Origin of the sequence: Streptomyces sp. NPDC048331 (assembly GCF_043201215.1) — a bacterium.
GTDB lineage: Bacteria > Actinomycetota > Actinomycetes > Streptomycetales > Streptomycetaceae > Streptomyces.
Window position 1 is genome coordinate 1 of record NZ_JBICYT010000035.1, and the last position, 57,671, is coordinate 57,671.

General features: G+C 70.1%; 37 protein-coding genes (1 of these 37 running past the window's edge). 27 read left to right on the top strand and 10 right to left on the bottom strand.

Annotated elements, in window-relative coordinates:
• The coding region (locus ACGFYY_RS33700; RefSeq protein ID WP_393715260.1) for a phosphoenolpyruvate carboxylase at positions 1-309 on the top strand (309 nt) is incomplete at its 5' end.
• Between the two features lie 68 nt (positions 310-377).
• Positions 378-1,448, top strand: a complete 1,071-nt coding sequence (locus ACGFYY_RS33705; RefSeq protein ID WP_393715262.1) for an MBL fold metallo-hydrolase — start codon at positions 378-380, stop codon at positions 1,446-1,448.
• 37 nt (positions 1,449-1,485) lie between these two features.
• Here the strand turns inward: ACGFYY_RS33705 and ACGFYY_RS33710 are convergent, their stop codons facing one another.
• The 5 genes from ACGFYY_RS33710 to ACGFYY_RS33730 all read right to left on the bottom strand — a co-directional run bounded on the left by ACGFYY_RS33710 (position 1,486) and on the right by ACGFYY_RS33730 (position 7,766).
• A complete protein-coding gene (locus tag ACGFYY_RS33710) occupies positions 1,486-2,247 on the bottom strand; it encodes a thioesterase II family protein (RefSeq protein ID WP_393715264.1) in 762 nt (253 codons plus the stop codon).
• Positions 2,244-5,153, bottom strand: coding sequence for a non-ribosomal peptide synthetase (locus ACGFYY_RS33715; RefSeq protein ID WP_393715266.1), 2,910 nt, complete (start codon positions 5,151-5,153; stop codon positions 2,244-2,246). The genes ACGFYY_RS33710 and ACGFYY_RS33715 overlap by 4 nt, the downstream gene beginning before the upstream one ends.
• 59 nt (positions 5,154-5,212) lie before the next feature.
• On the bottom strand, positions 5,213-6,061 hold the full coding sequence (locus ACGFYY_RS33720) for a mycofactocin-coupled SDR family oxidoreductase (RefSeq protein ID WP_393715268.1): 849 nt from the start codon (positions 6,059-6,061) through the stop codon (positions 5,213-5,215).
• Positions 6,058-6,765, bottom strand: coding sequence for a thioesterase II family protein (locus ACGFYY_RS33725; protein WP_393715270.1), 708 nt, complete (start codon positions 6,763-6,765; stop codon positions 6,058-6,060). Before ACGFYY_RS33725 ends, ACGFYY_RS33720 begins: the two co-directional genes overlap by 4 nt.
• A gap of 332 nt (positions 6,766-7,097) precedes the next feature.
• Entirely contained in the window at positions 7,098-7,766 is a 669-nt protein-coding gene (locus ACGFYY_RS33730; protein WP_393715272.1) for an LmbU family transcriptional regulator, read from the bottom strand.
• A gap of 712 nt (positions 7,767-8,478) precedes the next feature.
• Here ACGFYY_RS33730 and ACGFYY_RS33735 point away from each other — a divergent pair.
• The 24 genes from ACGFYY_RS33735 to ACGFYY_RS33850 all read left to right on the top strand — a co-directional run bounded on the left by ACGFYY_RS33735 (position 8,479) and on the right by ACGFYY_RS33850 (position 47,126).
• Positions 8,479-11,625, top strand: coding sequence for a condensation domain-containing protein (locus ACGFYY_RS33735; protein ID WP_393715344.1), 3,147 nt, complete (start codon positions 8,479-8,481; stop codon positions 11,623-11,625).
• Positions 11,626-11,854: 229 nt separating this feature from the next.
• A complete protein-coding gene (locus tag ACGFYY_RS33740) occupies positions 11,855-12,331 on the top strand; it encodes an acyl carrier protein (RefSeq protein ID WP_393715275.1) in 477 nt (158 codons plus the stop codon).
• A gap of 65 nt (positions 12,332-12,396) precedes the next feature.
• On the top strand, positions 12,397-13,314 hold the full coding sequence (locus ACGFYY_RS33745) for a 3-oxoacyl-ACP synthase (protein ID WP_393715277.1): 918 nt from the start codon (positions 12,397-12,399) through the stop codon (positions 13,312-13,314).
• Between the two features lie 314 nt (positions 13,315-13,628).
• Entirely contained in the window at positions 13,629-14,864 is a 1,236-nt protein-coding gene (locus ACGFYY_RS33750; RefSeq protein WP_393715279.1) for an acyl-CoA dehydrogenase family protein, read from the top strand.
• A gap of 110 nt (positions 14,865-14,974) precedes the next feature.
• A complete protein-coding gene (locus tag ACGFYY_RS33755; protein WP_393715281.1) occupies positions 14,975-16,270 on the top strand; it encodes a lysine N(6)-hydroxylase/L-ornithine N(5)-oxygenase family protein in 1,296 nt (431 codons plus the stop codon).
• Between the two features lie 3 nt (positions 16,271-16,273).
• Positions 16,274-17,350 carry an NAD(P)/FAD-dependent oxidoreductase gene (locus ACGFYY_RS33760; RefSeq protein ID WP_393715283.1) on the top strand — a complete coding sequence of 359 codons (1,077 nt, stop codon included), beginning with the start codon at positions 16,274-16,276 and terminating at the stop codon, positions 17,348-17,350.
• Positions 17,347-19,362, top strand: coding sequence for a class I tRNA ligase family protein (locus tag ACGFYY_RS33765; protein WP_393715285.1), 2,016 nt, complete (start codon positions 17,347-17,349; stop codon positions 19,360-19,362). Before ACGFYY_RS33760 ends, ACGFYY_RS33765 begins: the two co-directional genes overlap by 4 nt.
• Entirely contained in the window at positions 19,359-20,897 is a 1,539-nt protein-coding gene (locus ACGFYY_RS33770; RefSeq protein WP_393715287.1) for an AMP-binding protein, read from the top strand. The genes ACGFYY_RS33765 and ACGFYY_RS33770 overlap by 4 nt, the downstream gene beginning before the upstream one ends.
• Entirely contained in the window at positions 20,887-21,147 is a 261-nt protein-coding gene (locus ACGFYY_RS33775; RefSeq protein WP_365264352.1) for a phosphopantetheine-binding protein, read from the top strand. Before ACGFYY_RS33770 ends, ACGFYY_RS33775 begins: the two co-directional genes overlap by 11 nt.
• Before the next feature lies 1 nt (position 21,148).
• Positions 21,149-21,763, top strand: coding sequence for a GNAT family N-acetyltransferase (locus tag ACGFYY_RS33780; protein ID WP_393715290.1), 615 nt, complete (start codon positions 21,149-21,151; stop codon positions 21,761-21,763).
• A complete protein-coding gene (locus ACGFYY_RS33785) occupies positions 21,760-22,824 on the top strand; it encodes a C45 family autoproteolytic acyltransferase/hydolase (protein ID WP_393715293.1) in 1,065 nt (354 codons plus the stop codon). The genes ACGFYY_RS33780 and ACGFYY_RS33785 overlap by 4 nt, the downstream gene beginning before the upstream one ends.
• 63 nt (positions 22,825-22,887) lie before the next feature.
• Entirely contained in the window at positions 22,888-23,817 is a 930-nt protein-coding gene (locus ACGFYY_RS33790; protein WP_393715295.1) for a thiamine pyrophosphate-dependent dehydrogenase E1 component subunit alpha, read from the top strand.
• Positions 23,818-23,820: 3 nt separating this feature from the next.
• A complete protein-coding gene (locus ACGFYY_RS33795) occupies positions 23,821-24,828 on the top strand; it encodes a transketolase C-terminal domain-containing protein (RefSeq protein ID WP_365264343.1) in 1,008 nt (335 codons plus the stop codon).
• Positions 24,821-25,996 (top strand): 2-oxo acid dehydrogenase subunit E2, encoded by a 1,176-nt coding sequence (locus ACGFYY_RS33800; RefSeq protein WP_393715298.1) that lies wholly within the window; start codon positions 24,821-24,823, stop codon positions 25,994-25,996. Before ACGFYY_RS33795 ends, ACGFYY_RS33800 begins: the two co-directional genes overlap by 8 nt.
• A gap of 349 nt (positions 25,997-26,345) precedes the next feature.
• Positions 26,346-28,148: a flavin-containing monooxygenase gene (locus ACGFYY_RS33805; protein WP_393715300.1), complete on the top strand. Its 1,803-nt coding sequence runs from the start codon at positions 26,346-26,348 to the stop codon at positions 28,146-28,148.
• A 259-nt stretch (positions 28,149-28,407) separates the two neighbouring features.
• A complete protein-coding gene (locus ACGFYY_RS33810; RefSeq protein WP_393715302.1) occupies positions 28,408-35,043 on the top strand; it encodes an amino acid adenylation domain-containing protein in 6,636 nt (2,211 codons plus the stop codon).
• A 158-nt stretch (positions 35,044-35,201) separates the two neighbouring features.
• Complete coding sequence (locus ACGFYY_RS33815; RefSeq protein WP_393715304.1) at positions 35,202-36,533, top strand: MFS transporter; 1,332 nt, start codon at positions 35,202-35,204, stop codon at positions 36,531-36,533.
• Positions 36,530-40,312 (top strand): amino acid adenylation domain-containing protein, encoded by a 3,783-nt coding sequence (locus ACGFYY_RS33820; protein ID WP_393715306.1) that lies wholly within the window; start codon positions 36,530-36,532, stop codon positions 40,310-40,312. The genes ACGFYY_RS33815 and ACGFYY_RS33820 overlap by 4 nt, the downstream gene beginning before the upstream one ends.
• Positions 40,313-40,352: 40 nt before the next feature.
• The gene (locus ACGFYY_RS33825) at positions 40,353-41,399 is read left to right on the top strand and encodes a TauD/TfdA family dioxygenase (protein ID WP_393715308.1); all 1,047 of its coding nucleotides are present in this window, start codon (positions 40,353-40,355) and stop codon (positions 41,397-41,399) included.
• A 234-nt stretch (positions 41,400-41,633) separates the two neighbouring features.
• Positions 41,634-41,852: an MbtH family protein gene (locus ACGFYY_RS33830; RefSeq protein WP_393715310.1), complete on the top strand. Its 219-nt coding sequence runs from the start codon at positions 41,634-41,636 to the stop codon at positions 41,850-41,852.
• Positions 41,853-42,152: 300 nt separating this feature from the next.
• Positions 42,153-44,360, top strand: a complete 2,208-nt coding sequence (locus ACGFYY_RS33835) for an amino acid adenylation domain-containing protein (protein WP_393715312.1) — start codon at positions 42,153-42,155, stop codon at positions 44,358-44,360.
• Positions 44,361-44,427: 67 nt separating this feature from the next.
• On the top strand, positions 44,428-45,615 hold the full coding sequence (locus tag ACGFYY_RS33840; RefSeq protein ID WP_393715314.1) for a cytochrome P450: 1,188 nt from the start codon (positions 44,428-44,430) through the stop codon (positions 45,613-45,615).
• Positions 45,616-45,620: 5 nt separating this feature from the next.
• Complete coding sequence (locus ACGFYY_RS33845; protein WP_393715346.1) at positions 45,621-46,346, top strand: thioesterase II family protein; 726 nt, start codon at positions 45,621-45,623, stop codon at positions 46,344-46,346.
• Positions 46,347-47,126, top strand: a complete 780-nt coding sequence (locus ACGFYY_RS33850; RefSeq protein WP_393715316.1) for a thioesterase II family protein — start codon at positions 46,347-46,349, stop codon at positions 47,124-47,126.
• On the opposite strand, the gene ACGFYY_RS33855 is transcribed toward ACGFYY_RS33850, so the two are convergent.
• Positions 47,104-47,934 (bottom strand): hypothetical protein, encoded by an 831-nt coding sequence (locus tag ACGFYY_RS33855; RefSeq protein ID WP_393715318.1) that lies wholly within the window; start codon positions 47,932-47,934, stop codon positions 47,104-47,106. The genes ACGFYY_RS33850 and ACGFYY_RS33855 overlap by 23 nt on opposite strands.
• 578 nt (positions 47,935-48,512) lie before the next feature.
• On the opposite strand from ACGFYY_RS33855, the gene ACGFYY_RS33860 reads away from it, so the two are divergent.
• Positions 48,513-48,710 (top strand): hypothetical protein, encoded by a 198-nt coding sequence (locus tag ACGFYY_RS33860; protein WP_393715320.1) that lies wholly within the window; start codon positions 48,513-48,515, stop codon positions 48,708-48,710.
• A gap of 133 nt (positions 48,711-48,843) precedes the next feature.
• Here ACGFYY_RS33860 and ACGFYY_RS33865 read toward each other — a convergent pair whose 3' ends face one another.
• The 4 genes in view from ACGFYY_RS33865 to ACGFYY_RS33880 are tightly spaced (at most 55 nt apart) and all read right to left on the bottom strand, a layout consistent with a single transcriptional unit that may run on beyond the window.
• Positions 48,844-50,556, bottom strand: a complete 1,713-nt coding sequence (locus ACGFYY_RS33865; RefSeq protein WP_393715322.1) for a carbamoyltransferase N-terminal domain-containing protein — start codon at positions 50,554-50,556, stop codon at positions 48,844-48,846.
• Positions 50,557-50,611: 55 nt separating this feature from the next.
• Positions 50,612-53,869 (bottom strand): aminotransferase class III-fold pyridoxal phosphate-dependent enzyme, encoded by a 3,258-nt coding sequence (locus ACGFYY_RS33870; protein ID WP_393715324.1) that lies wholly within the window; start codon positions 53,867-53,869, stop codon positions 50,612-50,614.
• 22 nt (positions 53,870-53,891) lie between these two features.
• The gene (locus tag ACGFYY_RS33875) at positions 53,892-56,450 is read right to left on the bottom strand and encodes a type I polyketide synthase (protein ID WP_393715326.1); all 2,559 of its coding nucleotides are present in this window, start codon (positions 56,448-56,450) and stop codon (positions 53,892-53,894) included.
• Positions 56,443-57,671: the final stretch of an amino acid adenylation domain-containing protein gene (locus ACGFYY_RS33880; RefSeq protein WP_393715328.1), read on the bottom strand. The gene runs 2,125 nt beyond the window's last position; 1,229 of the gene's 3,354 nt are visible here — the last part of the coding sequence; the start codon falls outside the window, past its right edge — the gene reads right to left on this strand; it ends in the stop codon at positions 56,443-56,445. Before ACGFYY_RS33880 ends, ACGFYY_RS33875 begins: the two co-directional genes overlap by 8 nt.

Consider the following 57,671-nt stretch of genomic DNA (forward strand, 5'->3'; position numbering starts at 1 on the left):
TACGTCGACACCCTCGTCCCCGACCACCTCAAGCACGTCTTCGCACGCATCGAGGCCGAGCACGAACTCACCGTCCGCGAGGTCCTGCGCATCACCGGAGGCAACGAACTGCTCTCCGAACAAGGATTGTTGAAGCAGACCTTCGCGGTCCGTGATGCCTACCTGGACCCGATCTCCTACCTCCAGGTGGCCCTCCTGAAGCGGCAACGGGACGCGGTCGCCGGCGGGGCGGAGCCCGACCGCCTGCTGTCCCGGGCCCTGCTCCTCACCGTCAACGGAATCGCTGCCGGGCTGCGCAACACCGGCTGACCCGTCCGCACCGCCACGCCCGAAGCCACCGGCACGCCCCGCACCCCGTCGCCTCCGAGGAGTTCGCCATGACAGACGTCCACCGCATCCCCGGCCCTTCGCGCCGGAGAGTGCTGCGCACCGCACTGGCCACCGCGGCGGCGGTGTCCGCCCCCTTGGCCGGCGTCACGTCCGGCGTCGCACACGCCGCGGACCCGCACGAAGAGCGGGACGTGGTCCACGGCGCACCGCACATCGGCGCACTGAACGACCAGTCGGCCGTGCGCACGCTCACCCTGGGCGACACCCGGCTCACCTACGTCGTCGACGCTGCCATGGAGCTGGACCCCGCCGGATTCCTGCCCGCCGTCCCCGCCGCCTACTGGCGCGACCACCCCGAGGCACTGACCCGCTCCGGGCGCATCGCCGCCTCGGCGGGCGGTGTGCTCGTCGAGCGGGGCGGCCGGAGGCTGCTGATCGACGTGGGCCTGGGCAGCAACATCTTGCCCACGTCGCTCGGCACCGGCCGGGGCGGGGCGCTGCTGAGCACCCTCCGCGCGCTGCGGGTCCCCCCGGCGTCCGTCGACACGGTGGCCTTCACGCACCTGCACACCGACCACACGGGCCTCGGCTTCGTCCGGGACCGCGCCCACGTGCCGCGCAAAGCGTTCCCCCGCGCCGACTACCTGGTGGCGGGCGCCGAGTGGGCCCCGTTCTGGCGAGGTGACGTGCAGGTGGGGGCGCCGTCCTGGGACGAGTTCATGGTGCCGATGTCCCGCGCGTCGCGGCGCTTCGACGAAGGCGCCGAGGTGTGGCCCGGCGTCACCGCGCTGATCACCCCCGGTCACAGCCCCGGCCACACCACGTACGAGGTCCGGGCCTCCGGCGGGCGGCGGATCCTGGTGTTCGGCGACGCCTTCCACACGCCGGCCCAGCTGACCCACCCCGAGTGGCCCTCCGGCCCCGACACGGACGTCGCCGGCGTGCTGAAGGCCCGTACGGAGCTCCTGTCCCGGTTGCTCGCCCCCCGCACGTACGGTTTCGGCTTCCACTTCGGGGACCAGGCCTTCGGCCGTGCCGTACGGGACCGTGCCGGAGCCGTCCGGTGGCACCCCGTACCCACCCGCGCGCTCCTGCCCGCCCCGATCCGCCTCACCTGACCACGGACGCGGCCCCCGTCTTTTCCGGTCGGCGGGTTCAGCCGTGTCTCTTCACCGTGCGGAGGACGGACTCGGTGACCTGGTCCGCGCACGAGGTCAGGTAGAAGTGGCCGCCGGGGAAGATCTCGGACGTGAAACCGCCGGTGGTGAACTGTGCCCAGGCCAAAGCCTCGTCGACCGGTACGACGGGATCGGAGTCACCAGCCATCACCGTGATCGGGCAGGCAAGAGGCGGCGTCACCGGTTCCGGTTCCGTGTACGCGGCCAGCGCCGCGTAGTCCGCACGCACGGTGGGCAGGAACATCTTCAACAGTTCCTCGTTTCCGAGCAGATCTCCCGCGGTGCCGCCCAGTCGCCGCAGCTCCGCCAGTACCCCGCCGTCGTCGCGCAGGTGGACGGAACCGGCACGCAGCCGGGACGGTGCGCGGCACGCGGAGACGATCAGCGCGAGCGGATCGCGCTCCAGGCGCCGGGCGACCTCGAAGGCGACCACGGCACCCATGCTGTGTCCGAACAGCACGAGCGGTCCGCACCCGTCCTCCTCCACGTCGGCCAGCTCCGCGACCACCCCGTCCGCCAGTTCGGCGAGGGAACGGGCCGGCGGTTCGGCCAACCTGTCGTGGCGGCCCGGGTACTGGACGGCGAGCGTCTCGACCGTGGGCGAGAGCTGTCGGGAGAAGGGGAGGTAGAAGTTGGCCGCACCACCCGCGTGGGGAAAGCACACCAGCCTGACCGCCCCCGATCGGGCCGCACGGTAGCGGCGGAGCCACAGGTCGGCCCGCACGGCCTGCGCGCTCATCGCCGCCTGCCCTCTCGTTCGTCGGAAGGGGCGGCCGGGGCGTCGGAAGCGGGCGTCATCCGCTCCCTGACCAGCTGGATGAACTGTCGCGCGAAGGAGTTCTGGTAGAAATCCCGCACGGCGATCTTCGGCGCTCCGAGCCCCTTGACCTCGGCCAGTACACGGACGACCAGGAGCGAGTTGCCGCCCAGCGTGAAGAAGTTGTCCTCCGGGCCGACCCGCGTACCCAGGTGTCGGCTCCAGATGCCCAGCACGTCACGCTCCAGCCGGTCGGCGGACCCGGTCCCGACGCGATCCGGGGACTCCGTCTCGGCCGGCCGAGGGGCGGTCGGTGCGGGGAGTCGTGCGACATCCACCTTCCCGTTGATCGTCAAGGGGATGACATCGAGTTCGGTGACCGTGGCCGGGACCATGTAGTCGGGCAGCAGCTGCCTGGCGTGCTCCGCGACGCCGGCCACTGTCGTGCCCCGCCCGAGCACGACGTAGGCGTCCAGCCGGTCGGCCGCCCGATCGCCGCTCTCGTCGTGGTGGACGACGACGGTCGCCCCGGAGACCGACGGTGCTCCGAGCAGGACGTTGCGGATCTCGTCCAGCTCGATCCGGTACCCGCGGATCTTCACCTGACTGTCGATCCTGCCCAGGTGTGCCAGGGACCCGTCGGGGCTCATACGGCCCTTGTCGCCACTGCGGTAGATCCGCTCATCGGTCACCGGGTCGATGACGAAACGTCGCGCCGTGAGCTCCGGCTGCCCCTGGTAGCGAAGGGCGACTCCAGCCCCGCCGACCCAGATCTCACCCGCCGCTCCCACCGGCAGAACCTCTCCTCGCGGTCCACGTACGGACACCGACCAGCCGGGAAGCGCCCGGCCCACCGACCGGCTCCCGCGCAGAGCCGCCTCGGGCGTCACGGTCTGCGCCGTCACGTGCACGGTGGTCTCCGTGATCCCGAACATGTTGATCGGACGGCACTCCGCCTGCGGGTGGCGGGCGAACCAGGGCAGCAGCTCGCGGGCGTCCAGCGGCTCACCACCGAAGATCACCAGGCGCACCGCGAGCTCGGCGGGCGATTCCCGGTCCTGTGCGACGAGAGGCAGGAAGGCGGAGGGCGTCTGGCTGAGCACGGTGACGCGCCGTTCGGCGAGCAGTGCGTGGAACTCGCCCGTGTCCCGCGTGATCCAGAAGGGCACCACCACGAGTTGCCCGCCGGTCAGCAGACAGCCCCAGATCTCCCAGACGGAGAAGTCGAACGCGCTGGAGTGGAACATCGTCCAGATGTCGTCCTCGCCGAGCCCGAAGTCCTCGGCCGTGCCGTCGACCAGGGCCAGCACGTTGCGGTGCGGGACGACGACACCCTTGGGCCGACCGGTCGATCCGGACGTGTAGATGATGTAGGCGGGATCGTTCTCGTCGGAGGACGTGGTCCGGCCGCGGGGGACGCTCCGCTCGCCGAGCCGGACCAGCTCCTCGGGGGGCACGGACCGAACGCCCTCGACGACCGGGAACACGTCGACCGTGGAGACGACGAGGCGCACCCCCGCGCTGTCGACCGTGTAACGCAGGCGCTCGTGCGGGTACGTGACGTCCATGGGTACGTAGGCGCAGCCGGACTTGAGGATCGCGAGCAAGGTGACGACGAGGATCGCGTCGCGCTCCAGGCACACGCCCACCGTGCTCCCCGGCACCACCCCCGAGGAGCGCAGCCCCTCGGCCATGAGTTCCGCCTGCTCATCCAGCTGGCGATAGGTCAGCGTGCGGGTGCCGTCCGTCACGCCCACCGCGTCCGGATGGCGGCGTGCCAGGTCCTCGAAGCGCCCGTGGACCGTCGAACCGGCCGTGGGGGTCGCGGCGATCGCAGGAGTCGCTCCCCGTCGCACGATGTCCGCGGCGTGTGCCGCCGACATCAGGGGGGTGGCCGACAGGGGCAGTTCCTCCCCGGACTCGCCGAGATCCGCCAACCACTGCGCGACATGTGCCACTTGGTCGGTGAAGGCGCGCGCGATCCGCGGATCGATCGCGCCCTCGTCGTACCAGCAGGTGCCGCTCCAGGACCGGTCCGCGCGCTGCTCGACCTGGAGCGTGAGGGGGAAGACGGGCGCGAGGCAGGGGTGGTACCGCCGCGCTTCGTCCCACTCGCCGAAGACCATGCCCAGCGCGATCGCGGGGCCACCCCCGGGTTCTGTCGCCGGTTCGCCCGCGGGCTCCGACGTCTCGGGCCCCAAGGCGAGGAAACCTGCGACGGACAGGGCCTCGTCGTACGTGAAGACGTACGTGTACAGCGCGTGCGGTCCTGCCGCGTCGGGATCGAGCAGGGCGATCCGCGGTGTCTCCTCGGCGTCGTACCGGGCCAGGACGATGGCGGCCGCGGAAGTCAGCAGCTTCCGGTCCACCGGGTTCTCGCGGACCGTCGTGGAGAAGCGGGCCGCACCGACGCGACCGCGGCGCGCGAGGTCCCCGAAGCCCCACTCCGGCCCGGCGGGTGGGGCGGCACCCGCCCCGCCCGTTTCACGCAGGGTGTCATGGCGACGTGCCCGGGGCAGGGAACCACCGGTGAGGAAACCGGCCAGGTCGCTCAGTGCCGCCCGGGACAGGGCGTCACGGGAGGCGACCAGTACCAGATCGGCGACGTCGTCCGTGTGCCGCACGAGCGTGATGCGCAGCCGCGGACCGGAGGTGGCGCGCAGCGGCCGGCGGGCTTCCTGTTCCGCGTACCGCCGTGCCGCAGGCGCCGTCGAGCGCTCCCGGGTGCGCCGTTCCCACAGCACGCCGTCGGCGAGCTCGCCGACCTGTTCCAACCGTCGCCGGAGTTCGCCGGTGGCGGGTGGCTTCGGGCAACTGATCGTCAAGCTGTGGCACAGGGCGGCCTGCTCGTGGGACTGCGGCGGCACGGACCAGTGGGCTGTCGCCATCGGAGAACTCCTGTCGGTGCGCCAAGAAGAATGCGGGGAACACGGTCGGCCGACGCGGGTCAGCGCGCGGTGAAACCGCCGTCGACCGTCAGTGCGCTGCCGGTCACCTGAGGGGAATCGTCACCGGCGAGCCAGAGGGCGGCGCCGGCGATGTCGGAGGGTGCGATGAGCGAGTTCATCGGCTGCGCTTCGACGAAGACCCTCTCGTGGTCTTCCCCGGCCACGTCCAGGGAGCGAGCGATCTCGGACAGCATCCGGCCGTCGACCACCGGGTCGTCCACGACGGAGCCCGGGCAGAGGGCGTTGACCCGGACCTGGTACGGCCCGTAGTCGAGGGCCGCGGCCTTGGTCAGCCCGATCAGCCCGTGCTTGGCGGCGACATATCCCGCGAAGTGCCGGTAGCCGACCAGACCGGCGGTGGACGAGATGTTGATGACGCTGCCTCGCCGCTGGGCGATCATCGTCGGCGCCACGGCTTTGATCATGCGCCACGCCCCGGAGAGGTCGACGTCGAGCATCAGGCCCCACTCGTCCTCGGTGATCTCGTGGACAGCCTTTCCCGAAGGGGCGGCGATGCCGGCGTTGTTGACGAGGACATCGATACGGCCGAAGCGGTCGAGTGCCTTCTCGACAGCCGGCGTGACGTTGCCGCGGACGTCGACGGGCTCCGCCAGCACCGCCGCGCCGCGCTCCTCGCAGAGTTTGGCGGTGTGCGTGAGCTGACCGCTCGTCGACAGGGGGTAGGGGACGCCTCCGATGTCCTCACCCACGTCGAGCAGAACGAGGTCGGCTCCCTCTTCCGCGAACCGCAGCGCACAGGCGCGTCCCAGGCCGCGGCCCGCGCCGGTGATCACCACGGTCCGGCCCTCCAGGGCCGGACCCGCGGCGCTTCTCCTGTCGCGCGTCATGTGCGGGCGCCTCGCGTCGCGGCGTCGATGACGGCGAGCAGTTCCTGTGCCCCGTCGGTCAGGTACATGTGTCCACCCGCGAGTTCCCTCAGCTCGAACGGCCCGGTCGTCGCCCCTTCCCAGGTCGCGCACTGGGCCCGGCTCACCAAGGCGTCGTCCGTCCCTCGCAGGGCGGTGACGGGCAGCGTCAACGGCTCGTCCGAAACGGGTCGGTACTCCTCGTGCAGGGCGACGTCCGCCCGGAGCAACGGAAGCAGCACCTCCCGCAGCTCGGGGTCGTCGAGTGCCTCGTGCCGGTACCCGGCGAGATCCGCGACCCGCTCCACGAAGGTGTCGTCGTCGAGTTCCGCGGTCCGCCCGGTGCGACCGCTCCGGGGACCGGGGGATCCGCTCACGAAGAGGTGCTCCAGCCCGGTGAAGCCCTGGGCCTGGAGTTCACGAGCGGTCTCGTAGGCGAGGACGGCGCCGAGGCTGTGCCCGAAGAGCGCCACTCGTTCCGCCCCGCCGACAAGGCGGAGCGCGGCGCCCGCAAGATCCTTGGCCGCCTCTGCGGCGTCCTTGTACGGGTCGTCCAGGAAACGTTCCTCCCGGCCCGGCATCTGCAACGGGACGATCCGGAGACTCTGCTCACCGCCGTTCGGCCAGGCCCTGTAGAAGCCGGCGCCGCTCCCGGCGAAGGGTACGCACAACAATGACAGGGTCATTTATCATCCTCATACTTAGAATGCCATTCACCCGACAGCGACTTCATCATCATGGACGCCGGGTGAACACGTCCAGGCACATGAAGGATCCCGGTTTGCATTGCGGATGAAAACCTTGTCCAGCCGGCGGGACAAGCGAACTCGGCACCGCATCAGGCTCGTTCTTCAGGATGTTTACGGCGAATCCATTTCGAGGACACCGAAAGCATGTACCGAACCTGACCTGTGACGGGCGACGACATTGCCACGGCTCGCATTCAGGACGGTACCGGCGACCACCGCACGCCGGGAAGACACCAGGAGGTCTCCCGACGCGCGACGGCACCCTCGCCTCAGGACCCGCCCGCGGCCCGCCGCAGTATCTCCATCGCCCAGGTCTCGACCGGCTCACCTTCCTTGCTGGCGGCGGTCCGCAGCCGCGCCAGGATTTCTGCCGGGAGTTCGATGTGCAGCAGGCCCGCCTCGGGCGAGCGGTCGGCGTCACTCCGGTCCGGACCCGAGCCGGATCCGGCCGCGGCGGGTTCGACCCGCCCCGACGCCGAACCGGTCCCGGTGGGAGCGCCTTTGTCCAGCTCAGCACGGCTCTCGGGCTCGGCCACCTCACCCTGCCGCGCGCGGAGGCTGCTACGGACCTCACCGCGAAGCTTGTTCCTGCTCCAGCCCATCTCCTCCGCTCTCCTCAGCCAGTAGTCCTGTTCCGGCTGATCGAGCGCGACCACTTCGAGGTGATGACTGAAGCTCAGATTCTGCCGCCTGCGGGTCAGCGGGAACTTGCGCGCGACCCATGTGTAGTTACGAAGCGTCTGGTAACTGAGCGACGTCCGCTTGACGGCTTCGTGGTAACGGTCCTGGAACTCGGATTCACCGTAAACGAGCCAGTCGGCGACCCACCAGGTGGAAGAGTCCGCGAAAGAGAGCAGTCCGGTGCCGACCTGCTCCCACATATTGACGCTCTGCTTGGATGTGAACGACAAGCCGGACTTGTGGAACTGCACGCCCATACTCCGCAGCTGTCCCGCAGTGCTTGCCGTTGCAACGTTCCGTGCGATTGTCTCGTTTGTCCGTTTTGTTAGAATGGCAGTGCTCAACGATCCCCCGTTGGTTGACGCTTTGCGTGTACCGGCCAACCGTAACGGTTGGATGTCGTCCAGGGCGTAATTGTGCGCGACGGGTGGGCCGCTCGCTACGGCGCGCGAGAGGGCTCACACGGCCCCCAGCGGCCGTTCACCGATAAACGTTTTCTTTAAGCAAAATCTCTCGGGGCCCCATTTGCGCCACCCATTTCCACATCACCCCATGCCTCCCATCGGACAATTCGCCACGTTCCATGCCGATCCATGCGAGAGTGCACCTGCGCCCCGGCGGTGTCTCGCCGGCGAGACAGGTCGGCAGAGCGAACCATTCCAGCCATGGCTGGATATGACCCCAGAGGGCGTCCTGTTCGTGTCCACGTCTTTCCTGCGGCGACGATCTTTCGACGCGGAGCACGTGAGACCGTCTGACACACGCTCGAACGATTGCGTTGATCGAGCCTGTAAATAAGGTGTTGTCGAAGAAACGGCCGATCGATAGGGGAGGGCTTCCGTGCCCCGAATACGTCACACACATGGGCTGGATATGCCGGATCTTGAGGGTGACGGTCTCGCGGGCAAGCGTCATTCGCGGATGGTTCCCGCCTCATCGGCGCAGCGCAGGATGTACTTCTCCTCGGTGATGCGCCCGAACAACTCCTCCGACGTATGGAGGCCGATTCTCACCGTTACCGGTGATCTCTCGACAGACAGGCTGGAGCGCGCGCTTCACGTGCTGCGCGGCAGGCACGAGGCGTTTCGAACCACATTCCTGGAGCGCGACGGCGAAGTCTTCCAGTTGGTGCACGACGAGGACGGCGACGCCACGCAGCCGGTCCTGATCGACGTCGTGGAGGCCGAGGGCGACTCGCCGGACGTGCGCCGAGCGTGGGCGGACGCCGAGGCCAGGAGGGTTGTCGACCTCCCCTTCGACATGTCGTCGGGCCCGCTCTGGCGAACGTCGGTGATACGGATATCGCCGAGCCTCCACCTGCTGGTCTTCGTGTTCCATCACATCATCACGGACGAGGTTTCCGGGAAGGTGTTCGCCGAAGAACTCCGTCTCGCCTACGCAGACCCGCACGCGCCCGCCTTGGCGGTGCCGGCCGCACAGTACGCCGACTTCTGCCTGACGGAGAGCACTTCCCAGGTGGACGAGGCCGCCCTTGATTACTGGCGTGTCCAGCTGGCGGGTATTCAGCCGGCGCCGATGCCCGAGGACGGCGAGGACAGCCCGGGCAGAATGATCGGATCGCGGTTGCCGATCGCCGTCCCGCAGAATGTGGTGGCAGAATTCGAAGAGTTCTGCCGGGCTCGTTCGGTGACCCCGTTCGCCGGCATGCTGTCCGTATACTTCGTTCTGCTGCGGCGTTGGATGGGAACGAGCGACGTATCGGTCGGAACGCAGACGCTCGGCCGGCCGAGCCCAGAACTGTTCGGAACGATCGGATTCTTCTCCAACACGGTGGCACTGCGCTGCCAGGTGGATTCGGCACTGACCTTCGATCAGCTTCTCGATGTCGTGAGCGAAACGATTCACGACGCACTGGACTACCAGGACGTTCCGTTCGAGGTGGTGGTGGGCGCACTGGCTCCCGAGCGTGACGCCGACCGCAACCCCCTGTTCCAGGCTGCCATCACCTACGGCATGCTCGACCTGAGCGACGTATGGGCCCTCGAAGGTCTCCAGGTGACGCTCCTGCCGGAACCCGCGGAATTGTCCGGGCTCCAGTTCGACCTGAGGCTGGACGTTCAGCAGCTGGCAGGCGACGTATCACTCAACGTCGAATTCAACCGCCGGCGGTTCTCCGAGGAAGCCATGCGGCGGTTCGCCCACGCGTACGGCGACCTGCTGGTCTCACTCAGCCGGCAACCCGACGTCGCGCTCGGCAGCATCCCGCTGCTCGACCGGGCGGCACTGACGCACACCCTGGCGCTCGGCACGAGCGGCGAACCGGAAGGCGACCGTACTCCCCCGGAACCCACCTCCGTGTGGGACCTCTTCGAGCTGACCGCGGCCACCGCGCCCGAACGCGAAGCGGTCGTCGCGGACGGCACGTCGCTCACCTTCGCCGAATTGGCCGACCGGGCCCGCACGATGGCCGCGGGCCTCGAGGCGCGGGGGGTGCGGACCGGCACCGTGGTGGGGATCTGCCTGGACAGGCGCAGCGATCTGATCGTCGCCATGCTCGCCACCTGGTGCGCGGGCGGCGCCTTCCTGCTGCTGGATCCGCAGCACCCCGAGTTGCGCCACCGCATGCTCCTCGAGGAGGCGGGCATCGCTCTCGTCATCGCGGACGAGGCGGTCTTCGCCGAGGCGGAGGTCGTCTCGACGGCCGACCTGTCGGCGGACCCGGCGAAGACCTCCGGAGACGACCCGGCCGGCGGCGGCTTCGCGCGTCGCCCGGCCTACGTGGTCTTCGCACCGGGTTCCACAGGCCGGCCCAGGGGTGTGATCATCGACCAGGCGAGCCTTCTCTCGCACGTCACCACCCAACTGGCGCCGCTGTACGCGCGGTTGCCCAAGGGTCGTCAGGTGAATGTCGGTGCACTGAGTTCCCTGACCTCCGGCGTGTTCGTCAACCACTGCCTCGGCATGATCGCCTTCGGGCATCGGCTGCTGCTGATCGACGAAAGAGAGCGAACGGACCCGTACCGGCTCCTCGCCCGTGGCTCGAATCCCGAAACGGCGATCGATGTACTCGAATGCGCGAGCGGCCGACTGGAGAAGCTGCTCGAGGACGGCCTCCTGACACTCCCGCACCCACCGAAGATCGTGATGGTCGGTGGCGAGACCCCGTCCGACCGGCTGTGGCAGCGCCTGCACGACCAGCCCGGGCTGCTCGCCTTCCACGTGTACGGCCTCAACGAATGCACCGTCGAGTCGGCCAGGGCGGAGATCCGCGAACACCCGAAGCCGGTGGCCGGACGCGCGTCGGGCACGTCCCGGATCTACGTCGTGGACGACCGGATGCAGTTGCTGCCTCCCCTGTTCGTCGGCGAGATCTACATCGGTGGACCGGGCGTGGCCCAGGGGTACGCGGGACAGCCGGCGCACACCAGCGAGCGATTCGTGGCCGACCCGTTCAGTCCTGTTCCCGGACAGCGCATGTACCGCACCGGCGACAGGGGCCGGCTGCGTCCTGACGGGCAGCTGGAGCTGTGGGGGCGCCTCGATGATCAGCTCAAGGTCCGCGGCCTGCGCATGGAGCCGGCCGAAGTGGAGGACGTGCTGCTCGGGCATCCCGCCATCGCCCACGCCGCGGTCGTGGCGACCCGGACCGGCATCCGCGTGGCCGAACTGGTGGCCTACGTCGTGCCCTGCGACGAAGGCCAGGACGCGCTGACGCCCGCCACCGTCCAGGAGTTCCTGCGCGACAGGCTCCCCGCCGCGCTGTTGCCCGACCGGGTGCAGGTACTCGCCGCTCTTCCGACCACGCCCGACGGGAAGTGGGACCGCAGGACACTGTCGGGCGGCGCGCCGTCGAGCACCGTGTCGGACACCGTCCGAAGCGTCTCGGTGTCCGACGACCCCCGTGAACGGCAGCTGTGCCAGATCGTGGCCGAGGTGATCGGCCTTCCGCACACGGACGTCGACGACAACTTCTTCCTTCTCGGCGGAGACTCGCTGCTCGTCATGACCGTCATCGGTCGGGTGCGCGCCGTCATGGGCCGCGAGTTGGGGCTGCGGGCGTTCTTCGAAGTGGAGACGCTCGGGGAGCTCGCCGCTCTGCTCGGTGCCGAGGTCAGCGCGTCCCGGCCCGTGCTGGGCAGGAGAGCGGACTCATGACGTGGGTTCCGCGACGGGGTGGGCCGGGGCTTTGGGCTCGTGCGCCCGCATGAGCGGGCTCCGCCGATCACGATGTTGTCCCGCCGGCGAGACATCCGCGGCATGGGCAGGGACCTGCGCGGGTGATCGCGCGCTGCGGCGAAGCGATCTCGGCCGCCGTTTCGGAGGCCGGGTGTCCGAATTGATTGCACAGGAGAGTCATGGCGAACCCAGTTCGAGAATCAGGGAGATGGCCGATGAGTCGCGGTGGAAAGGCGGCGGGCAGATGACGATCGGCGACGCCGACGGCCCCATGGCCGTCCCTGACCATCTCGACGGGCTGATCCGGGCGCGGCTCACCGGCCCGTTCGACCGCGACGTCCCCTTGGTCTCGCTCGGGTTCGACTCGCTCGCCTCCATCGAGCTGTGGAGCCGGCTGCGGACCGACCTCGGTGTGGACGTCCCGGCCGCCGAGCTGCTGGAGCTCACCCTGGACGGTCTGACGGCGCGGGTGCTGGCCGAAGGCGGGTCCGTGGCCGCGTCCGCTGCCGGAGCGGTTGCCGGCGGAGCCGCGGGGACAGCACTCGACGACACCTCTCCGGAAGCGGCCGCGCAGCTGCTGGCGGCCCTCGACGGCCTGGACGAAGCGGGGATGGAGCGCCTGGCGGCCGAACTCGCCTCCGGGTCCGGATCCGGACCTGGATCCGAGGCTGCGCCCGCCGGCTGAGGCCGATCCCCCGCAGCCTCCGAACAAATCGACCGTCCGAACACACATCCCGTTGTGGAGCACCGATGAGTTCCTCCCCCGTCTTCCTGAGCGGACCGCAGTACGTGCTGGGGGAGATCGCGTCGCACCATGCCGAGACTCCCGAGCTGGAGGCACGGGCCGGTGAACTAGGAGTTCCGTACGCCCCGGAGCTGTGGGGCTGGGGCCATGTGCACCGGAGCGACAAGTCGCTGGAGGCCCTGGCGGTCGAGGCGGGCAGGGCGACGCTCCGCGCCGCCGGCGTCGACCCGTCCTCCGTCGACGCGCTGGTGCTGTGCTGCACGAGTTTTCCAGGGGGCCCGGACAGCCACGGCGGCTTCGTGCGGACCATCGCGGAGGGCTTGGGAACGGATGGGACCGACTTCCTCGGCATCACGCTCGACCGCTGCACGAACCTGTTGGCGGGCCTGCGAGTCGCCGAGGCCTTCGTGGCCGCCGGAACGCATCGGCGCGTCCTGGTCGTCACCACCGACAGAGTCACCGTCGAAGCGGAAAGACTGGCCAAGTTCGCCCTGTTCAGCGATGGCGCGGCCGCCGTGCTGGTGTCGGACACCGACGGGGAGTACGAGATCGTCGCCAGTGCCGCGGCGCACGAGCTGAAGGACTTGGACTGGTCGAACCAGATCAGTCCGGACCTCTCCCGTCGCGTGAACACACAGCTGATGAAACGTGCGTCCATCGGAGTCGACCAGGTCGACATCCTCATGCACACCAATATCTTCGAAGCCATCATCGTCATGAAAGAGCTTCAGGCGGGCTTTTCAGCGGCGCAGTTGTACACCGAGAACATCGCACGGGTAGGCCACTGCTTCGCCGCTGACCCGATCATCAACCTGACGGATCTCGCAGCGGCCGGTCGTCTTCGCGACAACGGCCACTACCTGCTGGCCGCATCGGTTCCTGGAGTACGGTACGGGGTTCTGCTCCGTAAGCAGCCCCGCTGAAGGGCTGCGCCGTAGCACTTGAACCGGCATTCTCGAATGGGCCGGCGGGGGCGTTGTCTCGCCGGCGAGACAGGCATGTGGTGACCACCATTTCGCCGTTCGTCATGCCCGTGAATCCGCCACCACCCGCGTTTCCTGATGGAGAGAAAGTCCGGTCACGGGCGCCGATATCGGCATGGTGCCGCGAGAGGGCCTCGGATTCTGGTGAGGCCGTGCTTCGTCCGCGTAGGTTTCATCGAGCACCGCCCGATCAAGGTGCCGTCGGGCACGCGGCCGTCTCGACCGATGCTGACCTGCGGATCTGAAAGGGCAACATGAATCACGCGCTGTTCAGTGGCCTCGATGAGGGCATCCTGGCGTTGCCGTTCTACGAGGAGCGGCACCGCACCGCGGCCGTGGAACTCGCCGAATGGTGCGCCGGCCACGCCGCCCTGTGGTCACGTCCGCTGGAGCAGACCCCGGAGAAGGCCGGCAGGCAGATCCTGAGCGCGCTCGGCTCCGCCGGATGGCTGGGATTCCTCGATCCCGCCAACGGGTCCGCCGCCGGTGACTACCGCTCGATCTGTCTGGCCCGGGAGATCCTTGCGTACGCCGACGATCTGGCGGACTTCGCCTTCTCCATCCAAGCGCTGTCGGCGACCCCGATCCTCCGGTACGGAACCGAGGAGCAGCAGCTGGAGTATCTGCCGCGCATGGCGTCGGGTGAGGTGGCGGGATCGTTCGCGATCTCGGAGGAGGAGGCCGGCTCCGACATCTCGGCAGTGGGCCTGATCGCCGAACGAGTGCCCGACGGCTACCTGTTGAACGGCCGAAAGGCTTGGATCGCCCATGCCGGCATCGCGGATCTGCACTGCGTGATCGCGCGAACCGGTGGCGGACCTGGTGCCCTGGGGCTCACGGCGTTCCTGGTACCGGCGCGAACGCCAGGAGTCCGGGTGCTGGAGGAGGTGCCGTTGGTCGCTCCGCGCTCGTTCGGACACCTGGCCTTCGAAGACTGCCTGGTCCCCGAGTCGAGCGTCCTCGGACGTCCCGGACAGGGGTTCGTGGTCGCGACGGACCTGCTGGAGCGGTTCCGGATGACGGTGGGGGCGGCCGCGGTGGGGTTCGCCCGGCGCGCTGCCGACTCGGCGGTCCAGCGGGCCCGTGAGCGGCGGATCCAGGGCGGCACGTTGATGGACCTTCAGCTGGTGAAGGGTGCGCTGGCCGACATGGAAGTGAAGCTGAGCTACACGGCGTTGCTGGTCGCGCGGGCCGCGTGGGAGCTCGACCACGGGAATCCCGGCTACGCGAAGCATTCGAGTATCGCCAAACTGGCCGCCACCGAGGCCGCACAGGAGATCGTCGACGCCGCCGTCCAGATGCACGGGGCGGCCGGCCTGGTTGCCGACAGCGTCCCCGAGCGCCTGTACCGGCAGGTCAGGTCCCTGCGCATCTACGAGGGAGCGTCCGAGGTCCAAAAGATGATCATTGCGGACTCGCTGGGACGACGGCCGCGCGCCGCCCGATCCCGAGCGACGTCCGGACGCGGTGCACGTCGAGTGGAGCGCTGATGTGCCCTCCCCTGTCGTAGCGATGGAACGGGCAGATCCGAACCCATACATCCTGGCTCACCCTGGCTGCCGGGTACGGAAAGACATTTGATGCATACACGGGGAGAGCCATGAGTGACCAACAGCACTACGAGTGTGTCGGCGTCGGTGTCGGCCCTGCGAACCTGAGTCTCGCATCTCTGTTGCACGGCCGTCCGGGGCTGCCGAATCTCTTCCTCGAGAAACGCGAGGAGTTCAGTTGGCATGACGGACAGCAGATCCCCGATGCGACGCTCCAGGTGTCCATCTTCAAGGACCTGGTGAGTCTGTCGGACCCGACCAGTCCCTTTTCTTTCCTGTCCTATCTGAAGGACAAAGGGCGGATCTACCACTTCATCAATGCTCAGTTCAGCGCGGTGCCCCGACAGGAATTTCGCAACTACCTGGAATGGGCGAGCCGGCGCAACCAGAACGTGGTGTTCGGCGAGGAGGTCGTGTCCGTCGACTTCGACGGCGTATTCGTGCTGCGTACCAACCGGCGCACTGTCACGGCGAACAACGTGTCGATCGGCATAGGCAGCCGTGCCTGGGTGCCCGCGGCGGCCCGTGACCACCTCGGCCCCACCCAGTTCCACGTCAGCGAATTCGTGCCTCGCAGCCGCGACGTGGCGGGGAAGAGGGTCTGCGTGGTCGGCGGCGGCCAGTCGGGCGCCGAGGCGTTCCTCGACCTCATCTCGCGGCCGGCCGCCGAGCGGCCGCGCCGGGTCTCGTGGGTGTCGCGCCGCCGCAACTTCTACCCCATCGACGACTCGCCCTTCACCAACGACTACTACATGCCCGGCTACTCGGACTACTTCGCCCGGCTGGACCAGGAGGCGCGCGAGTCGTTCAACCGGGAACACGTCCTCACCAGTGACGGCATCTCCGAGAGCACACTCCGCGAGATCTACCAGCGCATCTACGCCGAGCGATTCATCCACGGCAACACCGACCTGGTCTCGCTGTACCCGAACCGGAACGTGATCGCGGTCTCCGCCTCCGACAACGCGTGGTCGTTGAAGCTGTCCAACAGCAACCATCCGGAGGTCCTCGGGCAGGTCGACGCCGATGTGGTGGTCTGGGCGACCGGATTCCGCACCACCGCGCCCGACTTCCTCGCGCCGATCGAGGACCGACTCGAGCGCGAGGGCGACGAGTACCGCATCGACGGTGACTTCGCCGTGAGGTGGGACGGCCCTTCGAACCGAAGCGTCTTCCTCCAGAACGCGGCACTGCGACAGCGCGGACTGGCGGACAAGAACCTCAGCCTGCTCGCCTGGCGGAGCCAGCGGATCATCGACCGCCTTCGATGCGTGCGCAGCGACGAGCCGGCACCCTCGTTCATCGAATGGTCGGCGAAGCTCAGCCCGGACGAGAGCGTGGGTTGAGCCATGACGCATGTCGATTTCGCCATCGTGGGCGGCGGCATCATCGGATGCACGATCGCACGGGAGTTGGTGCTCGCCGCTCCGAACGCCTCCGTGCTGGTGCTCGACCAGGACGCCGTCGGGTCCGGAGCCAGCCGCCGCTCGGCCGGTCTGCATTTCCCTCGCGGCGCGACGGAGCGTGTGCGCCGTATGGCCGGCTACAGCCAGGCCTACTACAGGGCCCTGCTCGACGCGGAGCCCGCGCTGCCCATCCGTCCGGTACCCATGCTGGTGGTGTCCGACCGCGCGAGCGTGGACGTGGTGGAGACGGCCTACCTCGACGAGGCCGGCCTGTCCCGCGTGGACGCCTTGCCGAAGTGGCTGGCACCCCTGTCGGACGAGACGGCGGCCTGGACGGGCGAGGGCTGCCAGTACGCCGACGTCGGGGCGTTGACCCGCGCCCTGGCCCGGTCCCTGCGGCCACGGACGAGCTTCCGGGAAGGGGTCCGCGTCGATTCCCTGGACCGGGTCGGGAGCGGCTACGAACTCGGGCTCGGCACAGGAGAACGCGTCACGGCCGACGCGGTCGTGCTCGCACCCGGCCCATGGCTGGCCGCACCGGCCTGGCGGGAGCGGCTCACCCCGCTGGACGTCAGGGTGAAGAAGGTCGTCGCGCTGCACATCGAACGACCGCCGGCGGCCGAGGACGGAGTCGTCGTCTTCCACGACGAGGACGCGTTCCTGCTCCCGCTGCACGAGCAAGGGCGTTGGCTCCTCAGCTACACCAGTCGGATCTGGGACGTCGACCCCGACCGGCTGACCGGCGGCGTCTCCCCGTCGGACCTGGCCGAGGCCCGTGAGGTACTGGTCCGCCGCGCCCCCCGCCTGGCCGACTCCGCCCGCAGCGGGCGGGTGTTCTGCGACGCGTACAGCGCGGATCGGGAGCCGCTGGTGCGCCCTCTGGACGAGGAGGGCCGCTTGGTGTTCGCGGGTTCCGCCAACGGCTCCGGCTACCGCCTCGCACCCGCCATCGCCGTAGAGGCGGCGCACCTGCTCCGTACCGCCGTTGAGAACGTTTCCGACCAAGGGAGTCACCGATGAACGTGAGCGTCTTTTCCACGGAGGAACTGCACCAGGCATTCGGCATCGAGATGAGCTCCGTGGCGGAGATGAGCGCCGGAGCCGGCTGGGGTCGGGTGGCTCCGGGCGTCACCTCCGATCCGCACCAGCACGACGAGATCGAGATGTTCGTCGTCGTCGCCGGAACCGGATGGGTGGTCTTCGACGGTCGGCGTATCCGGGTGGAGCCGGGGACGGTGTGCCAGTTCGAGCCCTTCGAGACACACGTCGTCGAGAACGACGGAGACGTCGACCTGGTCTTCTTCGACCTGTACTGGCGCGACCCGGCGAGCGCCGCCGAGGCCGCGGCGGCAGGCGGTACGCGCCGCCGGTTCCACGAGAGGCCGGTGTTCGTCTTCTCGACCCCGCCCACGCCCAACGGCGACCTCCACCTCGGCCATCTGTCCGGTCCCTACCTGGGAGCGGACGCCTACGTCCGGTTCCAGCGCATGCGGGGCACCGAAGCGTGGCACCTGACGGGGAGCGACGACTACCAGAGCTACGTGGTCGAGTGCGCCCGCCGCGAGGGGCGCGAACCGGCGCTCACCGCCGGGCACTACAGCGCCGAGATCGCCGCGACGCTCCGTCTGATGGACATCGAGGTCGACCAGTACACCGCGACCGACGAGGATCCCGACTACCGGGACGGCCTGCGCGGGTACTTCTCGAAACTGGTCGACTCGGGTGCGGTCACCGCCAGGCGGACGGACGCCCTCGTGGACGCGGAGACGGGCGCGTACCTCTACGAGGTGGACGTCTCGGGCGGTTGCCCCGGATGCGGCGGCGCCACCAGCGGCAACATCTGCGAGGAATGCGGCGAGCCGAACGTCTGCGTCGACCTGGTCGACCCGCGGAGCAACCGCTCGCAGACACTCGCGAAGCGGCAGCCGGTCTCCCGCTTCGTCCTGCCGCTCCACGAGTTCGGCAAGGAGGTCGCCGATCACCACCGCCTCGGCCGGGTCCCGGCCCGACTGCGTGAACTGGCGGACCGGGTGTTCGCGCGTACCGACCTCGACATTCCCGTGACGCACCCTTCGGACTGGGGCGTCGCACCCGCGGAGACGACCGTGGACGGCCAGGTGATCTGGGTCTGGCCCGAGATGTCCTACGGCTTCCTCCACGGCATCGAAGCCCTCGGCGGGCGTCTGGGCCGTCACTGGCGAGCCGTCGCTCCCGAACAGGACTGGAAGTTCGTCCACTTCTTCGGCTACGACAACAGCTTCTACCACGCCGTGCTCTACCCGGCGCTCTACCGGTCGGCGTACCCCGCGTGGAATCCCGACATCGACTACCACGTCAACGAGTTCTACCTGCTGGAGGGCGGCAAGTTCTCCACCAGCCGACGCCATGCCGTCTGGGGCAAGCAGATCCTGCGCCCGGAGACCGTGGACGCGGTGCGCTACTACCTGTCGCTCACCCGTCCGGAGCAGCGGCGGACGAACTTCGAGCTCGACGCGTACACGGAGACGGTCCAGCGGGTCCTGGTGGACGGCTGGGAGGGCTGGCTGAACGACCTGGGCGCGCGGATCGCCGGGCAGTACGGCGGGATCGCCCCCGACGCCGGCGTCTGGACCCCCGAGCACACGGCGTTCCTGAACCGTCTGGGAATACGGCTCGCCGCGGTCGCCGACAGTCTCGGCCAGGACGGATTCTCGCTGAACCGTGCGGCCGCCGAGCTGGACGGGATCGTCGTGGACGCCCGGCGGTTCGCCGAGGCGGAGGCACGCATCGCGCAGATCGCCGACTGGAGCGACGAGGCCCGAACCGCCGTCGCGCTGGAACTGGCCGCGGCCCAGCTGCTGGCGCGCGCGGCCGCGCCGGTCATGCCGCGGTTCGCCGCCCGACTCGCCGAGGCGCTCGGGACGGTCGATCTCTCGTCCTGGCCCGCCCAGGTCGAGCTGGTCGCGCCCGGGACCCGGATCGGCCTCGAGGACCGGTCCTACTTCCAGGCCCTGCCGTCGGACTGGCCGCTCCCCGCGGAGGCCACGGCATGACGGACTCTGTGATCAACCGCGTGGTGGCGGGGCCTCCGGCTCCCGGCCACCGGATCACCTTCCTGCGGCTCGGCAGCCGCCGGACGCTGGACCTGACCGAACTGTACGAACAGTCGGGCCGTGTCGCCGCCTACCTGCGGAGCCTCGGCGTCGAGCCCGGGGACCGCGTCGGGATCCTCGCGGCCAACAGCCTGGAATGGGTGCTGCTGGACCTCGCCGCGCTCCGGCTCAAGGTGGTGGTCGCGGGTTTCGAGCCGGGCAAGTTCGCCGATGCCGGAGAGCTGGTGGCGCGCTACGGGCTCAAGGCCCTGTTCACCGACCAGGAGGTGCCGGCCGACGCGCCCGCGGCGGTCCGAGCCTTCGCCGACGTCGCCGAGGCGGCGGGACGGACATGGACGGAGCTGCCCGAGCCCGTCGTGTACGGGCCCGAGGAGGTGACGACGATCAAGTTCACCTCCGGCAGCACCGGCGCGCCGAAGGGGCTCGGGGCCACCGTCGGCAGCATCGACGCGTCGATGCGGGCCGTGCAGGAGATCTTCGAGCACCGGGGTGACGACAACCTCTTCGTCTTCCTTCCGCTCTCGCTGCTGCAGCAGCGGTACTGGATCTACTCCGCCCTCTGCTTCGGCCACGACGCGACCGTCACCACGTACGCCGCGGCCTTCGCCGCGCTCGCGACCGCCCGGCCGACCGTGGTGATGGGTGTACCGGCGTTCTTCGAGGCCGCCAAGCAGCAGATCGGCCGGGACGCCGCACGCGCCGACGGCGTCACGCCGGACGCGGCGCGCCGCGCGGCCGCGCGGCGGCTGTTCGGCGACCGGATCCGCTACCTGTGGACGGGGTCGGCACCGGCGGACCGGGAGGTCCTGCGCTACCTCACCGACGCGGGCCTTCCCCTCTACGAGGGCTACGGGCTGAACGAGACGTGCATCGTCAGCAAGAACCACCCCGGTGCCCACAAGGAGGGCAGCGCGGGGCGGGTGCTGCCGGGCAAGGAGGTGCTGTTCGACGAGGACGGCGTGATCCTCGTCCGCAGCGAGCATCCGGTGAACCGGCGCTACGAGTTCGCCGAGCCCGGCGACTCCGAGCGGATGTTCGTGGCGGACGGGGTGGTGCGCACCGGCGACCTCGGCTACGTGGACGAGGACGGTTTCCTGTTCATCCAGGGGCGCGCCGACGACGTCATCGTGCTCGGAAACGGCAAGAAGGTCATCGTCCGGCCGATCGAGGAACACATGCGGACGAGTCCGGCGATCGAGGAGTGCGTGGTGTTCTGCCCCGCGCAGACGTCCCTGGTCGCGGTGGTCTCGCCGTCCTCCGACACGCCCGATCTCGAAGCGATCGCCGACCAGCTGGCCCGCACCAACGCCTCGCTGGGCCGTGACGAACGGATCCGCAAGGTCGTGGTCGCGAGCCCCCGACCCAGCATCGCCAACGGAATGCTCACCTCGCAGTTCAAGCCGAGGCGTCAGGCCATCTTCGCCGCCTTCCAGGCGGAGATCACGAACAACCAGGACGGTATCCATGCCCAGTGACATCGAGACCATCGCGCGGGAGAACCTGTCGGCCGCGCTCCAGCCGGCCGCGGATCCGGACGGGATCGACCCGGACGTCGCGTTGACCGACCACGGACTGACCTCGCTGCAGAAGGTCCTGTTCCTGACCCGGCTCTGCGAGGACCTCGCGGTCGACCTCTCGCATCTGACCGAGCGCGACGTCGCCGAGATGCGCACCCTCCACGACGTCGTCGACACCCTGTCGCGCTACACGGGAAAGGCTGCCTAGAGTGAGTTGGGCGGAGCTGGCCGCGGCCACGCTGGAGAACGACCACGTGACGCTGCGGCCGATCGTTCCCGAGGACCGCGAGTCGATCCACGACATCGCGATGGACCCGGTGATCTGGCGCTACTTCGTGAGCCTCGTCGAGACCGAGGCGGACTTCGACGCGTTCTTCGAGGGCATGGTCGCCGACCACGCGGCGGGCCGGCGCGTGGTCTTCCACATCACCGACAGGACGACGGGACGTTGCGCGGGGAGCATGAGCTTCGGCAACCTCTCGGAGGCGGACGCGCGCCTGGAGATCGGCTGGTCCTGGCTGGGCGTCGACTTCCAGGGCCGCGGCATCAACCGCTGGGCCAAGTACCTCCTGCTCGAGCATGCCTTCGAGACCCTGGGCGCCGAGCGCGTGGAGTTCAAGACGGACAAGCTCAACGTGCAGGCCAGGGCGGGCCTGCGCAACATCGGTGCCCTGGAGGAGGGGACCTTCCGCAGCTTCAACCCGATGCCGGGCGGCAGGCGCCGGGACGCGGTCTACTACAGCGTGGTGCGCGGCGAGTGGCCCTGGCTCAAGGGCGAGCTGGCCGCTCACCCGAAGGTGACCCGTCAGGACATGGTGGGGTGACCGGCGGCGCGGGCATCACCCATCTGCGTCTGCGCGGCGATGCGTACGAGGTCGGCCGCCGGCACGGCGCCGCCCTCGCGGGTCCGTTGCGCGGCTTCGTCGACGACTCGCTCTGCCGTCTCGACCTGCTTCTGGACGAACAGGTCACGATGTCCGGGCTCGCACCGGTGCTGTCCGCGTTCGACAAGGTGATCACGGCGGAGCTGCCCCGGCTCGCGGACGAGATCACCGGACTCGCCGACGGGATCGGCATCCACCGCGACCAGGCGCTGCTGCTGCAACTGCGTCGGGAGATCCTGGGTTACCGGAAGATCCCGGCGCGAGGCGACTGCACCACCTACGCGAGGGCCGGTTCCCATCCGGTACTGGCCCAGACGGTGGACCTCAACGGCGACCTGGACGATCAGATCAGCGTCCTCGACATCCGGCTCACAGGCTCCCCGCGCGGGGTCCTGGTGCTCAGCTTCGCGGGCCTCCTCGGCTATCTGGGCGTGAACAGCGACGGCCTGGCCGTGGGCCTCAACCTGGTCCTCGGCGGCGACTGGAAACCCGGAGTTCCGCCGTACCTGGCCATTCGCCACGTGCTGGACTCCGCGGCCACCGTCGACGAGGCGGTCGAGTGCCTGCGCGGTCTCCCGTTGGCCAGCTCGCGGTCGTTCATGCTGTGCGACGCGACCAAAGCGGTCTGGGTGGAGGCTCTGGACGGCGGGTTCCGGTGCTTCGAGGCCCAACAGGCCGAGCACACGAACCACTTCCTCCACCCCGAATTCGAACCCTTCGACGAGATCAACGTCTTCGCGCGGAACTCGTCCCGCCGGAGGTTGGAGGCGTGCCGCGCCGGTCTCGCCACGATGGCACCGGACGCGGGGGTGGAGGAGCACTTCGCTCTGCTCTCGGCCCCTCCCATCCGTGTCGTCGGGACCGGTGACATCCGGTACGAGCGCACGGTCGCCGCGGCCGTCGCGCTGCCGGGGAGCGGCCGGCTGTACATCCGGCCGGGTGATCCCGCCCTGTCCGCCACCAGGGAGTTCACCTTCGCCGCCGCGGATGACGCGGGGTGACCGCGGTCGGCCCCTCTTGATCTTTTCGAACTCCTACGGAAGCCTTCCGGAAGGGAACCTGTCGTGAAAACAGGTACTGCCGTCAGCGTCACCGGGGTCGATCCCGGGATCGACGTCGACGATCTCGCCGGCCTGCTGATGATCAGGCACTTCGAGCAGACCGTCCTGGACCTGTTCGCACGCGGGCTGCTCAACGGCACCACGCACACCTGCCTCGGCCAGGAGTACGTGCCGGTGGCCCTGCGGCCGCTGCTGGACCCGGACGACTTCGTGTTCAGCAACCATCGCGGCCACGGGCACTACCTGGCCCGCTTCGACGACCCCGAGGGCCTGCTGGCCGAGATGACCGGCCGCGAGGGCGCCGTCTGTTCCGGCGTCGGCGGCAGTCAGCACATCTTCCGGGACTCCTACCTGTCCACCGGGGTGCAGGGCGAGAGCCTGCCGGTGGCCGTCGGCACGGCCTTGTGGTTCCGGCGGACGGGCCGCCCCGGGATCGCCGTGGCGTACATCGGCGACGGCACCTGGGGCGAGGGCGCCGTCTACGAGGCGTTGAACCTGGCCGCGCTGTGGCGGCTGCCGCTGCTGGTGGTCGTGGAGAACAACGGCATCGCGCAGACCACGCCGACCGCGCACGCCATGGCCGGCGACATCGCCGGGCGGGCCGCGGCGTTCGGCATCGACCACGTGCCCGTGACCGGCAACGACGTCGCCTCGATCCGCGCCCGCCTGGCACCGGTGGTCGAACGGACGCGCGCCGGCGGCGGCCCGGTCGTCGTGGAGTTCGCGACCCACCGCCTCGGCCCGCACAGCAAGGGCGACGACACGCGCTCCGCCGCCGAGGTCGCCGCCGAGCGGGAGCACGACTGGTACGACGCCTATCGGCGCCGGGACCCCGAGCTGTTCGCCAAGGTCGACGACGAGCAGCGGACGCGGATCGCCGAGGCCGCGGAGCGGGTCCTGGCCCGTCCGGCCTCGGTGTGGGAGAGGAACTGAACCGTGGAACGTGTCGCTGAGAACCTGAACCGGGCGCTGCATACGGCCTTCGCCGCCGACCCCGACCTGTTCCTGCTGGGAGAGGACGTCGCCGATCCGTACGGCGGCGCCTTCAAGATCACCAAGGGGTTGTCCTCGGGCTACCCCGACCGGGTCCTGAGCACACCGATCAGCGAGCAGTCGCTGGTGGGCGTGGCCAACGGGCTGGCGCTGTCCGGCGGGCGCGCCATCGTCGAGATCATGTTCGGCGACTTCGCCACCTTGGCCTTCGACCAGATCGTCAACTTCGCCGCCAAGTCGGTCGCGATGTACGGCCGGCGCGTCGAGGTCCCGGTGGTCGTGCGCTGTCCCACCGGCGGACGGCGCGGATACGGGCCGACCCACAGCCAGAGCCTGCAGAAGCACTTCATCGGCGTGCCCCACCTGTCGGTGCACGAGATCTCGCCGTTCCACGACAACACGGCGCTGCTGGCCGGCCTGCTCGCCGACGGCGAGCCGGCCGTCCTGTTCGAGGACAAGGTGCTCTACACGCAGCCGATGCACGAACCGGGGACGGACGGGCCGTTCGTCGCCGATTTCCCCTTCGGAGCCGGCGGCCCGGCGCGGCTGCGGGCGTCGGACGGCGACGACGCGGCCGACTGCGTGATCATCGCGCCCGGCGGTGTGTCCCGGCGGGCGCTGGCGGCGGCCGGGACGCTGTTCGCCGAGCACGAGATCACCTGCGAGGTGATCGTTCCGACCCGGTTGTACCCGTTCGACGTGGAGCCGCTGCTGCCCACCCTGGCGGGCGCCGAGGTCGTGTGCCTGGTCGAGGACTCCGCCGCCGGCGGCACCTGGGGCACGGAGGTCGCCGCGCGCGTCTACGAGCGGCTCTGGGGCCGACTGCGGAACCCGGTCGTGCTGTGCAGCGCCGAGGCCGAGGTGATCCCGACCGCCGCGCACCTGGAACAGACCGTGCTCCCCCAAGCTTCCGACATCCACCGCGCCATCTGGGAGGCGTTCCATGCGTGAACTGCTGCTGCCGAAGTTCAACAACAACGACGAGGGCTGTGTCCTGGTCGGCTGGGCGATCGACGACGGCGCCGAGGTGTTCGCGGACGAGGTCGTCGCCGACGTCGAGACCGCCAAGGCCCTGGAGGAACTCGTCGCGGAGACGGACGGCATCCTCCACCGGCTCGTCGAGGTCGGCGCGCAGTGCGAGTTCGGGCGGCCGGTGGCGCTGCTGTTCGACAGCCACCAGGAACGGGACGACTACCTGGCGAACCGCGCGACCGCCGACGTGAGCACCGCCCCCCAGGTCGACAGCGCGGACGAGGACCACGACGGCGGCCCCGACCCGGTCCTCAGCGACGCCGCGCGCACCCTCGCCCAGGATCACGGCATCCGGACCGAGCAACTGCGCTCGCTCGGCAAGCGGGTGGTGAAGGCCTCCGACGTCCAGCGGCTCATCGACCAGGCCGTCATGGACCAGGGCGCGGGGGCCGAGGCGTCCGGGGCGTCGGCGGACGCCGCCGTCGTCAGCCTCAGCACCCGCCAGCGCGCGGTGGCAGCGGTCGTCAGCGAGGCGCACCGCACGATCCCGGCGGCCTTCGCCGCGATCGCGGTCGACCTCACAGCGTTCCGCGCCACCCGCGGCAGCGCCCCTTACGGCCTGGTCGAGCTGCTGGTCAAGGCCATGGCCGCCCGCCACGCCGACTTCCCGCTGTTCTTCGCCACACCCGGTGCGGACCACACCCTCGTCCTCGCGTCGGAGGCCAACATCGGCGTCACCATCGATGTCGGGACCGGCCTGTTCATACCGGTCCTCAAGGACGCCGCCCACCGTCCGATCGGCGACCTGACCGACGACCTCATGGACTTCCGGGTCAGCGCCCTGCGACAGAACTTCCGCGGGGACGACTTCGCCGACGAGACCATCACCCTCTCGCTGCACAACGACCCGGACATCATCCTGGCCGCGCCGATCGTCCATCCCGGCCGCACCTGCGTCGTGACCTTGTGCGCCGAGCGGAGCGAAGTCGCCCTGACCGAGGACGGAACGCCGTTCACCCGGCCGGTGACCACGGTCGCGGTCACCTACGACCACCGCTATCTCAACGGCCGCGACGCGGTCCGCTTCCTCACCGCGGTGAAGCAGGACCTGGAGAGCGCCGACGCCATCGCCCGTCTCGCGGGCTGACGGGAGAGGTCGATCGCCGCGAGCGGGCGCACCCGCGTGCCGTGGTCGGCGGCCGGCGCCCGCACCCGGCCGCCGACCACGGGCAACCCGGCCTCGGGGATGGCAGACTCGACGAGCAACGGAGCTCCGGTTCAGTCGACTTGCGGTGAGAACCCTCCTCCTACCGGAGCGCCCGCCGCCCGGCGCGCCGACACACGGCCCGCCACACACCTCGAACCGATCCCGGGACGGCCATGCGCCTGTCTCGCCGGCGAGACAGACCCACGGGCCTCGTCGAGTACGGACCACCACGACACATTCCAGGCGCTGGCCGGGCCGCCGGAGAAGCGCATGCGGAGGAGAGAGTCTCATGTCCAACAAAAAGCTGTCGGAGCATGTCGCGAAGGTCGCCGCCGAGCGGGCCAAGCGACTGCGACCGGACGGCATCGCCCAATACGCGAACCTCAGTGGCGAATTCGCGCACATGGACCGGGATCCCTTCACCGATCGCATCGAGCGCGAGCCGTACCGCGACCACGTCACGGCCGCGGTCATCGGCGGCGGGTTCGCCGGCCTGATGGCGAGCGCCCACCTGAAGGAGTCGGGTGTCCACGATGTCAGGATCGTCGACACCGGCGGCGACTTCGGCGGCACCTGGTACTGGAACAGGTATCCCGGCGTCCAGTGCGACATCGCGTCCATGATCTATCTGCCGTTGCTGGAGGAGACCGGCTACGTGCCCACCGAGTGGTACGTGCACGGTCCGGAGATCCTGGAGCACTGCCAACGCATCGGCAAGCACTACGGGTTGTACGAGAACGCGCTCTTCCACACCAAAGCCACCGGCTTGGACTGGGACGAGTCCGCCCAGCTGTGGACGGTGCGGACCGACCGCGGTGACGAGTTCACCGCCCAGTTCGTGATCATGGGGCTCGGTCACCTGTCCGTGCCGAAACTCCCCGGTATCCCGGGTATCGAGACCTACGAGGGCCACAGCTTCCACGCGAGCCGATGGGACTACGCCTACACCGGCGACCCGGCCGGCGGACCGCTGGGCAACCTGCGGGACAAGCGGGTGGCGATCATCGGCACCGGCGCCAGCGCGGTGCAGTGCATCCCCCACCTGGCCACCGCATGCCAGGAACTGCTCGTGGTCCAACGCACGCCCTCCGTCATCGAGGTCCGCAACAACCGACCGATCGACCCGGAGTGGTTCGCGGGGATATCCACGCCTGGGTGGCAGCAGCGCTGGCTGGACAACTACGCGGCCACCATGACGTCGGCCGAGCCGCCGGCCGAGGATCTGATCAACGACAGCTGGACCGCCATGGCCAAGATGTGGGGCAATGCCGAACAGGACGTGCCGGCGGAGTCGGACACGTCCGAGGAGCTTCGCGAGCCCTGGTACTACGCGGACCTGAAGAAGATGGGGCAGATCCACGCCCGGGTGGAAGAGACGGTCGACGACGCACGGACCGCGGACCTCCTCAAGCCCTGGTACCACCTGGCGTGCAAGCGCCTGACCTTCCACGACGAGTACCTGGGCGCCTTCAACGAGCCGACGGTCCGTCTCCTCGACACGGACGGCAAGGGGGTCGAGCGGATCACGCCGCGAGGTCTCGTGGTGGACGGCACCGAGTACGAGGTGGACTGCATCGTCTACGCGTCGGGGTTCGAGGTCGGCACCGCGCCCACCCGGCGCGCCGGATTCGACCCCGTCGGCAGGGACGGCCGGCGACTGTCGGAGCACTGGACCGACGGCATGCGCACGATGCACGGTCTCCATGTGCACGGGTTCCCGAACGCGTTCCTCGTTCAGTCGATCACGGGCGGGACGCGGTTCTCCAACCTCTCGCACAACCTGTCCGAGGCGGCCAAGACCGTCGCCGCCGTCATCGCGCACGCGGTCACCACGGGGGTCGACGTCGTCGAACTCACCCAGCAGGCCGAGGACTCCTGGATGAACAACGTGGGAATCGATCCGGATTGGCGCACGTTCCTGGGCACGGAATGCACCCCCGGCTACTCCAACAACGAGGGAACGGAACTCGGTCCGCATTCCCTTTGGGACGCGCACAAGTTCCCCGATGGCCTGGGATTCTTCCGACACCTTCAGGAATGGCGGAGCAGCGGGGAGTTCGACGGCCTGGAATTCCACCGTTCGGACAGCTGATGCCGCTTGCCCTGTCTCGCCGGCGAGACAGCCCTCCCGGGCTCCTTCGAGTGGTGCCCGGGAGCCATCAACCCTGGCGAGTGCTACCTGCTAGCCTCGCGAAGTCGATACAACTCCGCTTTATCTTTGCCTATTAACTCCGCCGAAATAACGGCTCCCGATCCCGCTGCGGCCCGCCGCCTGGCCGGTGATTTCGGCGCCTGAGCCCATCGGATGCGGATCAAGACTGGTAGCGGTCGGAAACAGCGAGGTAGCCTGCATGATTCCGTTGTCGTTCGCGCAGCAGCGGTTGTGGATCATCGGTCAGTTGGCGGGGCCGAGCGCGGCGTACAACATGCCGTTGACGCTGCGCCTGTCCGGGGCGCTGGACCGACGGGCGCTGAGCGCGGCGCTGGGTGACGTGGTGGGCCGGCACGAGAGCCTGCGGACCGTCTTCCCCGTCATCGACGGCGAACCCGTCCAGCACATCGTGCCCACCGACGAGGTCACCCTGCCGCTGACCTGGACGGACACCGACGAGGAACAGGTGACCGACCTCGCCGTCCAGGCCGCCGGACACCTCTTCGACCTCGCCACCGAGATCCCCCTGCGTGCCCACGTCTTCCGCACCGGACCCGACGAACACGTCCTGATGATGCTCGTCCATCACATCGCCTGCGACGGCTGGTCGCTCGGCCCCCTCGGCAAGGACCTCGCCACCGCCTACGCGGCACGGACCGCCGGCACGGCGCCGGCCTGGACCGAACTCCCCGTCCAGTACGCCGACTACACCCTGTGGCAGCGCGAACTGCTCGGCTCCGAGTCCGACCCCACCAGCACCTTCGCCCGGCAGTCCGCCTTCTGGCGCGACGCACTGGCCGCGCTCCCCGTCGAACTGGACCTGCCCTTCGACCGGCCACGCTCCGCGACGGCCGCCCAGCACGGAGGACAGATACCCATCACCATCGACGCGGAAGTCCACACCCGTGTCATGGAGTTGGCCCGACGGACCGGCGTGACGCCGTTCATGGTCGTCCAGGCCGCCCTGGCCGTCCTGCTGTCGCGACTCGGCGGCGGCACCGACATCCCGCTCGGCACACCCGTCGCCGGACGTCCCGAGGAAGCCCTGCACGACCTGGTCGGCTTCTTCCTCAACACCCTCGTGCTGCGCACCGACGTCTCCGGCGAGCCCACCTTCGCCGAACTCCTGACCCGGGTGAGGGAAGCGGACCTCGCCGCCTTCGAGAACCAGGACCTCCCCTTCGAGCACCTGGTCGAGATCATCGCTCCACCACGAACCGCGGCACGCCACCCCCTCTTCCAGGTCATGCTGTCCTTCAACACCAACACCGAGGCCAACTTCGGCCTGTTCGGACTCGAGACCGGCGGATTCGACGTCCCGGCACCCGAAGCGGTCAAATTCGATCTCAATTTCGAATTCGAGGAGCGGTTCGGTCCGCAGGGACAGCCGATCGGCATCAAGGGGTTTCTCGAGTACGCCACCGACCTGTTCGACCACCACACGGTCCAGATGGTGGCCGAGCAGCTCGACCACCTGCTCGGCGAACTGTCCTCCGACCCCGACCGGCCCATCGATGTGACGGACCGCCAGGCGCGGCCCGGCGGTCACGGCGGCGAACTCGGCGAGGTCGAGGCGGTACTGGCGGGGTACCCCGGCATCGCCGAGGCCACGATCGTCGCCCGTGAGGACATGCCGGGCGACAAGCGTCTGGTCGGCTACGTGGTTCCCGACCCCGATCTCGGCCCGGAAGCCACCGTACGGCTGCCCGCGACCCTGCGCGAGCACGCTGCCGGGCTGTTGCCCACGCGCCTGGTGCCGGCCGCGTTCGTGGTCCTGGAGCGGCTGCCGCTGACGGATCACGGGAAACTGGACCGCGAGGCCCTGCCCGCACCGGACCCTGCCGTCGTGGCCGCCCGTCGTGCTCCGACGACCGTGCAGGAAGAGATCCTGTGCGCCGCGTTCGCCAAGGTGCTGAACCTGGAGCTGTCCACCGTCGGCATCGACGACAACTTCTTCCTTCTCGGCGGCCACTCCCTCCTCGCGACGCGGCTGGTCGCCCTCATCCGCACCCTGCTCGGGGTCGAACTCGGCATCCGTACGTTGTTCGCGTCCCCCAGCATCGCCGCCCTGGCCAAGGCGCTGGCCGGGGCGGGCCCCTCGCGTCCGGCGCTGGTGACCGTGGATCGTCCGGAGCCGCTGCCGTTGTCGTCCGCGCAGCAGCGGTTGTGGTTCCTGCACGAGTTGGAGGGACCGAGCGCCACCTACAACATCCCGGCGGCCATCAGGCTTTCCGGTGTGATCGACACCGGTGCGCTGGACGCGGCGTTGCGGGACGTCCTCGGGCGCCACGAGGTGCTGCGCACCGTCTTCCCGTCGGTCGAGGGACGCCCGTACCAGCGGGTGGTGCCGGTCGAGGAGCTCGGCGAGGTGCTCACCGTGGTACCGGCGGCGCCGGCAGGGCCGTCGGGCCTGACCGCGTCGATCAGCGAGGCGGAGCGCCACTGCTTCGATCTCTCTGCTGAAGTGCCTTTCCGGGCTCGGCTGTTCGCAGACGGTCCGGACGAACACGTACTGGTGCTGCTCATGCACCACATCGCCGGTGACGGCTGGTCGCTGGTCCCGCTGCTCCAGGACTTCTCGGTGGCGTACACGGCGCGCCTGGCCGACCGGGAACCCGGATGGGCTCCGCTTCCGGTCCAGTACGCGGACTACACGCTCTGGCAGCGTGAACTGCTGGGCGAGGCAGAGGACCCCGAAAGCCTGCTGAGCAGGCAACTGGCCCACTGGCGCCACGCGCTGGCCGACATACCGGAGGAACTGGCGGTACCGGTCGACCGTGCCCGCCCCGCGGTGGCCACGCATCGGGGCGGGAGCGCGCCGCTGGAGATCCCCGCACCGCTGCACGCCCGGATCACCGAACTGGCCCGGGACGAAGGCGCGACGGTCTTCATGGTGCTCCAGGCCACGTTGGCCGTGCTGCTCTCCCGGCTCGGCGCCGGCCAGGACATCGTGATCGGAACCCCGACGGCCGGGCGCACCGACACCGCGCTCGACGACCTCGTCGGATTTTTCGTCAACACCCTGGTCCTGCGCACGGACGTGTCCGGTGGTCCGTCCTTCGGCGAACTGCTCGGCCGGGTGCGGGAGCAGACGCTCGACGCGCTGGCGCACCAGGACGTACCGTTCGAGCGCCTGGTCGAGGAACTGGCCCCGGTGCGCTCCTTGGCCCGCCATCCACTGGTCCAGGTCATGCTCGCGCTCCAGAACAACGCCGCTCCCGAGCTCCGACTGCCGGGTCTGCGCGCGAGCTTCCTGCCCGACGGGGACACCCTGGCGAAGTTCGACCTCTCCTTCGATCTGCGCGAACACTTCGACGAGCTCGGTCGGCCCGCCGGTATGACCGGCGGGATCTCCTACGCCGTCGACCTGTTCGACCAGGCGAGCGTCGAGCAGCTCGCCGAACGCTTCACCCGTGTCCTCGACACCCTGGCCACCGGCCCGGACCAGCGGGTCGACCAGGTCCCGGTGCTCTCGGCCGCGGAGCGGGAGAAGGTGCTGCACACCTGGAACGACACCTCCCGCTCCGTCCCGCCCACGACCCTGACGACGCTCTTCCAGGACCAGGCCGCCCGCACCCCCGAGGCCACCGCGGTCGTCTTCGACGGCACCACCTTGACCTACGGTGAGCTCAACACCCGCGCCAACCGGCTGGCGCACCACCTGATCGAGCACGGGGTCGGCCCCGAGGACATCGTCGGCATGGCACTGCCGCGGTCGATCGACCTCGTCGTGGCGATGCTCGGCGTGCTCAAGGCGGGCGCGGCGTACCTCCCGATCGACACCGAGTACCCCAAGGAACGGGTCCGGTTCATGATCGAGGACGCGAAGCCGTCGTACGTGGTGACGCTCCAGGCCACCGCGGCATGGCTGCCGGCCGACGCACCCTTGCTGGTCCTGGACGATGCCGCCACCCAGGAGGAGCTGACCGCACGCCCGGCCTGGCGTCACGATCCCACCGACAGCGAGCGCACCGGGCCGCTGACCCCGGCTCACCCCGCCTACGTCATCTACACCTCCGGCTCCACCGGAACGCCCAAGGGCGTGACGGTACCGCACCAGAGCATCACCAACTTCATCACCGTGCACCGTGAGTCGGTCTTCGCCCGCGCCGCCGAAGTCTCTGCCGATCGCCCGCTGCGGGTCGCGCTGACCACCTCCATATCCTTCGACGCGGTGTGGGACCAGCTGTCGTGCCTGCTGGAGGGGCACGAGCTGCACGTCGTGAGCACGGAGGTGCTCTCCGACCTCGGCCTCCTCGCGACCTGGCTGGACGCGCACGACGTCGACTTCCTGGAGCTGACCCCCACGCACATGGCCGCCGCCGTGTCGGCAGGCCTGTTCGACAACGGCCGCCGTACTCCGGCACTGCTCGTCGTCGGCGGTGAGGCCGTACCCGACTCGCTCTGGGAGTGGCTCGGATCGCTGGGTGAGGGCACCCGCAGCTTCAGCTTCTACGGGCCCACGGAGTGCACGGTCTACCAGGTCTTCGCCGAGCCGCGGTCCACACCGCGGCCGATACTCGGCGGACCCACCTTCAACATGCGGGTGTTCGTGCTCGACGACGGCCTGGAACCGGTGGCCCCCGGTGTGACGGGTGAGTTGTACGTGGCGGGTGCGGGTCTGGCGCGTGGCTACCTGAACCGTCCCGCACTGACCGCGGAGCGGTTCGTGGCGTGCCCGTTCGGTGCGCCCGGCGAGCGGATGTACCGGACCGGGGACCTGGCGCGGTGGCGGGCGGACGGAACCCTCGAGTTCGCCGGCCGGGCCGACGACCAGGTGAAGATCCGGGGCTTCCGGATCGAGATCGGGGAGATCGAGGCGGTGCTGGCCCGGTATCCCGGTATCGCACGGGCCGTGGCGGTGGTCCGCGAGGACATCCCCGGCGACAAGCGCCTGGTCGGTTATGTGGTACCCGCTCCGGGCCGGTCCCCGGAACAGATCGCGCAGTTGCCGGGCCTGTTGCGCCGGCACGCCGCGGGGCCGCTTCCGGGTTACATGGTGCCGGCCGCGGTCGTGGTCCTGGACCGGCTGCCGCTGACCGCCAACGGCAAGCTGGATCGCAAGGCCCTGCCCGTCCCGGACTACTCGGTCGCCTCGACCCACCGCGCTCCGACGACGGTGCGGGAGGAGATGCTGTGTTCGGTGTTCGCCGAGGTGCTGGGTCTGCCCACTGTCGGCGTCGACGACCACTTCTTCGAACTCGGCGGTCACTCCCTCCTCGCGACGCGGCTGGTCGCCCGCATCCGCGCCCTGCTCGGGGTCGAAATCGGCATCCGTACCCTGTTCGAGGCCCCCACGGTCGCCGCCCTCGCCGGTGCGCTGATCGAGGCGGGACCCTCCCGTCCGGCGCTGGTACCCGGGGGCCGTCCGGAGTCGCTGCCGTTGTCGTTCGCGCAGCAGCGGTTGTGGATCATCGGTCAGTTGGCGGGGCCGAGCACGGCGTACAACATGCCGTTGGTGCAGCGCCTGTCCGGACCGCTCGACCGGCGGGCGCTGGCCGCGGCACTGGCCGACGTCGTGGGCCGGCACGAGAGCCTGCGGACCGTCTTCCCCGTCATCGACGGCGAACCCGTCCAGCAGATCCTGCCCGCCGACGCGGTCACCCTGCCTCTGACCTGGACGGACACCGACGACGAACAGGTCACCGACCTGGTGATCCAAGCGACCGGACACGTCTTCGACCTCGCCGGCGAAATCCCGCTACGGGTGCAGGTCTTCGGCATCGGCCCGGACGAGCACGTCCTGGTCCTACTGGTGCACCACATCGCCTGCGACGGCTGGTCGGTCGGGCCCCTGGGCGACGACCTCGCCGCCGCCTACACCGCACGGCTCTCCGGCGCCGCCCCGGCCTGGACCGAACTCCCGGTCCAGTACGCCGATTACGCCCTGTGGCAGCGCGATCTGCTCGGCTCCGAGAACGACCCCGCCGGCACGGCGGCCCGCCAGTCCGCCTTCTGGCGCGACGCCCTGGCCGCACTGCCGGTGGAACTCGACCTGCCCTTCGACCGGCCGCGCCCCGCCACCCCCGCCCGGCACGGCGGCCGGGTCCCCGTCACCATCGACGCCGAAGTCCACAGTCGGGTGACGCAGTTGGCCAGGCGGACGGGTGTGACACCGTTCATGGTCGTCCAAGCCTCCCTCGCCGTCCTGCTGTCCCGGCTCACCGGTGACACCGACATCCCGCTCGGCACGCCCGTCGCCGGACGCACCGAGGAAGTCCTCCACGACCTGGTCGGCTGTTTCCTCAACACCCTTGTCCTGCGCACCGACGTCTCGGGTGACCCCACCTTCACCGAACTCCTCGCCCGTGTACGGGAGACGGACCTCGCCGCCTTCGAGAACCAGGACCTTCCCCTCGAACGCCTGGTGGAGATCGTCGCCCCGCCCCGGACCGCGGCACGCCACCCCCTCTTCCAGGTCATGCTGTCCTTCGACACCAACCCCGAGGCTGCGTTCGACCTCCCCGGGATCGACGTCGGCGAGTTCGAGATCCCGGAACACGAATCCCCCAAGTTCGACCTGAACTTCCTGCTGCGGGGGTCGTACGAGCCGGACGGGCGGCCGACCGGCATCATGGGGATCATCGCGTACGCCACCGACCTGTTCGACCACCACACGGTCGAGAACTGGGCCGAGCGGCTCAGCCTGTTGGTCGCGGAGCTGACCTCCGACCCCGACCGACCCATCGGCAGGGTGGAAGTCCCCGAACCGGCCGGGCGGAACGCGAACCCCGATCGGTCGGCGACCCGACCGGCGCTCGGCCCCGGCAGGCGGCGGGTGGTGGCTCGTCCCGGTCCTTCGCCGGATCAGCCGCTCGGCGGATCCGCAGACTGAGTGCCCGGGGGAAGTCCAGGCACGCCCGCACACCGCCCGGCACGTCCCCGATCACCCGTGCGGCGAATTCGACCCGATAGGAAGACTGTGATGGACCAACGCGCCGAGACCCTGCGCCCCCGACCGGGGGCCAAGACCCCTGAGGCGGGGTGGCGTTCATGAGCAAGGATGTCGCGAGCGCCGGCAAGAAGCCGACTTCACTGTTCCGCCAGCGGAACTTCGTGCTGCTGTGGACGGGTCAGTCCGCCTCGATGCTCGGTTCCCCGATCACCTACGTCGCGATGCCGCTGACCGCGGTTCTGCTGCTCCACGCGACGCCGATGGAAGCGGGCGTGCTCGTCGCCCTCGAGACGCTGCCGTTCCTGCTCTTCGGCCTCTTCGCCGGCGTGATGCTGGACCGCCGCGCCCGCCGGTCCGTGATGATCGTCGCCGATGTCGTGCGTGCCGTGGTCCTCGCCTGGGTCCCCGTCGCGTACTGGCTCGATGTGTTGAACATCGCCCAGCTCTTCGTCGTGGTCTTCGTCGTCGGCGTGATGAGGATGTTCTTCGACCTCGCCACCCAGTCCTACACACCCGGTCTGATCGGCCGGGACCGGCTCGGCGAGGCGAACGCGAAGCTGGAACTGTCGGGCTCGACGGCGCAGGTCGTCGGACCGGGCGCGGCGGGCCTGCTGGTCAGCGCGCTCAGCGCACCGGTGGCGATCGCTGTGGACGCGGCGACCTACGTCCTGTCCTTCCTCACGGTGGCGGGGCTGCCGGCCGACGAGGCGCCGAAGCCTCAGCCCGGGGCGGAGAAGCTCTCGGTGTGGGCCTCGATCCGTGAGGGATTCGCCGCGATCGTGCGGCACCCGCTGCTGCGCTGGTTCACCACGGCCGCGCTGATCATCAACCTGTTCTCCGGTGCCCTGACGTCGGTGTTCTTCCTCTACATGCTCCGGGTGCTCGGCATGGGCTCGAAGCAGATCGGCCTGGTCCTCGCGGTCGGCAGCATCGGCGCCCTGGTCGGCGTCCTCCTGGTCGGCCGACTGACCGAACGGTTCGGCGTCGGCCCGACACTGATCCTGACGATGGCGCTGCCCGGGCTGGGATATCTCCTCCTCGCGGCCGTACACGGCCACTCGCCGGCGGCGGTCGCCGCCGTCGCGGCCTCCTCCTTCGTCGTCCAGTTCAGCATTCCCGTCTTCAACGTGACGGTGGTCAGCTTCCGGCAGGTGTCCACCCCGGACGAGCTGCTCGGGCGGGTGAACGCCACGGCCCGTACCTGCGCCTTGGGTGCGTTCTCGCTCGGCTCGCTGCTCGGCGGTGCGCTCGCCTCCGGAACCGGGCTGCGGACGGCTGTGGTGCTGGCCGCGAGCGGGACGTTCCTGGCCTCACTCGCCCTGCTGTTCTCACCCGTGCGGGCGGTACGCCGCCTCGGGGCGTCCTCCACCGATTCCGACTCGGCCCCCGCGCCGGAACCCGGCCCGACCGTTCAGGAGCAGGCATCATGACGAGCGTCGAGACCTGGCAGGAGGAGGGCTATCAGCTCTCCCCGCAACAGCTCGCCCGGTCGGGCGAGGCCCGGAGTACGGCGGTGCGCACCGTCCGGACCACCACCCGGATACCGGTGCCGGATCTGGAGGCCCGGATCGCGACGGCGGTCGCCACACACGAGAGCCTGCGTACGCGGTACACCGAGTTCGCGGGTCTGCCCACTCTCGTCCAGGTCGTGGATCCGGTGGGCCCGGTCGCGATCGAGCGGTCGGGAACGGATCGCACCGTGCTCCGGGCCGGCGCGCTGACCGTCGAGCACGAACTCGGTCCGAACGGCACGCGGCTGGTTCTCACCCTGCCGCGGCTGAGTGTCGACGACGCTTCCTGGACCCTGCTCGTCGGCCTGCTGCTGAAGGACGCGGTCGCCGAGGCCGGGGAGACGGTGCTGCAGTACGCCGATGTCGCCGCCTGGCTCGCCGAAGTGCTGGACGAGTCGGCGCGGCCGCCGGTGGCCGACGAGGCGGCGCGACAGGCGTCGAAGCCGTCCTCGGCGCTGCCCTTCCTCACTCCCGAAGCCCTCCGGGACCCGGCCGCCGAGCCGGTGAGCGCCTCGGCCGTCGTCGAGGGGCCGGCTCTGGCACGGCTGGACGAACTCACCGCACGGTGCGGTGTGAGCGAGGCGGCGGTGCTGCTGGCTCTCTGGCGCTCGCTGTCCGGCCGGTACTGCCACGACACCGACGACCAGGTGCTGGTGGTGGCCGACGGCCGGTCCACGGAAGGCCTGGAGAACGTGCTCGGCCTGTTGGAGCGTCCGGTACCCGTGCGGCTGGAGATCGGCGCGGACACCCCGCTCGCCGACGCGCTCCAGGCCGCGCAGGACGCGCTCCACTCCGTAGCGGCGAACGAGAACCGGATCGACCCGGGGACCGCGGCCTCCGCCCACCATGCAGCGGACGTCCGCCCGCTCTCGTACCGGCACCGCCCGGACCGGTGGGCCGAGGAACTCTCGGCCCGTGCGTCCGTCCACGAAGCTCCTGGTGCGCTGCACCTCGACTGCGTGCGCGGGCCGCGGAGCCTGCGCCTGACCTTCGCCGGCGGCGCGGGCCTCGTCGCCCAGCCCGACCTGGACCTCGTCGCGGAGGCGTTCGGACACCAGCTGACCGATCTGCTGGACGGCGGCACGGAGCGCGCCGTCGGCGGCCTGCGCCTCACCGCGCCGGACGCCCCGAACGCCGAGGCCGGGCCCCGTGCCTCGTACGCCTCGGTGCTCGACCGCTTCCTCGCGCAGGCGGAGCGCACGCCGGAGCGGCCCGCGCTGCGCTGCGGCGAGACCGTCGTGTCCTACCGGGACGCGGCGCAGGGCGCGGACGCGGTGGCGCACCTGCTGCGCGGGCACGGCGTGCGGGCCGGTCAGCGGGTGGCGCTGTTCGTTCCCGCCTCGGCGGAAACGGTCGTCGCGATGCTCGGCGTCTGGCTCGCCGGCGCGGCGTTCGTCCCCCTCGACCCCACGTGGCCGCGGCAGCGGATCGAGACGATCCTGCGGGAGGCCGACCCCGCGCTGCTGCTCACCCCCGATCCGAAGGCCGATCACCAGGCCTCCGTCCCCCTGGTGTGCACCACCGACGCGGTCGTCGACCCGGCGCGCGCGGTGACTTCCGGCGCGGCGGCCACGGGCCCCGCCTATGTGATCTTCACGTCGGGCACCTCGGGGCTTCCCAAGGGCGTCGTCATCGGGCACGAGCAGCTGTCGCACTACGCCTCGGCGATCGGCGGGACGCTCGCCCTGTCCGAGGGCGCCGAGTTCGCGGCGGTCTCCACCCTCGCCGCCGACCTGGCCTACACGGCGGTCTTCCCGACCCTGGCCGGCGGCGGCTGCGTCCAGCTCGTCCCCACCGAGACCGCCACGAGCCCCGCGGCTCTCACCGAGTGGTTCCGGGGGCACCCCGCGGCCGCGATGAAACTGGTTCCCTCGCACCTCTCGGCGCTGCTGGCCGAGGCCGCCGATCCGCTCGCGCTGCTGCCGAGCGAGGTGCTCGTGCTCGGCGGCGAACCGCTGCCGCGTCCGTTGTACGAGCGGCTGCGTGAGATCGCGCCGTCCTTGCGTCTGTACAACCACTACGGCCCGACCGAGTCGACGGTGGGTGCCGCATGCCTCCCGCCGGCCGCCTCGATCGACGAACGCTGTTCCTCGATCCCGGTGGGCTCCGGCCTCGGGGCGAACGTCCTGACGGTGGTCGACGCGGCGGGTGCCGCCCTGCCGCCCTGGTGCCCCGGTGAGGTGCTGATCAGCGGGCCCGGCGTGGGCCTCGGCTACCTCGCGCGGTTGCGCGAGGGCGGGTCGGGCTTCGGTACGGCGGACACCGCCGACGCCCACCGGACCGGTGACCTCGGCCGCCTGGTGCCCGGTCACGGCATCGAGATCCTCGGCCGGATCGACGACCAGGTGAAGCTGCGCGGATACCGCGTACAGCTCGGGGAGATCGAGACGCTGCTGGCGGGTCTGTCCGGCGTCGGCGCCGCCGCGGTCGTGGCGCGCGCGGACGCCGACGGACTCGTCACGCACCTGGACGCCTACCTCACCGCCGTCGGAGTGGACATCTCCGTCGAGGACGTGCGGGCAGCCGTGGCTCTGCACCTCCCGGCCGCCCTCGTGCCGACCGGGTGGCAGGTGCTGGAGCGGTTCCCGCTGACCGGCAACGGCAAGCTCGACCGCCGCGCCCTCGCACCGATCGCGCCGCCGAAGGCCCGGGCCGGCCGGCCGCGCGACTCGGTGGAACAGCGTCTGCTGGCGATCTGGTCCTCGGTCCTCGACCAGGACATCTCCTCCCCCGACGCCGACTTCTTCGAGTTCGGCGGACAGTCGCTGCGTGCGATCAAGCTCATGGCCCAGATCAACAACGCCTTCGGCCTGCGCCTGCCGATGTCCGCGGTGTTCAGCGCCCCGACCGTCGCCGCTATGGCGGAGCTGGTGCGTGGGAGCGACGTCCAGGACTCCAACCTGGTCCCGCTGCGCGCCGCCCGCGGACCGCACCAGCAGGCCCCGGTCTTCTGCGTCCACCCCGGCGGCGGCAACACCCTCAGCTACTGGGAGCTGGCCCGGCTGATACCGGCGGACCGGTCGGTCTACGGCATCGAGGCCTGGGGTCTGCACGGCAGGCCGCCGCAGGACGATTTCGCCGCCATGGCCGAGGAGTACGCGGCGAACATCGCGGCCGTCGGCGATGCCGCTCCCGTGATCGTCGGCTGGTGCTTCGGCGGCATCATGGCCTACGCCACGGCCCAGGCGCTGCGCCGTTCCGGGCGCGAGGTGGCGCAGCTGATCATCGTCAACTGCGGCGTCCCCGGTGACGTGGAGAACGGCCTGGCGCGGCAGCCCGCCGACCATCTCATGCGCCGCTTCGCCTTCCACTACCAGCTGGACCTGCCGGAGGGGCCGATCGAGCATCTCGGTCATCAGGGACTGCTCAAGGCCCTGCAGGACGTCGGCCGGCTGCCTCCCGACTCCGGTGAGGCGGAGCTGCGGACGCTGCTGGACGTCTACATGACCAACATGAAGGCCCTGGACCGCTACTTCGTGCAGGAGCAGGCCGAACTCGGCCGAGCCGACTTCCCGGTGCTGTTGGTGCGCGCCGAGCCGGCCGACGAGCCGCAGGCTCCGGACCGTACGTGGGGCTGGGGATCGGTGGTCGGGCCCGAGCTCGGCTTCGCCTCGGTGGCGACCACCCACCACGGCATCATGCGACAGCCCGCGGTGGAGGAGCTCGCCGAGCTGATCCGACAAAAGATCGACGCATGACCGGGAGATCGACGCACGACACGGAAATGAGGACCAGGACATGAACGAAGCCGCTTCCAGGACACCGGGGCCGCGCTCCCTGCTGGGCGCGACTCGGCGGCAGGTGCGGATACCCAGCGGGGATTCGGTGAACATCGGCTTCCTGCCGGAGTCACCGACGACCCCCGCCCTCATCACGCCGGCCGGTCCCGGCGTCGACCTGCCCGGCTGGCTGCGCGCGAACCGGGAAGAACTCGAAGCACGCCTGCTGCGGCACGGCGCGGTCCTGCTCCGCGGGTTCCACGCCGGTTCGGTGGAGAAGTTCGAACAGGCCGCCTCGGCCATCTGCGGCACCCTCTTCCCTGAATACGGGGACCTCCCGCGCGAGGGCGAATCGGCCCGCGTATACAAGTCGACGCCGTATCCGGAAGACCTCTCGATCCTCTTCCACAACGAGAGTTCGCATCTGCCGCAGTGGCCGATGCGGCAGTTCTTCTCCTGCATCGTGGCACCGCAGTCCGGTGGCCAGACGCCGATCGTCGACTGTCGGACGGTCCTCGCCCGGATGCGTCCGGAGCTGGCCGAACTCTTCGCCACCAAGAAGCTCCGCTATGTCCGCAACTTCATCGAAGGCGTCGATGTCAGTTGGTCGCGCTTCTTCGGAACCGACGATCCCGCCGAGGTCGAGCGCAAGTGCGCCGCGGAGGGGACGAGCTTCGAATGGACGCCGGACGGAGGACTGCGGACCTCGCGTCAGGCCGAGGCGGTACTGCGCCACCCGACGACCGGCGAGACCGTGTTCTTCAACCAGCTGGCACTGCACCACCCTTCGTCGCTGGACCCGGAGACGCGCTCCTCGCTGCGGGACATCTGCGGCGATCAAGGGATGCCGCGCAACGTCTTCTGGGGCGACGGCACCGTCATCGACGACGCCCTGGTGGACGAGGTCCGCGACCTGATGGACCGGGAATCGGTCGCCTTCTCCTGGCAGGAGGGTGACGTCCTCGTCATCGACAACATGCTGGTCGCGCACTCACGCAGTCCCTTCACCGGGCCGCGGAAGATCGTGGTGGCGCTCGGCGACATGACCGGCGAGGCCGGGTCGTGACTGCCACGAGCTGAGCTCGGTTCGAGCTCCGGGCGCAGCCATCGCCGCCTGACTTCGTTCGGACGGAGATCAGGAATAGCAATATCCCATCGCACCGACGGCGGTGTCTCGCCGGCGAGACACCGCCTGCGAGACACCCCGTGCGAGGCAGACCATTCAGCCGCCGCAACGATGACGGCTGCTTATCGTCGCTGTTACGCTGACGACTGATTGATCGATTCATCAGGAGAATCCGTGGCAAATCCGTTCGACGACGAAGAAGGCGCGTTCCTGGTTCTGGTGAACGACGAGAACCAGCATTCACTGTGGCCCGCCTTCAACGCGGTACCGGCCGGCTGGAAAGTGGCGTACGGCCAGGAAACCCGCAAGAACTGCCTTGAATACGTTTCCGCGCACTGGACGGACATGAGGCCGACCGGACTGGTCAGGGCCATGAGCGACGAACCGCAGTAGAAGCGGGTTCCGCGAATATACGGACACACTGGTGGCCGGTGGCGTGCGGATCCTCTTGGGATATCCGAAGACTTGCAGCACCCCCCGCTGTCCGCATCATCTTCAAGAATCCAGCGCTCAGTACAAATAAGAGTTATCCGTGAGCAGATCCAGCGCCATCACACTGTTCGGGCGGAACGCCGCGGTCTACGCGGACCAGCCGACCATCTCAGACCAGGAGCAAACCCTGACCACACGGCGGCGTTCCCACTTCATGTTCGGCTTCAACCGCTCGACAGTGCGGGCGATCGGGAGGTCCCAATGACCAGCGCGGCTACGACGATCGCGACAGTGGTCGCGGCAATTCACCGGCGGACGGGCAGCGAGCGGATAAGCGTCCTGTATCGGGACGCGGACGGAGTACGTGGACCGCTGGAGGTGGATGCCTCAGGCGATCCGACGATCGTCGCTCTGGCCGAGCGGGTAGCGGCGGAGTGGGACGCGACGTCGCCCGAGGCGGACTTCTACGGTGACGCACGATCGGTGGACGTCGAGGTCCTGGCCCCCGACGCGGACGCCGAGGAAGCCGGAGCGGCACTGACCGTACGGCCGGCGGACGACACGCCCATCGCCACGCAGGCGCGGCGAGCGGCGGCGCAGCCGGACCTCCGCCTGAGCCGGATCGATCTGCTGACCGAAGCCGACGAGGTGAAGGTGCGCGGCTTCATGGCCGGCCCACCGGCCAAGGAGCTGCGCCCGGTACCCGTGCTGATCGCCGAGCGAGCCGCGTCGACTCCCGACGCCGTCGCCCTCAGTCGGGGGGACGACCACGTCACCTATCGCGAGCTGATGGACCGTTCCGGCGCCCTGGCCGCGGAACTCCACACGGCGGGGGTTCGCACCGGCTCGGTCGTCGCCGTCCTCATGCCCCGCTCCCCGGAAGCCGTGATCGCCCTGCTCGGCGTGCTGCGTGCCGGTGGCGCGTACCTGGCCGTGGATCTCAACGATCCGACCGAGCGGGTGCACCGACTCCTGGCCACCGCCGATGTGCGCGTCGCCGTGACCGGTCCGGACCTGGCCGTCGCCCTGCCCGACGGTGTGCGGGCCATCCCGTTCGACAGCGCGGCGGGTACGACCGCAGCCCCGACGCTTCCTGACCTCCATCACGAGTCCCCGGCCTACATCTCCTTCACTTCGGGCACCACGGGTCAGCCCCGGGGTGTTCTGGTGCCGCACCGCGCCGTCAGCCGCCTGGTCGCCGACCCCGATTGGCTCGACCCCGTGCCCGGCGACGTCTTCCTTCAGGCGGCACCGCCGGCCTTCGACGCCTCCACCCTCGAGTTGTGGGCCCCCCTTGTCCACGGCGCGCGGTTGGCGGTCCTGCCGCCCGGGCCGATGGACACCGACATCCTCGCCGACACCCTGGCCGCCGAGCGGGTCAGCGTGCTGTGGCTGACCGCTGGGCTCTTCCACCAGTTGGTCGCCGCCCGGCCGCAGGCGCTGGCCGGCGTCCGGCGGCTGATCGCCGGCGGCGACGTGATCTCGCCGGCTCACCTGAACCATCTGCTGGCCGCCCAGCCCGGCCTGACGTTCACCAACGGTTACGGTCCCACCGAGAACACCACCTTCACGACGTGCTGGGTCGCCGACGGCCCGACCGGTGGAGATCCGGTGCCGATCGGCCGGCCGATCGCCGGGACCTCGGTCGCCGTCATGGACTCCCGGATGCGATTGGTTCCGGTCGGTGTGCGCGGCGAGCTGTGGGCCGGTGGCGAGGGTGTCGCGCTCGGCTACGTGGGCGACCCCGCGGCCACCGCCGAGCGCTTCCTCCCGGACCCGTTCGCCGACCAGCCGGGCCGGCGCATGTACCGGACCGGTGACCTGGCCAGTTGGACCGAGGACGGCACGCTGCTCTTTCACGGTCGGGGCGATGGCCAGGTCAAGATCCGCGGATACCGTGTGGAGCCCGGCGCCGTCGAGACCGAGCTGCTGGCTCATCCGGACGTGCGGCTGGCCGCCGTCGTGTCGCAGCGCGACCCCTCGGGGAATGCTCGGCTCATCGCGTACGTCGAGCCACGGGGCGGGGCGGCGCACGACCACGCCGAACTCGCGGCCCACCTGCGGACCCACCTGGCCACGACCTTGCCCGCGTACTCGCTGCCGGCCGCGATCCTGGTCCGCGACGCGCTTCCGCTGACGGTCAGCGGCAAGGTGAACCGCCGGGCGCTGCCGGCCAGTAGCGCCCTCGCGCGTTCGGTGTGGAACGAGTACGTCCCGGCCCGCGACAGCCTCGAACAACGCCTGACGGAGTTGTGGGGTGAGGCGCTGAACGTGGAGCCGATCGGGGTCGAGGACGACTTCTTCGAACTCGGCGGGCACTCACTGCTCGCCGCGGAGCTGCTCAGCCAGATGCAGCGGGAGTTCCAGGTCAAGCTGGCCGCCCGGACCCTGTACCTGCAACCGACCATCGGCGAGTTGGCCGCTCAGATCGCCGACCTCAGCCGGGAGATCACTCGTGACGACGTCTAGCTCCACCCACTCGGCGCGAATACCGGGCTGCCCGGTCCACAACGGCGGACTCGACCTCGTCGATCCGATGCTGTACAGCGACGGGGATGCTCCGGCGATCTGGCGTCGCCTGCGTGCCTCGGACACCCTGCACTGGCAGCAGGTGGACAACGACAACGGATTCTGGTCGGTCGTCTCCTACGACGACGCCGATCGCGTCCTGCGTGACTGGGCCGTCTTCACCTCCGAACGTGGCACTCTGGTGGACCTGCTCGGCCAGGACGACCCCGCGGGTGGACGGCAGCTCGCCGTGACCGACCCACCCCGGCACACCGAGATGCGGGTCCGGCTCCAGAAGGCGCTCACCGCGCGCGCTGTCGACCGGCAGCGCGACATGATCACCGATCTGGTGGTCGAACTGATCGAACCACTCGGCGACGGAGGAGTCTTCGACTTCGCTCAAGCCACTCTGGCCCTTCCGATGGCCGTCAGCGGCACACTGATGGGCATCCCGCGGCGGGACTGGTCGTGGCTGAGCCGGCTGACCACGGTGTGCATTGCCGCCGACGATCCGGAGTACCAAGGCCCGGACGGCAAGGCCGCCACTCTGGAGACCGCGCACCGCGAGCTGTTCGCCTATTTCCAAGACCTCGTGGAGTTCCGGCGCGGCAACCCCACCGACGATTTGCTCAGCGTATTGATCGGGACCACCTTCGAGGGGCGCCACATGTCCCCGGGGGAGATCATCTCCAACTGTTACAGCTTGTTGCTCGGTGCGAACGTCACCACCCCGCATTCACCCAACTTCGTCATGGCCGAGTTCATCGGTACGGACCTTCTTGCCGACTGGGCCGCGCACCCCGAGGTCGACGCGACCGCCACCGAGGAGGCCCTGCGCTGGGCGTCGCCGGTCAATCACTTCCTGCGCTATGCCACCCAGGACGTAGTCATGCACGATACGCCGATCGCCGCCGGAGATGCGGTGGTGGTGTGGCTCGGTGCGGCCAACCGTGACGAGAAGGCGTTCCCCGACGCCGAGGTCTTCAATCTGAGGCGCAAGCCCAACAAGCACCTCGCCTTCGGGGTGGGGCCGCACTACTGCGTCGGTCACTCACTCGCGCGCTTGACCCTTCGCATCCTGTTCAACGAGTTGTTCGAACGATTCGATGATTTTCAGGCCGCCGGACCGACGGAACGACTGCGGTCGAACTTTGTTTCAGGCTTCAAGCACATACCGATCACCGCGAAGCGGCGCACCAAAGGGAGAAGTTCGTGAAGGGCATGAATCCTTGGCTGCTGCGCCTGCCCGATCCGCTGGCCACCGCCCGGATATTCTGCATCCCGTACTCGGGCACCGGTGCGGGGATGTACAACCGTTGGCCGTCCAGCATCGGCGGTGTCGAACTCGTCCCGGTGCAACTACCTGGACGTGCGAACCGGATGCGCGAAAAGGCGCCGAACACCTACGAAGAGTTGGCCGTGGACCTTGTGGCCGGCCTGGCGCCCTACCTCGACCGGCCGTACGGCTTCTTCGGGCACTGCGGCTCGGCTCTGGCGGCATACCAGGCAGCCGTCCAGGTCGAGGCGACGGGCTCGGCCGTTCCGGGCCATCTGTTCATCTCCTCACAGGTGGCGCCGCAGGACGGTCCGACCGGACGCTTCCTGGAACTCGATGACGACGGCCTGACCGACGAGCTCCGCATCATGATCGAAGAACGCGGCGGGAACCCGAGCCCGGATGTGCTCGAACTGGCGCTGGAAATCTTGCGAACCGACATAGAGGTCAACAAGCGGTACGTCGTCCCCGACCCCGTCAGGCTGACCATGCCGATCACGACCATCGGCTGGACCGAGGACCGCGAGGTCCAGCACCATGCAATGGGTGGCTGGACCCGGTGCGGAGATACGGATCACCACGTGCTTCCGGGGGCGCACTACCGGTTCCTCGACGGACCGGCCGAGTTGTTCGAACTGTTCGCCGCCAGGATGGGTGCGAAGGGGGCCTAGGTGGCTGCTCAGTCACGGCGCGGGCCGGAGGCCAAGTGGTTCCGGCGGTTCGGTCCGGCCTACGAATCCAGGGCACTGCGCCTGTTCTGCTTCCACTACGCGGGTGGCAGTGCCGCCTCGTTCCGGGACTGGCAATCCCTGCTTCCGCCGTACGTCGAGGTGGTGGCCGTACAGCTGCCCGGCCGCGAGAACCGCTTCGCGGAGCAACCCTTCCGGGACATGCGACCGCTGGCCGAGGCCATTGCCGACGCGATGGCCGGAGAGCTGGATACGCCGTATGCCTGTTTCGGATTCAGCATGGGCGCGCGCGTGGCCTTGGCGGTATCGCACCTGTTGCGCGAGCGGGGCCTGCCGCAGCCCTCGCACCTCTTCTCCGCGAGCAGTTGTGCTCCTTCCCGAGGCATGCCGGTGCGTGGCTGGAACGAGTCGGACGACATGCTGATCGGCTATCTGCGTGAGCTCGGCGGCACCGCGGCGAAGATCTTCGACAGCACAGAGTTGCTGGACATGTATCTGCCGACCGTCCGCGCCGATCTCACCGTCGTCGGCACCTGCCCGCCGCGCAGCGGGCTGCCGCTGGCGGTGCCGCTGCGTGCTTTCACCGGCGTGGACGACACGGAAGCACCACCGGAGCTCATGCGGGACTGGTACCGGGAAACCTCAGCGGCGTTCAGCTTGACCACGGTGTCCGGCGGGCACTTCTTCGACCCCGCCGGCACCACCAAAATGATCAACCAGATCGCGTCCGACCTGGAACTCACGGTACGGAATCACCTGTGACGTGCGGCTCCTGCCGCCGGCCTGCTCGAGCTGGTCGGCGTTGAGGTCGGCGGTGTTCAGCTGCCGCGGGAGAGCAGTGGTCCGGTGCCCCAGGGCGGCCTCGGCATGGATCCCACGGACCCGGCCGGCCCGTGCGAGGTGGGCTTGCGGCTTGCGTCACGTCAGGCCTGCCGCCGCCGTCGGTGCCGGTGCCGGTACCGAGCGGGCCTTTCGCGACCACAGGCACTGTCGACCTACAGCGAGAACCGCTCGGCGCCGTTGACGAAGCGGGGCTCGGCTCCCCCTCGAACGCGAAACCCCGCCGCACCGACGAGTTGATCCGCTCGACCGGTGCGACGTACGCGTCGTGGTCGGGAACGACACCGCCGACGACGCCCACCGCGTCGGTGGCGACGACCTCGCAGGACCGCCGCGGCGCGAGCAGGATGAGCTGGAAGTGCACCCCCTCCACCGGGACCAGGCGCGGCGGGGTCGTCTCGCCGAGCGCGATGCGCGCGGCGTACCCGGTCAGGTCGAGATCCATCGCACTGAGCGAGAGCTCCTGGATGCCGCCGCCGAGACGGCCGTTGACCTCGATCAAGCGTGGCCCCTGCGGGGTGACCTCGAGTTCGGTCCGGGTGATGCCGGTGCGGATGCCGAGGGCCGCGACCGCGCTCCGGGCGAGGGCCGTTAACTCCTCGTCCTCCGCCCGGCCGAACGGGGACGGCCAGAACCGGCCGGTCTCGCGGAACGGCGGTACCAGGGGCGGCTTTCCTCTGACGCCGATGGTGGTCCGATCACCCTCGACCACGGCGATCTCCCCCGACACGTAGTCACCGCAACGGCCCGGTCGGGCGACCCACCAGGTACTCCTCCAGCACCAAGCCGCCGCCCTGGACCAGCCCCCGGCCGGGCCGGCGCCGGCACCGAGCGCAGGTGGCCGAGCCCCCTGGCCTCGTCCGGGACGGGGAAGGTAGTGCCGCCGGCGACCCCGTGGACGGGCTTCAGCACGGCGGCTCCCGCCTCGGTCCGCCTCGGGGTGGATCAGCGCGGTGCGCACCGAGTCCGCCCCGGCCTCGCGCAGTGCCGCCCGCTGCTGCCACTTGTCGGTCAGCAGCTCGGCCATCTGCCGCGTGTGGTAGCGGAGTTCGAGTAGATCCGCCAGGTGCGCGGTGACCCGCTGCAGCTGCTCGCTGTAGGTGACGACGCATCGTCGTCCCCGACCGGAAGGGAACGCCCCCGTCCGAGGTGGCCCTCCCCTTGGGCTGGGCGGAGTGCGTCCTCGTGATCCCCGACGCCGACGCCACGCACGGGATCTCCCCGACGGCCGGGGCCGGCGGCCGGTCGGTACCGGATGCGTCGTCGGTGCGCCGCAGCGCGGCCTCGTAGGCCCGGTCCGGCTCCTCGATGCCGACCCGGACGTCCAGCAGGGCCTGGCAGGACCTGCTCGCCGGGCCGGTGCCGCCCGCCCGCCGCCAGTTCGGAGTACTGTCCGGGCAGGATGCCGAGCGCCTCACCGAGGTCACCACGCCCGTCGGTCGCGACGATGAACCGGGGACGCGACCCGGTGCCGTGCGCGTGGAGAGTGCCTTCCCGCTGGGCTGACAGAGATCTTTGACAAGTCTCATCTCCCCAGCGCAGAAGGCACTTTCACGTTCCCGCCCGTGATCCGGACACCGCCGCAGGTGAAGCGCGCAGGTGAGCCGTCACCGGCAAGCTGCCCAGATCGAACGCCCCCTCAGAGCGCCGAGTCTTCCCGCCGGTACAGGACGCCCTCGCTCCACACCAGGTCGAGCTGGCCCCACTCGATCGCCGACGCGACGTCGGGGAAGAAGCTGCGGCCGTTGTAGTTCGCGCTCGTGTTGCACAGGACCGGGATGCCGCTGCACCTGTAGTACTCGCGCAGGATGGCGTGCAGGATCGGGTCGTCGGACTCGTTGACGGTCTGCAGCCGTGCGGTGCCGTCCAGGTGCATGACGGCCGGGACACGATCGATCCACTCGGGGCGGACCCAGTGCTCGAACAGCATGTACGGGTCCGGCGTGCCCGGGTCGAAGACGGTCGGGGCGTGCTCTTCCAAGCAGATGGGCGCGACCGGCCGGTAGTGCTCCCGGGTCTTCACGTCGTTCAGGAGCCTCTTCATCGACGCCTCGACCGCCGGTGCGATGATGCTGCGTCCGCCGAGCGCGCGAGGTCCCAGTTCGGCACGGCCGTCGATCACGACCGCGGGCTGGCCCGTGGTGTGCAGGATCTGAGCCAGTTCCTCCGGCGTGCAGGGCGACGTGCTCCAGCCGTGCGGCACGTCCGGCGTCGGTTCGAGGGCCGGGCCCAGCCGGGCCCCCCACTCGATCGGCCGGAGCCCGGAGCCGCCGGCCGCGGCCAGGCAGGCCGTGCCGATGGCGACGCCGGAGTCGTCCGGGAACGGCGGCACCCACATGGCCTTGATCGTCGGGTGGGAGCGCAGGGCGCTGTTCCACTTGATGTTCAGGGCGCAGCCACCGGCGAAGCACAGGTTCCAGGCGCCGCCGCCCTTCCACGCCTGGATCTTCTTCGTCACCCGGTCGATCAGCAGTTCCTCGAGGAACGTGTGGACGCTGGCCAGCACGTCCTCGTCGGCGAACCCGAGGGCGGTGGTGCGGGCCTGCACGGCGGAGAGGAACTGGTGCACGTAGGCGTGCGACGACTCACCGGTGCTGCCGCACCCGATGATGGTCCGCCGGTACTCCCGCACCCGCGGGGAGTCGGCGTCGAAGAACTCGAAGAACTCCTCGCGGAAGACCTGCTTGATCTGCTCCCGCGAGGTGCCGAGGGCGATGTAGGCCATCATCTTCCCGGCCACGGAGAGGTCGTCGACGTTCCTCGACTTGTTCTGCCGCTTGAACGGGCCCCAGTACTGCGAGGTCATCGAGTAGGTGTGGCCGATGAGCGGGAACGCCTCGCCGCCGGCCTCTATCCGGCCGTCGGCGTCCACGCAGTACAGCCGCGGGAAGCAGCCGCCGTCCCAGACCAGCACCATCGACGGCTCGCCGCGGCGGGCGAACGGGCTGGTGCAGTAGGCCGAGGCCAGGTGGCCGGCGACGTGGACATAGCTGTCGTAGTCCAGTGCCTGGCCGCCGATCACGAGCCGGCCGCGGTGGCCCGGCAGCGCCGCGTCGGGTACCAGGTCGGTCTCCCGGTAGGGGGCGACCAGGACCTCGGTCCGGATCCCGCCGGCGAGTACCTGGACGCGGCCGTTGGCGGCGCCGTCCCAGCCGTCCAACGCCCATGTGCCGACGTCGCCGACCTTGAGGCCGAACTTGTCCATGACGCCGACCAGGTCGTCGAGTTCGTCGACGTTGCTGTATCGGGCGCCGTTCGCGATCTTCTGCATCTCGACGTTGAACACCAGACGGTCCTCGTCGAGGATCGCGATGCCGCCGCTCTGCGTGAGCTTCAGGCCTGCTGTGATCATGGTCTTACGGCTCCCGTTTGTCCGAGGGCTGATGTGGTCGTGTCGGAGGTGGTGCTCAGAGGTCGTCATGGGCGGGCCGATCAAGTCGGGCCAGTGGGCGCTCGCCGTGCGCGACCAGGTCGGCGAGCAGGTTCTGGTAGCGGTGCGCGATGTCGGCGGCGAGTTCGGGGGCGACGACGTCCGTCGCGATCTCGAAGTCGCACCGGAAGCCGTCCGCGCCCTCGATGATGTTCAGCGCCAAGGGGTGGCCGGTGTGGACGATCGGCAGCGGGTCGGCCTCCGACACCGTGAGCCCGTCCATCGGGGGCGCCGCCACGCGCCGGTAGAACGAGATGGACGTCGCGAGCAGGTCGGCGCGCAGGCCGCTTCCTGGCGCGAGCTCCGTGATCAGGTCGGCGAACGGGTGGTCCTGGGTCTCGAGCCCGGTCACGAGGTGCTCCATGACGTCGGCCACGCAGTCCGCGGCCAGGACGTCCGCCGTCCGTCGCAGACGCAGCGGCAGCAGGTTCGAGCAGTACCCGACCACCTGGTCCAGCTCCGGCGGGCGGCGGGCGGTCAGGACCGGGACGACGATGTCGTCCTGCCCCGTCACCTGGTGCAGCACGGCGCCCCAGGCCGCGATCAGGTAGGCGAACGCCGTCGCGCCCTGCTCCCGGGCGGTGCCGCGCATCCGGTCGCAGAACTCGGAGTCGAGCCGGACGCTGTGCCGCACCGCCCTGTAGGGGAACGGGCCGGACGCTCCGGGCCCGGGCAGCTCCGGAGCCGCCGCGCCCTGGAGCAGCGTGCGCCAGTAGCCCTGGTGCTCGGTGGCGTCGGGGCCGCGGACGACCCGCTCGTGCCAGGCGACGTAGTCCCGGAATTGCTGCGCGGGCGGCAGCAGGGGCCTCACGTCCTGGCAGCCGGCGTTGTACAGGGCGACGAGGTCGTCGACCAGGACGCTGAACGACCAGCCGTCCACCGCGGCGTGCGCCCCGGAGATCAGCAGCAGATGCCGCTCGGGAGCGGTCCGCACGATCGCGACGCGGAACACCGGCCCGGCCGTGAGATCGAGCCGCTGCTCGGCCCAGGACCGCCGGAAGCGGTCGAGGTCGTCGTCGTCCGGGCAGACGTGTTCGGTCAGGACCTCGGCCGGCACCGTCTCCGCGGCCGGACGCACGACGAGCGTCTCGCCGTCGGCGGCGAGCGTGGTCCGCAGGGTCTCGTGCCGCGCGACCAGGCCCTGCACGGCGCCGCGCAGCGCGTCCCGGTCCAGCCGTCCGTCCAGCCAGAAGCCGACGGACATCTGGTACGCCGGCACGCCGCCCTCGTCCAGTGCGGCCTGCTGCCGCTGGGCGAGGGTGCTGCGCGGCGCGGGCCGTGGCGCGACGTCCTCGGCCGGGTCGGCCCGGCCGGGGCCGAGCACACCGTGCGCCCGCAGCTCGGTGATCGAGTCACGGACCGCGGCCCGGATGTGGTCGAGATCGGCCTGCTCGTGCGCCGTGGACAGGAAGAAGTTGCGCATCTCCCAGACGAACACGCCGCGGTCGAGCAGGTTGAAGTAGAGGGGGTCCATGTTCTGTTCGTGCTCGAACCGGAAGAACGAGGAGAACCGGCGGACGTCGATCGGCACGTCGAGCTCGCGGAAGTCGGCGTTCAGCCCGTCCACGAACACCTCGGTCTTGCGATCGAGGTCCCGCTGCAGGGCCGGGCCCTCGCGGCGAAGGTGGTCCAGAACCGCCCGGGCCGCCACCATGGTCATCGGATGCTGGCTGAACGTGCCGGCGAAGAAGGTGGACTCCGCGGTCGGGCGGGAGCCGTCGCCGAAGTCCCACACGCCGCCGTCGATCGTGTCCATGATCCCGCCCCGGCCGGCGATCACACCGATCGGCATGCCGCCGCCGATGATCTTGCCGTACGTGGCCAGGTCGGCGTCGATGCCGTAGAGCCCCTGGACACCACCCGGGTGGCAGCGGAAACCGGTCACCATCTCGTCGAAGATCAGCTTGGTGCCGTGCCGTCGGGTGATCTCCCGGACCCGGCGCAGGAACTCGGGGTTCTGCACTCCGGGGGTGCGGAGGGTCACCGGCTCGGTCATCACCGCGGCGAGCCGCGGACCGTGCCTTTCGATGAACTCCAGTGCCTCGTCGGTGCCGAATTCGAGCACGTGCATGTTCTCCACCGCGCGCGCCGGGATACCCGAGGTGATCGGCCGGGTGGTCCGCACGCCGTTCTCGGACGAGGCCGCGGCGAGCACGCTGTCCGCGTGACCGTGGTAGGCGCTGGAGAACACCACCACGTCGTCGCGGCCGGTCGCGGTCCGGGCGATCCGCAAGGCGGTCATGACCGCTTCGGTGCCGGTGTTCAGGAAGGCGACCCGCTCCATGCCGGTGAGTTCGATCAGGCCGGCGGCGACCTCCTCGACCACCTCGGTGCGCGAGGCGATGACGAAGCCGAGGTCCAGCCGCTCGCGCAGGGCCGACATGACGGCGGGCGGGTTGTGCCCGAGGAGGTGGACGCCCCACCCCATGGTGAGGTCGACGTACTCGTTGCCGTCGATGTCCCACAGCCGTGCGCCCTGCCCGCGATCGGCGACGATCGGGTACAGCATCTCCTTGGTCGTCGGCCGGAAGCCGATGGACGAGCGGCTGTCGGCGATCCGCGGGCGGAACCGCTGGGCGAACTCCTTCGAACCCTTCGTCCTGTTGCCGAACCGCTCGGCCAGGACCTTGAGGTACCGGGCACGCTCCGCCGACTCCACCAGGCCGGCTCCGCCGCGCGCACCGGGTGCGAGCGGGGCGGCCGGCCGGGACGAGGCCGGTCGACCCGCCGGTCGGGTCGCGGGCGCCGGTTCGACGACGACCGGTACCGGTCCGGTGCCTGAGGCGGCACCGCCCGACAGGAGTGCGAGCTGGCTCCGCATGACGGCGAGCTGTTCGGTGATCAGGCGCTCGACCGCCGTCGTGGCGCCGGGCACCGCCCCGGTGTCGACCGAAACCGGCGCCACCACCGGCGCGGGGACGGGGGTCCGCGGCACGTCCACGGCCGCTGCGATCACAGCTCCGGAGGCCGGGGTCGCCGCAGCCTGCGGCGGCGTGCCGGCCGGCGCGTTCGCCGCCAGGTGCGCCGCCAGCGCGGCGGGCGTCTGGAGGTCGCCGAACAGCTGCCGGAGCGGGACCTTGCAGCCGAAGCGGTCCTCGACCAACCGCAGCATGCCGAGCAGCGCCATCGAGTCCGCACCGAATTCGGCGAACGAGACGTCCGGATCCAGCGCGTCCGGGCGGATGTCGAAGTAGTCGCCGACCATCGCGACGACCTCTGGGAGCAGTGGCTCCACGGTGTTCTCCTCGTGGTTCATGTCAGCCGACCCGGGCCAGGTGCGCCGCCAGGCGGTCGATCGTCGGGTTCTTCAGCAGATCGATCGTCGGCAGGGGGACGCCGAGTTCCGTCCCGATCCGGCGGGCGAGCCGCACGGCGAGCACCGGGTCGTCGTCGATGTCGAAGACGCTCCGGTCGTAACGGTCGACCTCGGTACGCAGCACCTCGGTCCACAGCTTCGCCAGCAGCCGCTTCAACTCCTCGCCGCGCGGCGGGCCGGCGGGGGCCGCCGGCGGCGCCGGGTCCGGTTCGTCCAGCCGCAGCCTGCTGCGATACAGCGGATGTGCCGGCAGCGGGACCCGTCGGTGCTCCTGGCCGGACCAGTCCGACCAGTCCACCGGCACGCCCGCGGTCCACAGTCGGGCCGCGTCGTGGAGCAGCCGCGCCACCGGCGACGACGCGGGGTCGTCGTCCGGGTCGAAGGCCCCCGGCAGCGGTTCGGCCGGGGTTCCGATGACGACCACCGTCGCCCCGTCCGAGGTCCGGCACCCGAAGGCCTCGGCCGACCGGCTGCCCTCCCACACGTCCCGGGTCCAGTGCAGCGGGTCGAGGGCTCGCGCCTCGGGCAGCTCGCCGCCCACGACGGCCGACAGGATCGGTACGCGCGGGACGCGCGGCCGCACCTCCGGCGGGCCGTCGAGCAGCCCGGCCCGCCAGGACAGCAGGGCCAGCGCCTCGTTCTCGTCGAGAACCCCGCTGTAGCAGGCCGCGAGGACTTCACCGGCTCCGGCGCCGCCGACCGCGTCGGGCCGCGCGCCGGATTCGGCCCACAGGGTCGCGAGCGCCAGTGCGGCGGTCACCTGGGCGGCCGGCGGACTCTGCGCGTGGATCGGGGCGCTGTCGACGGACCGCCGCACGATGTCGGCCACGGCCGGCACCCGCTCGGCCAGCACCCGGAAATCCTCGACCGGGACCTCGCCGAACAGGAACGACACGGCCGGGGCGGCCTCCGCCGTCGACGCCGCCGCGGCCCCCGCGGCGATCGCCCGGAGTCCGGCCACGGCGGTGGCGTGGTCGTCCGCGACGACCGTGCCGCGATGTGCGAACCCGCGCCGGCCGGCCCGCAGCGTGTATGCGGCGTCGAGGAGGTCGGGGGCGTCCGGCCCGGCCAGTACGTCGGCCAGCCGGCCGGCGAGCTCGCGTAGGGCCCGGTCGCTCTTGGCGCTCACCGCGAGCAGTCGGGGACCGGCCTCCGGTGTCGGCCGCGCGGGCAACGGTGGCGCCTCCTCCAACACGACGTGCGCGTTGGTGCCGCCGATGGCGAACGAACTGACCGCGGCCCGCAGCGGGGTCGGGCCCGGCTGCCACGCCCTGGGCAGAGCATTGATGTGGAACGGGCTACCGGCCAGATCGATCTGCGGGTTGGGCCGGGTGAAGGTCGGGTGGCCGGGGATCTCCCGGTGCCGCAGGGCCAGCACCGTCTTGATGAACCCGGTGATCCCGGCGGCGGCGGCCAGGTGCCCGACATTGGCCTTGACCGAGCCCAGCGCGCACTGCCCGGGCCGGGCGCCGCCGTCGACGAAGGCTTCGCTGAGCGCGGTGAACTCGATGGGGTCGCCCAGGGCGGTCGCGGTCCCGTGCGCCTCGACGTAGGTGATGGTGTCGCTGTCCACCTCGGCGACCGCGTGCGCCTCGCTGATCACCGCCCGCTGGCCTTCGACGCTCGGGGCGGCGTAGCCGATCTTGTCGGCCCCGTCGTTGTTGATCGCCGAGCCCTTCAGCACGGCCAGGACCCGGTCGCCGTCCTCGATCGCCTCGGCCAGCCGCTTCAGGGCCACCAGCCCGACGCCGTCGCCGAACGTGGTGCCGGCGGCGTCCGCGTCGAAGGGACGGCACCGGCCGTCCGGCGAGAACATCATCCCCTCGCCGTACACATAGCCGGGATACGGGTTGGCGATGACCGAGACGCCGCCGGCCAGCGCGATGTCGCATTCCCCCGCGATCAGGCTCTGCGCGGCCACGTGCACCGCGACCAGCGAGGTCGAACAGGCGGTCTGCACGGCGACGCTCGGCCCCTTCAAGCCCAGCTTGTAGGAGATCCGCGTGGTCAGATAGTCCTTGTCGTTGGCGACCATGAGCCCGATGCCGTCGTAGGTCAGCAGGTCGCAGGAACGGGCCACGACGTTCGTCAGGTACGTGTTCATCGCCGCGCCGGCGAACACCCCGACCGCCTGACCGTCGGCCCCGCCGGAGTAGCCGATGGTGTCGAGCAGTTCCGACGCGACCTCCAGCATGATCCGCTGCTGGGGGTCCATCAGCTTCGCCTCGCGCCGGGTGTAGCCGAAGAACTCGTGGTCGAAGTCGAAGGCGTCGGGCAGGTCGGCCGACCGCCGGACGTAGTGCGGATCGCGCAGTACCCGCTCGGGCACACCGGCCGCGACGAGTTCGTCGTCGGTGTAGGTGGTCAGCAGCTCGTCTCCGGCGAGCAGCCGGCTCCAGAACGTGTCCACGTCGGGGGCGCCGGGGAACCGGCCGCTCATCCCGATCACGGCCACGTCGTTCGACCGGATCGTCATGTCGATCTCGTCGGCGTCAGGCATTCTTCCCTCCCCGTTCCCGGGCCCGCAGGCGCGCGCCGCGGACCGTGTCGTCCGCCGGTCGGACGCGTCGGCTCGACGTCCGATCGCGGTCGCGGCCCGCGCCCGCGCCGACGGCGGCGGGCGCGGCATCGGAGCGGCCGAGACGCGCCGCCAGAGTGGCCACGGTCGGATAGCGGAACAGCTCGGACCCCTTCAACGGCGGGTTCGCGGGGTCGCCGGCGAGGAGTTCGTGGACTTGCAGCAGCAGCATGGAATTACCGCCGAGATCGAAGAAGTTGTCCTCGCGGCCGATGCCCTGGCGCTGCAGCACCTGCTGCCACACGGCCGTCACCCGACGCTCGTGGTCGCTCAGCGTCCCGGTGACGCCGGTTCGAGCGGCCACGCTCGCGAACTGGGCCGCCAGTCGCGCGCGGTCGACCCGCTGACCGGCGTCGAGCGGGAACACGTCGAAGAACCCGATCGCGGTGGGCACCATGGAATGCGGCAGCCTGGAACGCAACTCCGCCCTCAGGGCGCTCTCCGTCACCTTCTCCCCCGGCTCGGGGATCACGCAGGCGACGAGGCGGCGGTCGTCGACGCCCTCGCCGACGACCGACGCCGTCGACCTTCTGACACCGGGTACCTTGTCCAGCTGGGCTTCCACACCTTCCAGCTCGAACCGGAACCCGCTGATCGTCACCTGGTTGTCGACACGCCCCAGGATCTCCAGTTGCCCCCGGGTGTTGAACCGCGCCCGATCGCCGGTGCGGAACAGCCGGCCCCGCGGCTCGAGCGGGCTGTCGAGGAAGCGTTCCTTCGTCAGCTGCGACCGGTTGACGTACCCCCGGCCGACGCACTGTCCGCCGATGTGCAGTTCGCCGGTGAACTCCGGCGGCACGGGCTGCCCGTGCTCGTCGAGAACGTGGACCCGGGCGTGCGCCGGCGGGAGTCCGACCGGCACGCCGGTTCCCACGCAGTCCTCGGGTCGGACCTGCTGCGCGGTGACCCAGGCCGTGGTCTCGGCCGGGCCGTACACGTTCCACAGCGTCCCGCACCACGCACGGACGGTCCGGGCGAGCGGCGCGGGCAGCGGCTCGCCGTACGAGAAGACGTGCTTCAGCGCCAGACCCTCGGCCCCGTTCCGCCCGACCACGGCGGACAAGCCGTGCAGGGCGGAGGGGGTCTGGGCCAGGTGGGTGACCCGTTCCGCGACGAGCAGCTGGTGGAGGAGCTCGGGCGACC

What these genes read in the sequence shown, in the direction of transcription:
- ACGFYY_RS33740 (WP_393715275.1), top strand. Translation starts at nt 11,855, where the DNA reads ATGGCCGATGAGTCGCGGTGGAAAGGCGGCGGGCAGATGACGATCGGC.
- ACGFYY_RS33800 (WP_393715298.1), top strand. Translation starts at nt 24,821, where the DNA reads ATGCGTGAACTGCTGCTGCCGAAGTTCAACAACAACGACGAGGGCTGT.
- ACGFYY_RS33865 (WP_393715322.1), bottom strand. Translation starts at nt 50,556, where the DNA reads ATGATCACAGCAGGCCTGAAGCTCACGCAGAGCGGCGGCATCGCGATC.
- ACGFYY_RS33720 (WP_393715268.1), bottom strand. Translation starts at nt 6,061, where the DNA reads ATGACGCGCGACAGGAGAAGCGCCGCGGGTCCGGCCCTGGAGGGCCGG.
- ACGFYY_RS33745 (WP_393715277.1), top strand. Translation starts at nt 12,397, where the DNA reads ATGAGTTCCTCCCCCGTCTTCCTGAGCGGACCGCAGTACGTGCTGGGG.
- ACGFYY_RS33735 (WP_393715344.1), top strand. Translation starts at nt 8,479, where the DNA reads ATGCGCCCGAACAACTCCTCCGACGTATGGAGGCCGATTCTCACCGTT.
- ACGFYY_RS33810 (WP_393715302.1), top strand. Translation starts at nt 28,408, where the DNA reads ATGATTCCGTTGTCGTTCGCGCAGCAGCGGTTGTGGATCATCGGTCAG.
- ACGFYY_RS33765 (WP_393715285.1), top strand. Translation starts at nt 17,347, where the DNA reads ATGAACGTGAGCGTCTTTTCCACGGAGGAACTGCACCAGGCATTCGGC.
- ACGFYY_RS33730 (WP_393715272.1), bottom strand. Translation starts at nt 7,766, where the DNA reads ATGGGCGTGCAGTTCCACAAGTCCGGCTTGTCGTTCACATCCAAGCAG.
- ACGFYY_RS33825 (WP_393715308.1), top strand. Translation starts at nt 40,353, where the DNA reads ATGAACGAAGCCGCTTCCAGGACACCGGGGCCGCGCTCCCTGCTGGGC.
- ACGFYY_RS33775 (WP_365264352.1), top strand. Translation starts at nt 20,887, where the DNA reads ATGCCCAGTGACATCGAGACCATCGCGCGGGAGAACCTGTCGGCCGCG.
- ACGFYY_RS33820 (WP_393715306.1), top strand. Translation starts at nt 36,530, where the DNA reads ATGACGAGCGTCGAGACCTGGCAGGAGGAGGGCTATCAGCTCTCCCCG.
- ACGFYY_RS33805 (WP_393715300.1), top strand. Translation starts at nt 26,346, where the DNA reads ATGTCCAACAAAAAGCTGTCGGAGCATGTCGCGAAGGTCGCCGCCGAG.
- ACGFYY_RS33755 (WP_393715281.1), top strand. Translation starts at nt 14,975, where the DNA reads ATGAGTGACCAACAGCACTACGAGTGTGTCGGCGTCGGTGTCGGCCCT.
- ACGFYY_RS33860 (WP_393715320.1), top strand. Translation starts at nt 48,513, where the DNA reads ATGCCGACCCGGACGTCCAGCAGGGCCTGGCAGGACCTGCTCGCCGGG.
- ACGFYY_RS33725 (WP_393715270.1), bottom strand. Translation starts at nt 6,765, where the DNA reads ATGACCCTGTCATTGTTGTGCGTACCCTTCGCCGGGAGCGGCGCCGGC.
- ACGFYY_RS33835 (WP_393715312.1), top strand. Translation starts at nt 42,153, where the DNA reads ATGACCAGCGCGGCTACGACGATCGCGACAGTGGTCGCGGCAATTCAC.
- ACGFYY_RS33750 (WP_393715279.1), top strand. Translation starts at nt 13,629, where the DNA reads ATGAATCACGCGCTGTTCAGTGGCCTCGATGAGGGCATCCTGGCGTTG.
- ACGFYY_RS33875 (WP_393715326.1), bottom strand. Translation starts at nt 56,450, where the DNA reads ATGCCTGACGCCGACGAGATCGACATGACGATCCGGTCGAACGACGTG.
- ACGFYY_RS33760 (WP_393715283.1), top strand. Translation starts at nt 16,274, where the DNA reads ATGACGCATGTCGATTTCGCCATCGTGGGCGGCGGCATCATCGGATGC.
- ACGFYY_RS33845 (WP_393715346.1), top strand. Translation starts at nt 45,621, where the DNA reads ATGAATCCTTGGCTGCTGCGCCTGCCCGATCCGCTGGCCACCGCCCGG.
- ACGFYY_RS33715 (WP_393715266.1), bottom strand. Translation starts at nt 5,153, where the DNA reads ATGGCGACAGCCCACTGGTCCGTGCCGCCGCAGTCCCACGAGCAGGCC.
- ACGFYY_RS33705 (WP_393715262.1), top strand. Translation starts at nt 378, where the DNA reads ATGACAGACGTCCACCGCATCCCCGGCCCTTCGCGCCGGAGAGTGCTG.
- ACGFYY_RS33770 (WP_393715287.1), top strand. Translation starts at nt 19,359, where the DNA reads ATGACGGACTCTGTGATCAACCGCGTGGTGGCGGGGCCTCCGGCTCCC.
- ACGFYY_RS33815 (WP_393715304.1), top strand. Translation starts at nt 35,202, where the DNA reads ATGAGCAAGGATGTCGCGAGCGCCGGCAAGAAGCCGACTTCACTGTTC.
- ACGFYY_RS33710 (WP_393715264.1), bottom strand. Translation starts at nt 2,247, where the DNA reads ATGAGCGCGCAGGCCGTGCGGGCCGACCTGTGGCTCCGCCGCTACCGT.
- ACGFYY_RS33840 (WP_393715314.1), top strand. Translation starts at nt 44,428, where the DNA reads ATGCTGTACAGCGACGGGGATGCTCCGGCGATCTGGCGTCGCCTGCGT.